This window comes from Pseudomonas sp. 7P_10.2_Bac1 (assembly GCF_025465935.1).
Taxonomy (GTDB): domain Bacteria; phylum Pseudomonadota; class Gammaproteobacteria; order Pseudomonadales; family Pseudomonadaceae; genus Aquipseudomonas.
On record NZ_JANLNV010000040.1, the window covers coordinates 57,672 to 114,708 of the forward strand.

53 protein-coding genes and 1 pseudogene (2 of these 54 only partly in view) are annotated in these 57,037 nt (G+C 59.1%); 20 read left to right on the forward strand and 34 right to left on the reverse strand.

Going from position 1 to position 57,037, the window contains the following annotated elements; genetic code table 11:
• On the forward strand, positions 1-692 hold the 3' portion of the coding sequence (locus NTD86_RS07510) for an acyl-CoA dehydrogenase family protein (RefSeq protein WP_262201541.1). Its footprint begins 493 nt before the window's first position; 692 of the gene's 1,185 nt are visible here — the last part of the coding sequence; its start codon lies beyond the left edge, outside the window; the stop codon is at positions 690-692.
• A gap of 232 nt (positions 693-924) precedes the next feature.
• Here NTD86_RS07510 and NTD86_RS07515 read toward each other — a convergent pair whose 3' ends face one another.
• Together NTD86_RS07515 and NTD86_RS07520 are read right to left on the reverse strand one after the other, a co-directional pair.
• Entirely contained in the window at positions 925-1,584 is a 660-nt protein-coding gene (locus tag NTD86_RS07515) for a M24 family metallopeptidase (protein WP_262201542.1), read from the reverse strand.
• Between the two features lie 91 nt (positions 1,585-1,675).
• Complete coding sequence (locus NTD86_RS07520) at positions 1,676-2,449, reverse strand: AraC family transcriptional regulator (RefSeq protein ID WP_262201543.1); 774 nt, start codon at positions 2,447-2,449, stop codon at positions 1,676-1,678.
• Between the two features lie 124 nt (positions 2,450-2,573).
• Here NTD86_RS07520 and NTD86_RS07525 point away from each other — a divergent pair, with 124 nt between their 5' ends.
• Positions 2,574-3,812, forward strand: coding sequence for an MFS transporter (locus tag NTD86_RS07525; RefSeq protein WP_315974728.1), 1,239 nt, complete (start codon positions 2,574-2,576; stop codon positions 3,810-3,812).
• Between the two features lie 259 nt (positions 3,813-4,071).
• On the opposite strand, the gene NTD86_RS07530 is transcribed toward NTD86_RS07525, so the two are convergent.
• A complete protein-coding gene (locus NTD86_RS07530) occupies positions 4,072-4,959 on the reverse strand; it encodes a LysR family transcriptional regulator (RefSeq protein WP_262201544.1) in 888 nt (295 codons plus the stop codon).
• A 135-nt stretch (positions 4,960-5,094) separates the two neighbouring features.
• On the opposite strand from NTD86_RS07530, the gene NTD86_RS07535 reads away from it, so the two are divergent.
• The 3 genes from NTD86_RS07535 to NTD86_RS07545 are packed head-to-tail and all read left to right on the forward strand — an operon-like array spanning position 5,095 to position 7,710.
• Positions 5,095-5,793, forward strand: a complete 699-nt coding sequence (locus NTD86_RS07535) for a CoA transferase subunit A (RefSeq protein WP_262201545.1) — start codon at positions 5,095-5,097, stop codon at positions 5,791-5,793.
• Positions 5,794-5,842: 49 nt separating this feature from the next.
• The gene (locus NTD86_RS07540; protein WP_262201546.1) at positions 5,843-6,502 is read left to right on the forward strand and encodes a CoA transferase subunit B; all 660 of its coding nucleotides are present in this window, start codon (positions 5,843-5,845) and stop codon (positions 6,500-6,502) included.
• Between the two features lie 26 nt (positions 6,503-6,528).
• Entirely contained in the window at positions 6,529-7,710 is a 1,182-nt protein-coding gene (locus NTD86_RS07545; RefSeq protein WP_262201547.1) for an acetyl-CoA C-acetyltransferase, read from the forward strand.
• 74 nt (positions 7,711-7,784) lie between these two features.
• On the opposite strand, the gene NTD86_RS07550 is transcribed toward NTD86_RS07545, so the two are convergent.
• The 7 genes from NTD86_RS07550 to NTD86_RS07580 form a co-directional block, all read right to left on the reverse strand.
• A complete protein-coding gene (locus tag NTD86_RS07550) occupies positions 7,785-8,534 on the reverse strand; it encodes a DNA-binding domain-containing protein (RefSeq protein WP_262201548.1) in 750 nt (249 codons plus the stop codon).
• On the reverse strand, positions 8,531-9,382 hold the full coding sequence (locus tag NTD86_RS07555) for a DUF692 domain-containing protein (RefSeq protein ID WP_262201549.1): 852 nt from the start codon (positions 9,380-9,382) through the stop codon (positions 8,531-8,533). The genes NTD86_RS07550 and NTD86_RS07555 overlap by 4 nt, the downstream gene beginning before the upstream one ends.
• Positions 9,383-9,505: 123 nt before the next feature.
• On the reverse strand, positions 9,506-9,778 hold the full coding sequence (locus tag NTD86_RS07560; protein WP_262201550.1) for a hypothetical protein: 273 nt from the start codon (positions 9,776-9,778) through the stop codon (positions 9,506-9,508).
• A gap of 34 nt (positions 9,779-9,812) precedes the next feature.
• Positions 9,813-10,580 (reverse strand): alpha/beta fold hydrolase, encoded by a 768-nt coding sequence (locus NTD86_RS07565; RefSeq protein ID WP_262201551.1) that lies wholly within the window; start codon positions 10,578-10,580, stop codon positions 9,813-9,815.
• A gap of 32 nt (positions 10,581-10,612) precedes the next feature.
• Positions 10,613-11,041: a DoxX family protein gene (locus NTD86_RS07570; protein WP_262201552.1), complete on the reverse strand. Its 429-nt coding sequence runs from the start codon at positions 11,039-11,041 to the stop codon at positions 10,613-10,615.
• Positions 11,038-11,310 (reverse strand): DUF2282 domain-containing protein, encoded by a 273-nt coding sequence (locus tag NTD86_RS07575; RefSeq protein ID WP_262201553.1) that lies wholly within the window; start codon positions 11,308-11,310, stop codon positions 11,038-11,040. The genes NTD86_RS07570 and NTD86_RS07575 overlap by 4 nt, the downstream gene beginning before the upstream one ends.
• A gap of 184 nt (positions 11,311-11,494) precedes the next feature.
• Entirely contained in the window at positions 11,495-11,899 is a 405-nt protein-coding gene (locus NTD86_RS07580; RefSeq protein ID WP_262201555.1) for a COG3650 family protein, read from the reverse strand.
• 195 nt (positions 11,900-12,094) lie between these two features.
• Here NTD86_RS07580 and NTD86_RS07585 point away from each other — a divergent pair, with 195 nt between their 5' ends.
• Positions 12,095-12,550 carry a hypothetical protein gene (locus tag NTD86_RS07585; RefSeq protein ID WP_262201556.1) on the forward strand — a complete coding sequence of 152 codons (456 nt, stop codon included), beginning with the start codon at positions 12,095-12,097 and terminating at the stop codon, positions 12,548-12,550.
• 6 nt (positions 12,551-12,556) lie between these two features.
• On the opposite strand, the gene NTD86_RS07590 is transcribed toward NTD86_RS07585, so the two are convergent.
• From NTD86_RS07590 to NTD86_RS07625, 8 genes are all read right to left on the reverse strand, one after another.
• Positions 12,557-12,976 (reverse strand): hypothetical protein, encoded by a 420-nt coding sequence (locus NTD86_RS07590; protein ID WP_262201557.1) that lies wholly within the window; start codon positions 12,974-12,976, stop codon positions 12,557-12,559.
• Positions 12,924-13,469, reverse strand: a complete 546-nt coding sequence (locus tag NTD86_RS07595) for a GNAT family N-acetyltransferase (RefSeq protein WP_262201558.1) — start codon at positions 13,467-13,469, stop codon at positions 12,924-12,926. The genes NTD86_RS07590 and NTD86_RS07595 overlap by 53 nt, the downstream gene beginning before the upstream one ends.
• A gap of 71 nt (positions 13,470-13,540) precedes the next feature.
• Positions 13,541-14,038: a DUF1543 domain-containing protein gene (locus tag NTD86_RS07600; protein WP_262201560.1), complete on the reverse strand. Its 498-nt coding sequence runs from the start codon at positions 14,036-14,038 to the stop codon at positions 13,541-13,543.
• Between the two features lie 107 nt (positions 14,039-14,145).
• Positions 14,146-14,745 carry a histidine phosphatase family protein gene (locus tag NTD86_RS07605; protein ID WP_262201561.1) on the reverse strand — a complete coding sequence of 200 codons (600 nt, stop codon included), beginning with the start codon at positions 14,743-14,745 and terminating at the stop codon, positions 14,146-14,148.
• Positions 14,746-14,826: 81 nt separating this feature from the next.
• Positions 14,827-15,894 (reverse strand): ABC transporter substrate-binding protein, encoded by a 1,068-nt coding sequence (locus NTD86_RS07610; protein ID WP_262201562.1) that lies wholly within the window; start codon positions 15,892-15,894, stop codon positions 14,827-14,829.
• A 68-nt stretch (positions 15,895-15,962) separates the two neighbouring features.
• Complete coding sequence (locus NTD86_RS07615) at positions 15,963-16,349, reverse strand: 2Fe-2S iron-sulfur cluster-binding protein (protein ID WP_262201563.1); 387 nt, start codon at positions 16,347-16,349, stop codon at positions 15,963-15,965.
• A gap of 25 nt (positions 16,350-16,374) precedes the next feature.
• Positions 16,375-18,099, reverse strand: a complete 1,725-nt coding sequence (locus NTD86_RS07620) for an FAD-dependent oxidoreductase (protein WP_262201564.1) — start codon at positions 18,097-18,099, stop codon at positions 16,375-16,377.
• Positions 18,092-19,084 carry an ABC transporter substrate-binding protein gene (locus NTD86_RS07625; RefSeq protein ID WP_262201565.1) on the reverse strand — a complete coding sequence of 331 codons (993 nt, stop codon included), beginning with the start codon at positions 19,082-19,084 and terminating at the stop codon, positions 18,092-18,094. The genes NTD86_RS07620 and NTD86_RS07625 overlap by 8 nt, the downstream gene beginning before the upstream one ends.
• Positions 19,085-19,414: 330 nt before the next feature.
• Here NTD86_RS07625 and NTD86_RS07630 point away from each other — a divergent pair, with 330 nt between their 5' ends.
• Positions 19,415-20,638 carry an MFS transporter gene (locus NTD86_RS07630; protein ID WP_262201566.1) on the forward strand — a complete coding sequence of 408 codons (1,224 nt, stop codon included), beginning with the start codon at positions 19,415-19,417 and terminating at the stop codon, positions 20,636-20,638.
• 39 nt (positions 20,639-20,677) lie between these two features.
• On the opposite strand, the gene NTD86_RS07635 is transcribed toward NTD86_RS07630, so the two are convergent.
• Genes NTD86_RS07635 through NTD86_RS07650 form a run of 4 tightly spaced genes read right to left on the reverse strand, consistent with a single transcriptional unit; the run spans position 20,678 to position 25,564 of the window.
• The gene (locus NTD86_RS07635) at positions 20,678-21,700 is read right to left on the reverse strand and encodes an aldo/keto reductase (protein ID WP_262201567.1); all 1,023 of its coding nucleotides are present in this window, start codon (positions 21,698-21,700) and stop codon (positions 20,678-20,680) included.
• A 46-nt stretch (positions 21,701-21,746) separates the two neighbouring features.
• Positions 21,747-23,552, reverse strand: a complete 1,806-nt coding sequence (locus NTD86_RS07640; protein ID WP_262201568.1) for an ABC transporter ATP-binding protein — start codon at positions 23,550-23,552, stop codon at positions 21,747-21,749.
• Positions 23,549-24,541, reverse strand: a complete 993-nt coding sequence (locus tag NTD86_RS07645; RefSeq protein WP_262201569.1) for an ABC transporter permease — start codon at positions 24,539-24,541, stop codon at positions 23,549-23,551. Before NTD86_RS07645 ends, NTD86_RS07640 begins: the two co-directional genes overlap by 4 nt.
• Positions 24,542-24,544: 3 nt before the next feature.
• Positions 24,545-25,564, reverse strand: coding sequence for an ABC transporter permease (locus NTD86_RS07650; RefSeq protein WP_262201570.1), 1,020 nt, complete (start codon positions 25,562-25,564; stop codon positions 24,545-24,547).
• Between the two features lie 313 nt (positions 25,565-25,877).
• Here NTD86_RS07650 and NTD86_RS07655 point away from each other — a divergent pair, with 313 nt between their 5' ends.
• From NTD86_RS07655 to NTD86_RS07670, 4 genes are all read left to right on the forward strand, one after another.
• Positions 25,878-27,467, forward strand: coding sequence for an ABC transporter substrate-binding protein (locus NTD86_RS07655; protein ID WP_262201571.1), 1,590 nt, complete (start codon positions 25,878-25,880; stop codon positions 27,465-27,467).
• 85 nt (positions 27,468-27,552) lie between these two features.
• Entirely contained in the window at positions 27,553-28,755 is a 1,203-nt protein-coding gene (locus tag NTD86_RS07660; protein WP_262201572.1) for an SfnB family sulfur acquisition oxidoreductase, read from the forward strand.
• Positions 28,756-28,931: 176 nt separating this feature from the next.
• Positions 28,932-31,475, forward strand: coding sequence for a TonB-dependent receptor plug domain-containing protein (locus tag NTD86_RS07665; protein ID WP_262201573.1), 2,544 nt, complete (start codon positions 28,932-28,934; stop codon positions 31,473-31,475).
• Positions 31,476-31,528: 53 nt separating this feature from the next.
• Positions 31,529-33,121 (forward strand): ABC transporter substrate-binding protein, encoded by a 1,593-nt coding sequence (locus NTD86_RS07670; protein ID WP_262201574.1) that lies wholly within the window; start codon positions 31,529-31,531, stop codon positions 33,119-33,121.
• 15 nt (positions 33,122-33,136) lie between these two features.
• Here the strand turns inward: NTD86_RS07670 and NTD86_RS07675 are convergent, their stop codons facing one another.
• The 5 genes from NTD86_RS07675 to NTD86_RS07695 all read right to left on the reverse strand — a co-directional run bounded on the left by NTD86_RS07675 (position 33,137) and on the right by NTD86_RS07695 (position 40,568).
• Positions 33,137-34,312 (reverse strand): cupin domain-containing protein, encoded by a 1,176-nt coding sequence (locus tag NTD86_RS07675; RefSeq protein WP_262201575.1) that lies wholly within the window; start codon positions 34,310-34,312, stop codon positions 33,137-33,139.
• Complete coding sequence (locus NTD86_RS07680) at positions 34,305-35,366, reverse strand: LLM class flavin-dependent oxidoreductase (RefSeq protein WP_262201576.1); 1,062 nt, start codon at positions 35,364-35,366, stop codon at positions 34,305-34,307. Before NTD86_RS07680 ends, NTD86_RS07675 begins: the two co-directional genes overlap by 8 nt.
• Positions 35,367-35,404: 38 nt before the next feature.
• Positions 35,405-36,571 carry an LLM class flavin-dependent oxidoreductase gene (locus NTD86_RS07685; protein ID WP_262201577.1) on the reverse strand — a complete coding sequence of 389 codons (1,167 nt, stop codon included), beginning with the start codon at positions 36,569-36,571 and terminating at the stop codon, positions 35,405-35,407.
• 69 nt (positions 36,572-36,640) lie between these two features.
• On the reverse strand, positions 36,641-39,175 hold the full coding sequence (locus NTD86_RS07690) for a TonB-dependent receptor plug domain-containing protein (RefSeq protein WP_262201578.1): 2,535 nt from the start codon (positions 39,173-39,175) through the stop codon (positions 36,641-36,643).
• Between the two features lie 151 nt (positions 39,176-39,326).
• On the reverse strand, positions 39,327-40,568 hold the full coding sequence (locus tag NTD86_RS07695; RefSeq protein ID WP_262201579.1) for an acyl-CoA dehydrogenase family protein: 1,242 nt from the start codon (positions 40,566-40,568) through the stop codon (positions 39,327-39,329).
• 277 nt (positions 40,569-40,845) lie between these two features.
• On the opposite strand from NTD86_RS07695, the gene NTD86_RS07700 reads away from it, so the two are divergent.
• From NTD86_RS07700 to NTD86_RS07715, 4 genes are read left to right on the forward strand one after another with little or no spacing between them, the layout of a single operon-like run.
• Positions 40,846-41,835 carry an ABC transporter permease gene (locus NTD86_RS07700; RefSeq protein ID WP_262201580.1) on the forward strand — a complete coding sequence of 330 codons (990 nt, stop codon included), beginning with the start codon at positions 40,846-40,848 and terminating at the stop codon, positions 41,833-41,835.
• Positions 41,832-42,683, forward strand: a complete 852-nt coding sequence (locus tag NTD86_RS07705) for an ABC transporter permease (protein WP_262201581.1) — start codon at positions 41,832-41,834, stop codon at positions 42,681-42,683. Before NTD86_RS07700 ends, NTD86_RS07705 begins: the two co-directional genes overlap by 4 nt.
• A gap of 16 nt (positions 42,684-42,699) precedes the next feature.
• Complete coding sequence (locus tag NTD86_RS07710) at positions 42,700-43,704, forward strand: aldo/keto reductase (protein ID WP_262201582.1); 1,005 nt, start codon at positions 42,700-42,702, stop codon at positions 43,702-43,704.
• Between the two features lie 59 nt (positions 43,705-43,763).
• Entirely contained in the window at positions 43,764-45,359 is a 1,596-nt protein-coding gene (locus NTD86_RS07715; protein ID WP_262201583.1) for an ABC transporter substrate-binding protein, read from the forward strand.
• Between the two features lie 105 nt (positions 45,360-45,464).
• On the opposite strand, the gene NTD86_RS07720 is transcribed toward NTD86_RS07715, so the two are convergent.
• The 6 genes and pseudogenes from NTD86_RS07720 to NTD86_RS07740 form a co-directional block, all read right to left on the reverse strand.
• Positions 45,465-45,632 carry a hypothetical protein gene (locus NTD86_RS07720; protein ID WP_262201584.1) on the reverse strand — a complete coding sequence of 56 codons (168 nt, stop codon included), beginning with the start codon at positions 45,630-45,632 and terminating at the stop codon, positions 45,465-45,467.
• A 472-nt stretch (positions 45,633-46,104) separates the two neighbouring features.
• Complete coding sequence (locus tag NTD86_RS07725; protein ID WP_262201585.1) at positions 46,105-47,568, reverse strand: aldehyde dehydrogenase family protein; 1,464 nt, start codon at positions 47,566-47,568, stop codon at positions 46,105-46,107.
• Between the two features lie 22 nt (positions 47,569-47,590).
• A pseudogene (locus NTD86_RS24260) lies at positions 47,591-47,746 on the reverse strand (aromatic acid/H+ symport family MFS transporter); the annotation flags it as partial.
• A gap of 155 nt (positions 47,747-47,901) precedes the next feature.
• Positions 47,902-48,405: a RidA family protein gene (locus NTD86_RS07730; protein ID WP_262201586.1), complete on the reverse strand. Its 504-nt coding sequence runs from the start codon at positions 48,403-48,405 to the stop codon at positions 47,902-47,904.
• A 40-nt stretch (positions 48,406-48,445) separates the two neighbouring features.
• Positions 48,446-48,841: a c-type cytochrome gene (locus tag NTD86_RS07735; RefSeq protein ID WP_262201587.1), complete on the reverse strand. Its 396-nt coding sequence runs from the start codon at positions 48,839-48,841 to the stop codon at positions 48,446-48,448.
• A gap of 13 nt (positions 48,842-48,854) precedes the next feature.
• Positions 48,855-50,384, reverse strand: coding sequence for a flavin monoamine oxidase family protein (locus NTD86_RS07740; RefSeq protein ID WP_315974729.1), 1,530 nt, complete (start codon positions 50,382-50,384; stop codon positions 48,855-48,857).
• Positions 50,385-50,814: 430 nt separating this feature from the next.
• On the opposite strand from NTD86_RS07740, the gene NTD86_RS07745 reads away from it, so the two are divergent.
• From NTD86_RS07745 to NTD86_RS07755, 3 genes are all read left to right on the forward strand, one after another.
• Positions 50,815-51,660 carry an AraC family transcriptional regulator gene (locus NTD86_RS07745; RefSeq protein WP_262201589.1) on the forward strand — a complete coding sequence of 282 codons (846 nt, stop codon included), beginning with the start codon at positions 50,815-50,817 and terminating at the stop codon, positions 51,658-51,660.
• A gap of 73 nt (positions 51,661-51,733) precedes the next feature.
• Positions 51,734-53,107 (forward strand): MFS transporter, encoded by a 1,374-nt coding sequence (locus tag NTD86_RS07750; protein WP_262201590.1) that lies wholly within the window; start codon positions 51,734-51,736, stop codon positions 53,105-53,107.
• A gap of 105 nt (positions 53,108-53,212) precedes the next feature.
• A complete protein-coding gene (locus NTD86_RS07755) occupies positions 53,213-53,848 on the forward strand; it encodes a LysE family translocator (protein WP_262201591.1) in 636 nt (211 codons plus the stop codon).
• A 29-nt stretch (positions 53,849-53,877) separates the two neighbouring features.
• On the opposite strand, the gene glcC is transcribed toward NTD86_RS07755, so the two are convergent.
• Positions 53,878-54,645: a transcriptional regulator GlcC gene (glcC, locus tag NTD86_RS07760; RefSeq protein WP_262201593.1), complete on the reverse strand. Its 768-nt coding sequence runs from the start codon at positions 54,643-54,645 to the stop codon at positions 53,878-53,880.
• A 234-nt stretch (positions 54,646-54,879) separates the two neighbouring features.
• On the opposite strand from glcC, the gene glcD reads away from it, so the two are divergent.
• Positions 54,880-56,379, forward strand: a complete 1,500-nt coding sequence (gene glcD, locus NTD86_RS07765) for a glycolate oxidase subunit GlcD (protein ID WP_262201595.1) — start codon at positions 54,880-54,882, stop codon at positions 56,377-56,379.
• Positions 56,379-57,037, forward strand: the 5' portion of a protein-coding gene (gene glcE, locus NTD86_RS07770) for a glycolate oxidase subunit GlcE (RefSeq protein WP_262201597.1). The gene runs 406 nt beyond the window's last position; 659 of the gene's 1,065 nt are visible here — the first part of the coding sequence; its start codon is at positions 56,379-56,381; its stop codon lies off the right edge, out of view. Before glcD ends, glcE begins: the two co-directional genes overlap by 1 nt.

Consider the following 57,037-nt stretch of genomic DNA (forward strand, 5'->3'; position numbering starts at 1 on the left):
CGCTGTATGTCATGCTGCCGGCCAACACACCCGGCATTACGTTGCTTGATGACTGGGACGGCATGGGCCAGCGCACCACGGCCAGCGGCAGCACCTTGCTGGAAAACGTGCAGGTTGCGCCTGAACAAGTCATCCCGCTGAGCCAGTGGTACCAGCGGCGTAATTACATCGGCGCCAGCGCACAACTGATTCATTGCTCGATCGATGTGGGCATTGGCTTGGCCGCACTGGACGATGCGGTGCAGTGGGCGCGCAATGGTTCGCGGCCAGTCCGTGAAAGTGGCGTTCAGCGGGCCAGCGACGACCCGTACATCTTGCACACCATCGGCGACCTCGCCGCCAGCATTCACGGAGCGCAAGCGCTGGTCGAAAAAGCTGCTGCGGCGGTCGACATTGCGGCGCGCAGCCAACTGTCGGGCCTGGTACAAGGCAATGAACTCGAAGCGCTGCTGGTGAAGGCCTCGATTGAAGTGGCCGAAGCGAAAATCGCCTCCACCCGTGCCGCGCTGCATGTGTGCGAACGTTTGTATGAAGTTGGCGGTGCAGCAACCACGCAAAGCCTGCACAACTTCGACCGCCACTGGCGCAATGCTCGCACCCACACCACCCATGACTCACTGGCTTACAAATACAAGGCGATTGGTGAATTCCTGCTCAACGGCCGTCATCCACCGATTGCGTTTACGTATTAAGCCGTAGTCGGCTGCTGTTGGAGGGAGCGCCCTCTTCGACGCCGCGCTGTTGCGCTGCAAACAGGACACTGATAGTCAGCAGCCCCCCCCAATCGGTCCCCTCTCCTTCAGGCAAGGGTCTGGGAGAGGGGTGCTCTTGGTTTTCTGTGCACATCTCTTGCTGCGGCAGCGACCTTTAAGATCAAAAGCCAGATCCCGAGCAAGTTCGGTCATACAAGGCCCTTAGCATTCATCAAGCCAGCAAGTCTTCATAAAAAGCGCCGTAGGCTTTGCTCGGATGGGCGATCTGGATTTCCAGAATCCACAGCCCTTCATTCGGGTAGTGATCGAAATCCCCCAGGTCGCCGCCACGGTGGATGGCATGCGGGAAGTCGCTGACCCGATGGCCCTTGATGTTCAGGTTCAGCACCCATCCCATCTCCTTGGCCTGTTCTTCGGCATAGCGGTACAGCTCCAGACCGACCATCTGCTCGTGTTTCCATTTGGCCTGGACCCGGTCAAACAGGGTTTTGGCGGCGTCTGCACAGGCTTTCATTTCCGGGTCATTGCCGGTCACGAACGTTTCTCCAGCATCGCCTTCGTGCCCTTCCCATACCGCGCCCATGTCGATAAAGAAAATATCGTTTTTACCCAACACCGGGTCGCCTTCGGAGCGCTCCTTGAAGGTCTTCAGGGTATTGGCGCCAAAACGCACCAGCAGCGGGTGCCAGATGCGCTGCATGTCCAGATCCGCCAGTACCTGCTTGCCCAACGCCACGGCTTCGGCTTCGCGCATGCCGGGCTTGATCAGTGTCGACAGCTGTTTAATGGCTTTCCAGGTGTTGGCCTGGGCGTAGCGCATGGACTCAATGGTGTAGCTCGGGCCTACGGCCTCTTTGGGTTGTGCACTCACGGTTATGTCCTGTCTGTACGGGGGGAATCGCCCTCACTATATAGCGATCATTTAAAACCCGTACATAGGCGCAAGTGATTCTCCAGGCGGGTTATTTGAAGAAATTGCTCGGGGTTTTGCCGAACTGTTTTTTGAACATGGTGGTGAACGCGCTCGGGCTGTCGTAGCCCAGCGAGCCGGCCACATCGATGATTTTTTCGCCGACGGCAATGCGCTCCAGCGCCAGCAGCAATCGCGATTGCTGACGCCATTGGCCAAAGGTCATGCCGGTTTCCTTGTGAAACAGTCGCTGGATGGTTTTTTCATCCAACGACAGCCGGGCGCTCCAGTCCGCCAGGGTCGAGCCGTCTCCAGGGTCACACTGCAAAACGCTGCAAATGGTCTGGATACGAGGGTCCAGCGGTTGCGGCAAGTGCAACGGCAACACCGGCAAAATCGCCAGTTCATCGAGGATCAGCTTCATGATCCGGTCTTCTCGCGTGTCGGCCTCGTAAGGCGCGCGGATGTCGATGGAGGCCTTGATCAGCTCGCTCAACAGCGCAGAAATACTCACTGCCCGGGTTTCGCTCGGCAATGGCGCAGACACGTCCGTACGCACATACACGCTGCGCATTTTCAACGGACCAACGCACCGCACCGAATGCACCTGGCCACTGGGCATCCAGATGCCGCGACTGGGCGGCACCGTCCACTGGCTCAACGCCGAGTGCACCACCATCACCCCCTCAATGGCATACAGCAGTTGATGCTTGGCGTGCGAGTGCGGCGCGATAACCCAGTCTGCCGGGTAGTCAGTGGCGCTGCTGTGCACGATCCAGTCGGTTAGATCGACCTCAAGCAGAAATTCTTTCAGCGGTTTGATCATGATTCCCTTTTTGAGACAGAGTCTTCCCGAATTGCGCGAGACAGGCAATTTCGCGAAATCTAGGATAGCCGCTGGTTTGCCTGCGTGCATCCAACGTCCTTACTCCCTGCCCGGATAATCTTCGATGTCTATAACAACTACGACCCCGGCGGCTACCACCAGCCCCAGCAGCAGTCCCAGTGCCCCAGCGAGCAGCCAGTCCAGCCCGCTGGTGATGCGGGTGATCGCAGCCTGCGCCCTTGCTCATCTGATCAACGACCTGATCCAGGCCGTACTGCCCTCGATCTACCCGATGCTCAAGGCCAACTACAACCTGAGTTTTACCCAAATTGGCCTGATCACCCTGACCTTCCAGCTCACCGCCTCGCTGCTGCAGCCGGGCGTTGGCTATTACACCGATCGCCACCCCAAGCCTTGGCTGCTGCCCGCGGGCATGGTGTGCACGCTGATCGGTATTTTGATGCTGGCGTTTGTTGGTTCGTTTGCATCGATCTTGATCGCGTCTGCGCTGATCGGCATCGGTTCCTCGACCTTCCACCCCGAGACCTCGCGGGTTGCCCGTCTGGCCTCCGGCGGGCGTTACGGCCTGGCGCAATCCACCTTCCAGGTCGGTGGTAACGCCGGTAGCGCATTCGGTCCGCTGCTGGCGGCGGCCATCGTCATTCCTTATGGTCAGGGCAACGTGGCCTGGTTCGGCCTATTTGCCGCCTTTGCCATCCTGATCCTGTTCGGCTTGAGCCGCTGGTACCGCCACCACCTCAACCTGTTCAAACTCAAGCAAGGCAGCGTCGCGACCCACGGTCTGTCGAAAAAACACGTTACGGGTGCATTGGTGGTACTGGCGTTGCTGGTGTTCTCCAAGTACTTCTACATGTCCAGTTTCACCAGCTACTTTACGTTTTTCCTGATCAAGAAGTTTGACCTGTCGGTGGCCAGCTCCCAGCTCTATCTGTTCCTGTTTTTGGGAGCGGTGGCAGCGGGCACCTTCTTTGGCGGCCCGATTGGCGACAAGATCGGGCGCAAGGCGGTGATCTGGTTTTCGATTCTCGGTGCGGCGCCGTTCAGCCTCGCGCTGCCTTATGTCGACCTGTTCTGGACCGGCATCCTGAGCATGATCATCGGCTTCATCCTCGCCTCTGCGTTCTCGGCCATCGTGGTGTATGCGCAAGAACTGGTGCCGGGCAATGTCGGCATGATCGCCGGGGTGTTCTTCGGCCTGATGTTCGGTTTTGGCGGCATCGGCGCGGCCTTGCTCGGGCACCTGGCGGACATTCACGGCATTGAGTACGTCTACTCGTTGTGCTCGTACCTGCCGCTGCTCGGCATCTTGACCATCTTGTTGCCATCGACGAAAAAGATTTGAGGCCTCTCTAAACCTCTGTGGGAGCGAACTCGTCTCACGATCTTTCAAGATCAAAAGATCGCGAGGCAAGCTCGCTCCTACTGTTTCTGCTGACAGTGCTCGGGGCGGCATTGCTCGGCATTTTGTTGCCATCGACGATAAAGATTTAAGGCCTCACTAAACCTCTGTAGGAGCGAGCTCGCCTCGCGATCTTTCAAGATCAAAAGATCGCGAGGCAAGCTCGCTCCTACTGTTTGATTGCGTCTATGCCCGGTGGGAGTCATGGAGATTTCCACTCATCCAGCAGGCTGTCGAACAGTGCCTGCGCGGCCGCTGACAGTTCATGCCCCGGCTTGGTCAACACACCCATCGCCCGTTCGACGATCGGCTCGTGCAAGGTGATGCAACGCGCGCCCAACTCTCGCATCTGCTCGGCACACAACGCCGGGACGGCGCTCACCCCCAACCCGCTGGCGACCATGCGCCCGACAGTAGCCAGTTGATGGCTTTCAAACTCCACCGGTAATTTCATCTGCCGCGCCTGCAGATGTTCTTCCAGCAGCACCCGCACCGCCGACGGCCGCTGCAAGGTGATAAAGGGCTGCTCCAGCAAGGTTTCCCAGTCGATGACCGAGACGCCCGCCAGGGCCGAATCCTGCGGCACGACCGCCACGAAGCGATCGATGTACAACGGTGTGAAGGTCAGTGAGGAACCCGGCGCCGGCTCAAAGGCCACGCCCAACTCAACCTGTCGATCTCGGACCATTTCCAGCACCTGCTCGTTGACCACGTCATTGACCGTGACGTTGAGTTGCGGGTAGCGCACCCGAAAATGCTTGAGAATCGGCGGCAACAGGTTGCAGGCAAACGAGGGGATCGCCGCGAGCGTCACACGACCACGCTGCAAGGTGAACAACTGACGCATTTCATCCTCGGCGTTGTCCCAGTCAGCCACCAGCTTTCGTGCCCTGGGCAACAGCGCCTGACCTTCGGGAGTGAGGGCCACGTTGCGCGTGGTGCGGCTGAACAAGCGTCCGCCCAGCCCTTCTTCCAATGCCTTGATGGTCAGGCTCAAGGCCGATTGCGATAAATGCAGGCGCTCACAGGCCACGGCAAAGCTCAGGCTTTGTGCCACGGCCAGAAAAGCGCGGATCTGTTTGACCGTCATGAGTGTACTCTCAGGCTTTATTATTTCGATTTATCTATCAATCAACCGAAAAAATCAATTTAACAAATCAATCCAGTGGAGTGACACTCGTACCATTCGACACACCATCACCCATCAATAATAAAAGAGGTGCATATGGCAGGTTTTGATAAGCGCGTGGCGTCCTATGAAGAGGCGCTGGCCGGACTCGAAGATGGCATGACCGTGATTTCGGGCGGTTTTGGTCTGTGCGGTATCCCCGAAAACTTGATCAACGAGATCAAACGCAAAGGCACCCGTGATCTGACCGTGGTATCCAACAACTGTGGCGTGGATGGTTTCGGCCTGGGCATCCTGCTTGAAGATCGCCAGATCAGCAAAGTGATTGCCTCCTACGTCGGTGAAAACGCACTGTTCGAGAAGCAGTTGCTCAGCGGCGAAATTGAAGTCGAGCTCACCCCCCAAGGCACCCTGGCCGAGAAAATGCGCGCAGGCGGTGCCGGTATCCCGGCCTTCTTCACCGCCACCGGCGTCGGCACCCCGGTCGCCGAGGGCAAGGAAACCCGAGAATTCAAGGGTCGCGAGTACCTGATGGAAGAATCCATCACCGGCGACTTCGCCATCGTCAAAGGCTGGAAGGCCGACCATTTCGGTAACGTGATCTACCGCCACACGGCGCAAAACTTCAACCCGCTGGCCGCTACCGCGGGCAAGATCACGGTGGTTGAAGTCGAAGAAATTGTCGAACCCGGCGAGCTGGACCCGGCGCAGATCCACACCCCTGGCATCTACGTTGACCGGATCATTTGCGGCACGTTTGAAAAACGTATCGAACAGCTCACTGAGCGTTCCTGATCCCCTGCCCCCAGCCTTAAGCTCTTGTCCCAGAGCACGGAGAACAATAATGGCTCTTTCCCGCGAACAAATGGCTCAGCGCGTCGCCCGCGAACTGCAAGACGGCTTTTACGTAAACCTGGGTATCGGCATTCCGACCCTGGTTGCCAACTACATCCCCGACGGCATGGAAGTCATGCTGCAATCGGAAAACGGCCTGCTCGGCATGGGCGCCTTCCCGCGCAAGGGTGAAGCCGATGCCGACATGATCAACGCCGGCAAGCAAACCGTCACCGCCCGCACCGGTGCATCGATTTTCTCGTCGGCCGAGTCGTTCGCGATGATTCGCGGTGGCCATATTGACCTCACGGTGCTGGGCGCGTTTGAAGTCGACGTACACGGCAACATCGCCTCGTGGATGATCCCAGGCAAACTGGTCAAGGGCATGGGCGGCGCGATGGACCTGGTGGCCGGTGCCGAAAACATCATCGTCACCATGACCCACGCCTCCAAGGATGGCGAGTCCAAACTGCTGTCGCGCTGCAGCCTGCCGCTGACCGGCGCGGGGTGCATCAAGCGCGTGCTCACAGACCTTGCCTACCTGGAAATCGAAGACGGCGCGTTCATCCTCAAAGAGCGTGCGCCCGGCGTCAGCGTTGAAGAAATCGTCAGCAAAACAGCCGGCAAATTGATCGTCCCGGACCACGTACCGGAAATGCAATTCGCCTGAGTCGCAACCCTTTAAGGAGAGATGCAATGCAAGAAGTCGTCATTGTCGCCGCCACTCGCACGGCCATTGGCAGTTTTCAGGGCGCGCTGGCCAACATTCCGGCAGCCGAACTCGGTGCCGCTGTCATTCGTCAACTGCTGGAGCAGACCGGCCTCAAGGGTGAGCAGATTGATGAAGTGATCCTCGGTCAAGTGCTCACCGCGGGCTGTGGTCAAAACCCGGCGCGTCAGGCCTCGATCCTCGCTGGCCTGCCCCATGCGGTGCCGGCTCTGACCCTCAACAAACTCTGCGGTTCGGGCCTCAAGGCGCTGCACCTGGCCACCCAGGCGATCCGCTGCGGCGATGCCGACGTCATCATTGCTGGTGGCATGGAAAGCATGAGCCTGGCGCCGTATGTCCTGCCGGGCGCGCGAACCGGCTTGCGCATGGGCAACGCAACAATGCTCGACAGCATGCTGAACGACGGCCTGATGGACGCCTTCAACGATTACCACATGGGCATCACCGCCGAGAATCTGGTCGATAAGTACCAGTTGACCCGCGAACAACAGGACGCCTTCGCCGCTGCTTCGCAACAAAAAGCCATCGCGGCCATCAAGTCCGGACGTTTTGCCGACGAAATCACCCCGATCCAGATTCCTCAGCGCAAAGGTGATCCGGTGTCATTTGACGTCGATGAACAGCCGCGCGACGGCATCACCGCCGAGTCGTTGAGCAAACTCAAACCCGCCTTCAAAAAAGACGGCAGTGTTACCGCGGGCAACTCCTCCACCATCAACGACGGCGCCGCCGCGGTGGTGCTGATGAGCGCTGATAAAGCCAAAGCCTTGGGCATTCCTGTTCTGGCCCGAATTGCCGGCTACGCCAACGCCGGTGTCGACCCGGCGATCATGGGCATCGGGCCGGTCTCGGCGACCCGTACCTGCTTGAAAAAAGCGGGCTGGAGCCTCGATCAACTGGATCTGATCGAAGCCAACGAAGCCTTCGCCGCGCAATCGCTGGCCGTGAGCAAAGAGCTGGAATGGGACATGGACAAGGTCAACGTCAATGGCGGCGCCATTGCCCTGGGCCACCCGATTGGCGCATCGGGTTGCCGTGTACTGGTGACCTTGCTGCACGAAATGATCAAGCGTGACGCCAAAAAAGGCCTCGCCACCTTGTGCATCGGCGGCGGTCAGGGCGTGGCCCTGGCCATCGAACGCACGTAAAACCTGGAGGCGCTTGCCGCGCGATCTTTTGAATACTCAAATAATCGCGCGGCAAGCTCGCTTCTACGCCGTTATCAGCCGCTGATCACCCCGACGATCAATTCGCTGCCAATCCAGCCCGCCAAGAACTCACCCGCCAGGCCCACGCCCTCTTCTTCCCCCAGGCGCGCGACTAAAAACTCGCACAGTCCAGCAAAGCTGCCGTCATTTTGCAGGTGCTGCAGCGCGTGCAATTCCAGTGCGTCGACCTGACGCAAACGCGAGGTGAACTGGCGACGCCACACCAGTAATCCGCCCGCTTCGTCCAGCATCGAGGCTTCAGGCAGCGGGGTTTGTTGCCACAGGGCAGACCAGATCGCTTCGGCGTTGGTGGTCAAGGCATGGCAACGCAGTGACGGCGTGAGTTGCAGGTACGCGGTGTCCCAATCCACTGACGCCAACGCCTCCATGCGCAGTGGCGTGGCATCAGCTGCTACGAAGGCTTCGCTCAGCGACCACTCGATCCACGCCAGTTCATGCACATCAGGGTTGTGCGCAAAGACTTCGTTCAGCGTCTGCTGAAAACCGCCGGGGTAAGCGTCCAGCGTCCAGGCGTGCGGCGGGTGGTTGTCGATATGGGTGATACACGCGGCCAGAAATGCTTCATCCCCCAGCCATTGGCGCAGATTCGGGAATGCCCCTTCCAGGCAGCCGACCAATTGGGCGCGGTAGTTGTTCTGGTAGACAGCAAGTCCCGCCACGTTATTGCCCAACAATTGGGCGGACGCTTCTGAGGCGTTGACCAGCCAGTTTTGGAATTCACGCTGCACATCGGCCAGGTTCATGCGCACACCTGTGCGCGCGTCTTGGCCGCGCTGGCGCCCAGTGCACGGGCGATGGCGAGTTCATCAAGCAATTCAGACAACGGCGGAATCTCGTCATCACGCTCAATCATGGTGGCTACCGGCCCCAGCAGTTCGATAGCCTTGGCGTACAAGTGCCAGACGCCGCTGCATACCGGGCTGTCATGGCTGTCAATCAACAGCGTAGGGCCTTGGCTATGGCCGGCGAGGTGAACCTGCCGCACCCGCTCTGCGGGAATCCCGTCCAGAAACGCCAGCGCGTCAAAACCATGGTTGCTGGCGCTGACGAACACATTATTGACGTCCAGCAGCAATTCACAGCCCGTGCGACGGGACATCTCGGCGATGAACTCCCACTCGGTCATGGAGGCGCCTTCAAATGCCAGATAGCTGGACGGATTTTCAAACAGCAGGGTGCGACCCAAGGCTTCCTGAGCCTGATGGATATTGGCGCAGACCAGGCTCAATGCCTCTTCGGTGTAAGGCAGCGGCAGCAAATCATGGGAGTTGAACCCGCCGGTGCGCGACCAGCTCAGGTGGTCAGATACAAACAACGGCTGGACTTCATCCACCAGCGACTTGAGGCGCTTGAGGTAGTCAGGGTCCAGCCCTGCGGCGGTACCGATGGACATGGACACGCCATGCAGCGCCACCGGGTGCCGCTCACGGATCTGGCGCAGGATGTGCCTGGGCTGGCCGCCTGCAACCATGAAATTCTCGGAGATCACTTCGACGAAATCCACGGCGACCGAGGTTTCAAGAAAGTCGCTGTAATGCTCCTTGCGCAACCCCAGGCCATAGCCCGAGAAACGAGGATTGGAAGTCGGCATGCGGTGTTCTCCAGTGCATCGGATAAGTCATTGAAAGCAGCCACTGCAAGAGCGAACGGGTCTGGCGATCTTTTGAACGTTTAACAGATCGCGAGGCAAGCTCGCTCCTGCACGGAGCCGGGTTTACTTGGCCTCGGTGGTGGTGCCGCCCAGTTTCATGCACTCGGACGGGGTTTTCACCACAACGCCTTGGCCTTTGCAGCTATTGAGACCCTTGCAATCGTTTTTCGAGGTGGCGCACTGGCTTTCGCCTTTGCAGTTGTTGACGCCGTAGCAACGGCCGGGTTTTTCCTGCTGGTCGGCAGCGCTGGCCGCCGTGGCGAAGGAAGCAGATGCCATGGCGATCAGGGCGGCAGCAGTGGCAAGGCTTACACGGGCTTTGAGGGAAGTGCTCATGGGTATCTCCTGGAACATAGTTTGGGGGGTTGGATTAGTTAATGACTGATGCAGCGTCTTCGATCACTTTGGCCACCGCCTCCGGCTGTGAAATGTACACGGAGTGGCTACCTTTGAGTTCAGTGACTTTGGAACCGGCGCGCTTGTACATCCAGCGCTGTAAATCGGGGCTCAAGGCCCGGTCTTCGGTGGACAACACGGCAAAGGTCGGCTTTTTATGCCAGGCAGCATCCCAAATCGTCCCACCGAACAAGGCAGTGGTCGCCGGAACTTGTGAGGCCGCCATAAAATCGGTGCGGTTGGTGGTCAGGTCTGCCGCGAAATCATCGTGGAACTTGCTGCGATCAACAAACAGATGACCGTCGCGTGACTGCTTGATGTCATTGCTTGGCGCCGGCATGGAACTCAGTAGCTGGGACATGTTTTCGCCCACTTCCGGTTGCAGGGCCGAGACATAAACCAGCGCCCGAACTTTGTCCCGGTCCCCGGCTATCGAGATCACACCGCCGCCCGAACTGTGCCCCACCAGCACCACCGGCCCTACCTGCTGTTCAAGCACTTCACGGGCCTGGGCGACATCGCCTGCCAGGCTTTCATGGCTTTGGTTGACCACGGTGACTTTGTAGCCCTGGTGTATCAGGATGTCGTGCACCACTCGCCAGCCGGAGCCGTCAACAAAAGAACCCGGCACGATCACCACATTTTTGCCGGTACCGGGCAATGCCTGCGGCTTGCTGGCGGCCGAAGCCAGCAGCGGCGTCGTCAGCGCCAAGGCGACGACCAGAGAAGACAGAACACGCATAAAAGACACTCCACATCATTATTGTTAAAGAATCAGGCGCGATTTCGACGTAACAGGTTATCCAGCGACCAGGCCCCGCCACCGTAGGCCAACAGCGGCAACAACAGCCCTGCCCATGTCAGGTGAGTCGGCCAGGCATCGGGGTAGACAAACACCTCGATGACCAGGGTCATGCCCAACAGCGCTGCGGCAGACAGCCGGGTCAGCAGGCCGAGCACCAACAACAGCGGGAACGCATGCTCGGCGTAAGCCGCCAGGTGCGCCGCCCATTCCGGGGGGATCACAGGCAAGGCGTATTCCGAGCGAAACAAGGTGTACGTCGACTGTTTGAGTTCCAGAAAACCCGTGACTTTGGTACGGCCCGAGAGGAAAAACACCGAAGCGATACCGACACGGGCCACCAGTAACAGCAGCGCCTCAGGCAACAATCGCTTGAGCACCGCCGGGGCCGAGGCAATCATGGTTTTTCCGTCAGGCTGCCGTAGCCTTTGGGGGTTTTGATCTGGGTGCAGGTGCCTTTGTCGACCAGGACCCAGGCATTGCCTTGGTAATCCGCGGTGGCTGTACCGGCACACGAGGTGCCTTTGCCTGCGGCACAATCATTGGCCCCGGCCTTTGCAACACCGAAGCATTTCTCTTGGGGCTTGGCATCATCGGCATGGGCAGCACCGGCAAAGGCACCGATGGACAGAGCGAGGGTGGCGGCGAGAGCGGCGTAATGGCGCTTCATTGTTAGAACTCCTGGCTTGGCTGAATGTATCGGTAGCGCAAGTTCAGGTGAGTGAGCACTTGCGCTATCGGGTAGACAGATTTAAAGCCAGGCGTGTATCTGGTGTGTGTCGCGTTCACCCCTTAACAAGACTGAGTTGTATCCGTGCGGGGTTTGTACACAGTGTGATACAGAGCGAATGAAATCAGTTGCCGGTAGCTGCACACCCCATGTTGCTCTCCCCGTCATAAGTCCAGGTGGAGGTGTGGCTGAAGGTTTCACCAGACATCGAGTCGGTGCAGGGTTTTGGCTCGATAACCAGGGTGAATACCTTGCCCTGGTCGGTGCCGGTGTATTTCGTGTTATTGCCCGACACCACCTGATCAACATGCAGCTGCTTGCCTTGCAGATGATCCGGGGTAATCCAGGCCAGGGTTTTCCCATTGACCTTGATCGTCCAGAACGGCTCATTGCCGCGAGCGACAAATTGCTGGCCCACACCCTGCGCTTCGGGTGCCGAGCTGCTTAACGAGGGTGCATGCTGACTGCACGCACTCAGGATCATGGGCAACAACAGCACCGCGAGAGGCGCAAACACTTCCTTTTTCATACCGTCATTCCTTAAAGAGACCGTTCGACAACATAGCAAATGAACCTGCACCCTGCCCGGTTCGCAGAGGCCACACGAGCTGGAACAGCTGCACATTTGCATTGCAGTTTATTGACCAAAAATAAAAAAACATCACGTTGCGACTGCCCAGAAAACCCTGTTACATACGTGCACCCACTGCCATGGACAGCCCGGATGTTTGCCTCGAACTCGTCATTCAATGCCCTGAGCCTGAGCCTTCTGTTAATGACCCCAGCGGCGCATGCCGCCCCGCCTGTATCGCAAGGAGCGGACTGGGCCAAGGTAGTTGAGGCACTCTTGTCTGTCAGTGCTTGTCAGGACCGGCTGGTCCAAGCCAATCGAGCCAAGTGCTACAGAAATAACAGCCACCAGGCCTGCCGATACCTCCCCGAGGGTGTCGAGAAAGAAAACTGCATTCTCGAGTACTCCTATAACCGGGTCCCGCAAAACGCCGGCCTGCCGTCACACCCGCCACGGGTAATGTCACCCTTCAAGACCGATGACCAATCACTCAATAACTCTACAGCCGCACAGGCTGGCGCTCTGCCAACGGACAGCGCGCCGGACGAACTCGATTCAGCAATAAAATTCTTGTTGCAGGACAAAGCACGCGCGCCGGTTGTGCAGTAGCTTAAATCACACGTCATCACACCCGGGCCTAAGCCCTACTTGCTCCAGATACTCCGACAAAGCCGTCATGTCGGCGCTTGAGACAATGGCGCCGATGTAGGCACCGTCATCGATAATGTCTCCCTGCACACCCACCGCATGAACATGCAAACCTGTACGGGGTGAAGGGGTGATGTTGCGCTCAACTTCATAACCGATGCACTGGACGCTGCCCGCGAAAGGTTTGGCCGGGAGATTTTCCAGTCCTGGGCGGTTGAAGAGATGGACGATCTGGTACGCCTGATGCGCAAATTCGCCGATACCCTGAAGAACGTCACCTAACAGGGCACTGCGTGAAGCAGTCCGATTTACCAGATTCCACCAGCGACTGATGTCACTTTCGCCCAGGCCTAGCATCCCGAACCGCACCGAACTGCAGCAAGTCATGAAACACGCCATCTTTGAGAAACGCCTGCTGGCTGCGGCCTTCCAATTTCAGCCCGGCGTTTTCCAGCACCTTGGCCGATGCGAGATTCTCGGCCAGGCAGGCGGTGTGGATACGTTGCAAGTTCAACGTCTCGAACCCGTGCTGCATCACGCGCTCTACAGCCTCAGTCATGTAGCCACGCCCCCTGAAGGGTGCACCCATCCAGTAACCGAGATGCCCGCTGTGGTGGCGCAGGATAGGCCGCAGGTTAATCACACCGATCAACTCACCCGCGAACAGATGCACACCGAAGACCAGATTTTCACCGCGTTCCATGGCCAGTGCCGAACGCTCGATAAACTCACCCGCCGCTGGCGGGGTATAAGGCGACGGCATGTTTGCGGTAAAGGCCACTATCAAGGGATCATCGCCCAATTGGGCCAAGCGCTCTGCCTGCTCCAGGCGCAAGGCGCGTAACTGCAAGCGAGGGGAATCCAGAACAGTAAAAGGCATCACAGCGCTCCATGCGGTCAAAAGTGATGACTGTACGCCCCCTCAATGACGATAGATTTATCGTCGCTCGATCAGCGCTGAATAACGATGTAATCATTGTGCTGAATCACACCACGGTGTTCGCCCTTGACCAAGTGCACGTACCGCCCGCCCACCTGATCAATCGGCAGGCAGTCATCAACATCCAGCAGCGCGTCGGTATGGGCTTTTTCCCAGTGCGCCAGCATGTGCTGTCGAGCCTTGTTCTTGGCCTCGTTTTTACCCAGCGCAACCACCAGCAGGTAATGATGCGCCTCACCAAACATATTGGGCTCGTAGCCACCCAGATTGATGAAATACAAACGTGGCGAATCGGGCAAAGGCGCCAGCGGGCTGAGCTCGACTTTCCAATCCTCCACACCGTCCACGCGCATCCATGAATCGATATGCAGGCCTGCCTGGCTACCAAACCAGCCTTCGCGCAGTTGCGGATAAGCGGCTTCAAGGCTGTCGGCGATAGCAAAAACCACATCGTGGACTTCGATTTTGGCTCTGGGATGCTTGCCTCCCAGCATGACCACAAACAGCATTTTGCAACTCCGGATATGCGAGACCAAAGCGCCATGGTAACGGATCTGCACACACTCCTTGTAGGAGCGAGCTTGCCTCGCGATTTTTTGATCCCTGAACAGAAAACCTATTTCACGGGCAACGACGCTTTCAATGCCTCTATGTCACGCACCGGAATCTGTACGTTATCCAGCGCCAATAACTGACCGTTGGCTAACTGCCAATCATAAAAATCTGAAAAATCACCTTTGGCCAATGCTCGAATGGTCTTGGCCACAAAACCGTGGGCCACTAACAGAATCGCCTGCGACGGGTACTTCGATTCCAGCGCCAGCAAACCGTCCCGAACTCGCGTCACCACCTCAGCGATCGACTCACCGCCAGTTGGACCCACCCCCCAGCGGCGCGTGATATTTTGCGCCCAAAGCCAGGGGTAACGCTTTTTAGCCTCGTCCTGGGTCAACCCTTCGAAAACTCCGACATCACGCTCACGAAAACAGTCCACGATCTCGACCGGCAAACCCAGGTGGTGGTTAAGAATGCTCGCGGTTTGTTGAGCTCTCAGACGCGGAGAAACAACAACGGTATCCAGATTCTTCGGCAGGTGGGCTGCAAGTGCTTGGGCTTGCTCGCGACCTCGTAGGGTCAGTTGCGGATCGAGCGCCCCCAGGTAACGATGTTCGGTATTGGCCCAGGTTTCCCCGTGACGGGCCACGTATAACTGCATGCATTCATTCTCGATTAATAATTAACGGGTAGACGCTTTCACTTGCCTTGCCCCCACGGACCAAGGCAAGTGCCCGTTCTGTCAGTCCAGCACGATCTCATCCTTGATGGCCCAAGCTTGTTGCAAAGGACCCGGGGCGATCCAGCTGTCAATATCAAAATCCTGTTTGATGAAGCCTTCTGCCAGCAGGAAGTCTTTCTGGCGGCGCAGGCCTTCGACGTAGAGCTCGGACAGTTTGGGCTCGAAGGCCAAATGCAGCTTCTCGCCGAATGCCAGTAATACGCTGTCTGCATCGGTGCCGGTTTCAGCGGCAATAGTGGTCACGACGTCTTGCGGGTGGTCCTTGGCCCATTCGTAGGTCTTGAGAAGCACCGCAAGGTAACGAACGACGATCTGCGGTGAATCAATCAGGGTCTGACGATCTACGGTAATGGGCCGTGGCGAGCCGGCACTCAGGCGCAGTAACGGATCCTCTTGCTCATTGATGTTGATGATCGGGCGCAAGCCCTGCGCAAGTGCCCGGGCACTGCCGGCGCCTTTGATGAAGATCGCGTCAACCGTGCCGTTGAGCAACGCCAGAGTCGGCAGTGCGTGATGGTCCTCACGGGTCTTGGAGACTTCCTTGAGGTCCCATTCAGGTCCAGCAATATCGACAAATTCAACACTGTCACGGGGTACGCCGCCCAGTTCCAGCGCCGTCAATAAGCCACGCAGGCCTTCAGCACGGCCAACGTCCACCAGGTCACTGGCGGCCTTGCGCACAATACCCAGCTTGCGCCCGCGCAGGTCGGCGACGGTCTGGATATCACTGTCGCCACGCACAAATACCTGCTGCTCTTCATCGACCCAGGTGATACCCACCACTACGGTGTCCTGGCCCAGAGCGCGGGCCCAGATCGACGGCACGTTGCCCCCTTCGCGGAAGCTGCCAGCCAGGCTGTGGCGGAAGTGCGACTCACGCACTGCACGGTCCTCGGAGGCGCGGATCGAATCCAGAGTGATGCCGTGGCGGGCGAATTCGTTCTGCAACCAGCGTTTGTGTTGAGCAATACCGGACGTGGTCGGCACCGGGCAACGGGTGTACCAGATGGCGCTTGGCTGCGTGCCGGCTTGGGTTTCAGGCAACGCTTTAAGCAGTGCTTCAGACATGGGTCAACTCCTCAGTAAGTTCGCTAGGCGAAAGTGCCTGGCGATGAGCAAGCAGGTCCGACAGGCAGTCAGGTAGTTGTTGGTATCAATGGATCTGCATCGACCTTTGCGGCCCGTGCAGCCTTACTGCGCACCAGGCTCAATTCGACCACAGTGTCATGCAGGGCCAGCTTGGGTTTGGCCGGTTCGATGCGAATGCCGTCGTGCAACGCCACGGTACAGGCCAATTTGACTTCACCGTTGATGCGCATCGCACACAGCTTGCACAGCCCGCGGCGGCACGACAGCGAGTAGCCGAGATTGGGTTCAAACTCGCGCTGGGCATACTGCAAGGCCGTGCTCACCGAGGCGCCCTCCCAGCGATCAATGCCCAGGCCGAGGCCCGCAGGAGGGGGCAATTGGATGTCCAGTTGGCGAAATTCGCCGTCACGGAACAATGTCAGATGCATCAGCATTCAGAGCTCCTCAGAGTGGCCAGGGTCATGGCCGGGCGACCCGTGTAAAGTCAACCGGTACGGTTGTGCGCACCAGCGTCCCGGCATCAAGGTGCACCAGTGAATGGCTCAGTAAGCCCTCATCCGCGCGCTGATTATCGTGACGCTGGTGGGCGCCAATGGAATGATTGCGCTCGCTCGCTCCCAGCAAGGCAGACTCAATGACGCTAAATGCTGCCTGGCACTCCAGCGCGTCGCTCCAATCGCGGTTCCACGTCAGATCACGGGTACGGCAGGCCAGTTGCGGCAACACATCCGTCTTGAGGCTTGCCAGTTGCGTCAGCCCTGCTGCCAGGGCCGTTGCCGTACGCACCGGACCGAGCGACCGCTCTGCTAATTGCGCGAGATGTTCCTTGAGTTCAAACGGGGCCACACCCTGGCGGCGCTCGAACGGCGCGACCGTCGCAGCAAAGGCTGATGCCTGGTTGTCTGAACGCCGATCCAGCGCCCGCCGCTGCTGCGCATCAACCGCTGCCGCCCGCCCGGCGATACGCCCTTGCACCAAGACTTGCGCCCCGGCGTTGCCAGACAAACGATTGGCACCATGCATGGCCCCGGTTACTTCACCGCAGGCAAACAAGCCTGGCACACCGGTAGCCGTGCCGGCATCGACGCGCACCCCGCCCAACGAAAAATGCGCGGCAGGGGCCACTTCGATGGCGTACCCCTGCTTGATCCGCTCAACCAATGGCGCCATGTCAAACCCCTCCCATTGCCACTCGGCGCTGATCGAGCGTGAAGTCGCCGGGAAGTGATCAATGATGTCGTTGGGCAGGTGTTTCCAGGACAAATACACCCCACCGTTGGGGCTACCCCGGCCTTCATAGACTTCCGTAGCGCAGGCAGCCGATACTTTATCGCGGGTGGCCAGCTCCATACGTTGCGGGTCACAGCGCGCCATGAAACGCTCCCCGAAACGGTTCATCAGCCAGGCATGCACGCCACTTTGCGGCCCCAGAATCCACGGGAACTGCAACCCACGCCAAATCGCCGGTGCAGCCAGACAGCAGGGCAGAAACTGCATCATTTCCATGTCAATCAAGGTAGCGCCCGCTTCCACCGCCATGCGCTGCCCTTCTCCGGACAACTCCTCGGGTGCAGTGCGCAAACTCCAATTAGAAGTAGCACCGCCCGTAGCCAGCACCGTGCTGTGCCCGTATAGGCTGTCGATACTGCCGGTACGCCGGTCCAGCCCCAATACCCCGACCACCGCCCCTTCACGGCGCAGCAGTTGGGTGGATTGAAAATCCTCGCGAAAACTCACTCCCGCTTGCTGGGCAATGCGGGTCAAGGCACGCTGCATGTCGACCCCGCTGATGTGCACGCCGCGCCCGCTGCTATGCCCCGGTGCGCGGCGGTTGACGCTGAACTTAATGCCCCAGTCGATCAGCCGCTGCAGCTCGGCGCCTATCCCGGCGACCATGCTCTGCACCAGAGACTGGTCGTTGAGCCAGGAACCAGCCGCTAGCGTGTCGTGCAGGAATCGCTCTTCGGTGTCGCTGGCATCCGCCTCCAGACCTATGGCCCGCAGGCTCTGGCCGGCAATCGAAACCCCGCCCCCCGAGGTGATGGTCGCCCCGCTGCGACCCACCAATCCCTTGTTCACCACCAGCACCGATGCCCCGGCCTGACGGGCGTGAAACGCGGCCACCAGCCCGGCCGCACCGCCGCCCAGTACGATGACGTCCCACGTCATCGACGAATCAGCCATAAACCCATGCCTCAAGGTCAAAATCGGCGTCGATAAAGCCTTCAGCAAGCAGAAACGCCTTGAACGAATGAATCGCCTCCAGGCCATGTGCGTCAATCGCGGTGCCGAATTTCAAATGCAGATCCGGGCCAAATGCACCTTGCACCGCTTCCTCGGAAATCCCAATTTCCTGCGCGACAAAACGCTGGGTCTGATCAGGGTTGCGCGCGGCCCATTGCGCGGCTTCGTCGACAGCTTCGAGCAGAGACTGCACCAGGTCTGGGCGTTCACGGGCAAGCAGACCATCGACCGTCAACAGCCGTGGCGTGCCGTTGTTGATCCGAATAGCGGGATCGGGATGGCTACCGGTCTCACTCAAAATCAGCGCATTGAACTGGTGGGCCAGGCTCAAGCCTTCTGCGCCCTTGACGAAAAAGGCGTCTATATCGCCCTTGATCAAATGGCTGAGCTCATTGGCATACGGCAGGCGTCGAACCAGGGCGGCCGGATAGCCTGGCGTGGTGCCGCCCACCTGTGGCGTGCGGGTGGCCACATCGACAAACTGCACCGCGTCCCTGGCAATTTCGGCCACTTGTAACGTCGAGAGCAACCCCTTCAACGCGGTAGCGCGCTGAAAGTCGATAACCCCCGCAGGCTGACGTGGCACGCCAAGGCGCTTGCCCACCAGTTCTGAAACGTCACGCACGCCCGACGACGGCAAGGTGATCACCGCCTGGAACTCATCGATCCAGTTAATTCCGATAAGACGTGTATCGCGCCCGCTGGCACGGGCATGAATCGGCGGGATATTGCCGCCTTGGCGAAAGGACCAAGGTTGCGTATGGTCAAAATGGCTGGCGCGGACCTTCTCGTCCGATGAGCTTTGCAGTGATTGCAGGCTCACCGACTTCTGCGCCAGGGCCGATTCCAGGAAGCCAAGTTTAACCGCAAGCCCTAAAGGCGTCGGTGTCGGGCAACGGGTATACCACAGGTTTAAATCAGTCATAAACGTCCGCTCATTGAATATAGCCAAGACATAAAAGATCGCAGCGCGTTGTCTTTCAAAACAACGATCTTAAATAGCAAAAAGATTATTAATGGCGGACGTGGTCGCACGACATTGATTAAAGCGCTGCAACTTTTTACTGGCAGCCATGGATTAACAAACGCCCCGTGCGAGGTCTGGCGAGTGTAATGGAAAGTTATTTAAGCCACATAGATCATTACGTTCTGAGTTTATGACTGCACTTTGATTGACAGCACTGAGGGCATTGCGCAGATTACTTCGCGTTTTGCGCCACCTCTGGCCCCCACTCTTTCTGGGTATATCCGACTTATGTCTGCACTTTCGCTGTGGCTCAATAACTTTACGCCCCTGTACTCTGCCCACACGCGAACTTATCTTGCAGGCCAATCGGTCTCGATGATCGGTATCTGGTTGCAGCAAACGGCAATGGCGTTGCTGGTCTATCAATTATCGGGCGGCCAGGCGTTTGCCCTGGGGGTCAGTGCGCTGTGTTCAAGCCTGCCGATCCTGCTGCTGAGCATGTTTACCGGTGCCCTGGCAGACCGTTATGACCGACGCAAACTGCTGATCGGCTGCCACCTGGTGGAGATTGCCCTGACCCTGGCCATTGCCTCAATGATCCACGCCGAACAGGTGCAACTGCTGCATATCTACGTCTTCGCCTTCCTGATGGGCTGCGTCAACTCGGTGTATTTCCCGACGCAGCAAGCGTTCCTGTTTGATCTGGCGGGCATGGATAACATCCGCAAGCTGATCAGCATCAATTCGATGATTCTCAATGTTTGCCGAACCCTGGGGCCGACACTGGCCGGTTATCTGGTCGCCCAGGTCGGCATGTCAGTCGCCTTCTGGGCCAATGGCATGTCGTACTGGGTGGTGATTTTCTCGCTGATCTCCCTACATGCCGTGCGCCAAAGCCGTCCCAAGGCAGGTGAAAGCGTGTCGCTGGGCGAGGCGGTGGCTCACATTCGACATACCCTGACCCTGCGCAATATCTACATTTGCTGTGCGGCCTTGACCATGTTCGGCCTGGGCAGCCTGGCGCTGCTGCCAGCGGTGGCCCATGGCGACCCGCAACTGACCGGGGTTTTGCTTGGCGCAGCCGCCTCCGGCTCGCTGGTGTACGCGGTTTTTCTGTCGCCGGTAATCAGCTACATCAAGCGCATGGGACTGACCTTATCGCTGACGCTGGTGTGGATGGGGAGCTGGCTGGTGGTCTCGGCGCTGACCGAATGGCTGTACCTGCAACTGTTGGCGCTGTTCATGTTCGGGCTCGCCACTTCACAAGCCATGGTGACCTGTACCAGCATGGTGCAGATCTTGTCACCGGTGGCGATGCGCGGGCGCCTGATGGGGCTGTTCAGCATTATCGGCTTTGGCTTGCAGCCGCTGGCGACGCTGATCGCGGGCTTTATGGCCGACCGGATGGGTGTAGCCGCCACCATTGCCTTGTGGGGTCTGGTGGCGGTTACGATTGCCAGTGGGCTTTTGGCTCAATCGCAATGGCGTGAATGGAATCTGGGACGGGATTGAGAATGCTGTGCCAGCTTTCGTACCTCGATGGGCTTACGTTTAAACCCGCGATTTGCGCCCGGCAAACGGATGGCTCGGATCGTTGTAGCCCGGTGTCGAGGAGTGACCGGTGATGACCAGATCGTCGATGAAAGCTTCGTCCTCAGCGGTGAAGGCGTAGTTCAGCGCCGGTACGTAATCGTTCCATTGCTCTTCGGTACGCGGCCCGGCAATGGCGGAGGTGATCAACTTATTGTTGAGCACCCAGGCCAAGGCAAATTGCCCTGGCGTGATACCTCGCGCTTGGGCGTGGTCTTTGACCCGCTGTGCCAGATTCAGCGATTCCGGGCGCCATTCGGTCTGGTGCAGACGCTTGTCGTTGCGACCGGCTCGAGTGCCCTCCGACGGTGGCTGGGTCGGGTCGTATTTGGCCGTCAATACGCCACGCGCCAATGGACTGTAGGAAACAACGCCAATGCCGTAGTACTCAGCCGCTGGCAAGTGTTCGTTTTCGATCTGGCGGTTTGCCAGGTTGTACAGTGGCTGGCTGGCCGCAGGACGCTCGATGCCCAGCAAGTCGGCGTGACGGCTGAATTCCGCGAGTTTCCACCCACGGTGGTTGGACAGCCCGTAAGAACGTATTTTGCCCGCACGGATAAGGTCCGACAGCGCCCGCAGGGTTTCTTCCACCGGGGTGGTGTGGTCTTCGCGGTGCAGGTAGAACAGGTCAATGTAGTCCGTATTGAGACGCTTGAGGCTGGCGTCCACCGACTGGATCACATTATGCCGCGAGGCGCCGCGATCATTCGGGCCCTGGGCGCCCGGGTTCGGGTTCACGAACTTGGTCGACAGCACCCACTGCGAGCGACGGTCGGCAATCAGGCGGCCCACGGCTTCTTCAGAGGCCCCGCCGTTGTAACCGTTGGCCGTGTCGATAAAGTTGATGCCCTGCTCATAGGCCCGGTCGACAATGCGCTTGGCCACGGCGTCGTCGGTCTGCCCGCCAAACATCATGGTGCCCAAGGTGATGGGGGACACTTTAATGCCGTTGCGGCCCAGGTTGCGGTACTCGATAGCGCTCATGTTCACTCCCCTAATGGTCTTTCATTGATTATTGAAAACAGCGTCACTAGATCGCAAAACGCGACAACAGCATGGCCACCGGCAGGTCTTGCCAGGCCGAATGGGTGTAAGGCACCGACTCGTCGTCGTTGACCCGATAACGCGGTACCGGCACCGAGCCAATGAGTTTTCTGGTGTAGTCGTGACGGGCGTTTTTCCAGATACCTTCGTGGGCGCCCTCTTCTACGATCTGGCCGTCATGCATCACCAGCACTCGGTCCGCCATGTACTTGACCACTGACAGATCGTGCGAAATAAACAGGTAGGACAAACCGAACTCTTCCTTGAGATCGGCTAACAGATTAAGAATCTGCGCCCGTACCGAAACGTCCAGTGAAGACACCGCTTCGTCGAGGATCACCAACGATGGGCGCAAGATCAGCGCACGGGCGATGCCGACACGCTGGCGCTGCCCTCCGGAGAATTCATGAGGGTATTTCCACACCGCGGACAGTGGTAAACCGACCCGGGCAATGATGTCCAGAATGCGCTGGCTGCGTTGCTGTGCTTGCTTGATGCCATGGTTCTTCAGCACCCCATCGAGAATGCGGTACACGCTGTGTTTTGGGTTGAGCGAACCGTACGGGTCCTGAAACACCATCTGCACCAATGGCCGGTAGGCACGCAGCTGCTTTTCCGAGAGTGGCGCGATATCGGTGCCATTGAGCAGGATTTGCCCGTTGCTTGCGCGGATCAGCCCCAGAATGGTTTTGCTGAGCGTCGATTTTCCGCAACCTGACTCACCCACCAGCCCCAGGGTCTCCCCCGGCTGGATCTTGAACGACACATCATTGACCGCTCTCACCAGGCCCTGGCGGGTTTTGTACTCGGTACAGAGATGGCGCACTTCAAGAATCGGCGATAGGTCCGCTTTCGCGGCCCTTTCGGGGAGCGACGAAGCTCGCGGGTAACTGTGCAGCTCGAACTGGATCGCGCCGCTTTCACTGCGCCGTACATTGATCTCCGGCAACGACGCACTGGCGTAATGCGAGTCGCTGTCCAGGCGTAGCGACGCGCCCAGCAATCCTTGGGTATACGGGTGCTGCGGGCGAGTGAAGATCGCTTCAGTGCTGCCGCTTTCGACAATCAACCCGTCATACATGACCGCCACGCGGTCGGCCCACTGCCCCACCACGCCTAGGTCGTGAGTAATCAGCAGCAGCCCCATGGCGTACTCTTCGCTCAACTCCTTGAGCAATTGCAGGATGTGCGCCTGCACGGTCACGTCCAGCGCTGTGGTGGGCTCATCGGCAATCAACAGGCGTGGCTTGCAGGCCACGGCAATGGCGATCATCACCCGCTGGCGCTGTCCGCCGGACAAGTTATGCGCGTAGTCATCCAGTCGCGCCTCGGCATTGGGGATACGGACCTTCCGCAACAGGGTCAGCGACTCGGCGCGGGCGTCCTTGCGCGACAGGCCGCGATGGCGGCGAAGCACCTCGCCGATCTGCTCACCGATGCTTAACACCGGGTTCAACGAGGTCATGGGATCTTGGAACACCATCGAAATATCATTGCCGCGTAAATTGCGCATCTGTGGATCACTGATGCCAGACAGGTCCAGCCCGTCAAAATCGACCCGCCCGGTGAGTTCGGCGCGACCACCCAACAGGCGCATGATCGCCATGGCCGTGGTCGACTTGCCACAGCCCGACTCCCCCACCAGTGCCAGGGTTTCGCCCCGGGCGACATGGAAGTTCACACCTTTTACGGCGTGATAGTTGCCGTACCTGACCTGAAGGTCCGAAACATTGAGCAAGGGGCTGTTCAGCGACATATCGCGATGATCATCGACGTTAACGACAGCATTCATGCGGTTCTCCCGCGCAGACGTGGGTTCAGGGCCCTGATCAAGGCGTCACCCACCAGATTGAGACTAAATACAGTGATCACCAGCGCCAGCCCGGGGATGGCCGTGAGGTAAAGCGCGCTGCGCAACATGTCGCGACCGCTGCCGATCATGCTGCCCCAACTGATGGTGTTCGGGTCGCCCACTCCCAGAAATGACAGTGATGACTCGGTGAGGATCGCCGAGGCCACGATTACCGATGCGGTAATGATGATGGGCGGCAAGGCATTGGGCAGGACTTCACGAGCGATGATCCACGGCGTGCTGTAGCCGACCGTGCGCGCAGCCAATACGAAATCGGCCCCCAGCAACGCACGAAACTCCGCCCGAACCAGTCGCGCCACGGTGTCCCAAGACGTCAGACCAATGACCACCGCGATAATCCCCACTGTCGACTGGGTGATAGACACCACGACCACCACCAGCAAGAACGAGGGCGTGGTCTGGAAGATTTCGATCAGCCAGGTCAGCACCCGATCGACCCGCCCCCCGAAAAAGCCTGCCAGTGCACCGACCAGGGTTCCGACCACGACACTGACCAGGGCCGCCGTGATTCCGACCAGCAGTGACACCCGGGCGCCATGCACGATTCCGGCCGCCAGGTCACGACCCAGTGCATCTGTCCCCAGAGGAAAGGACCAGTCTTCAAACGGTGCCAGCAGTGGCTGGCCGACCATGTCCAGCGGGTCACCGGGGTACCAGTAATTAGCGCTCATGGCCATCAACACGACCAACAGCAGCACACTCAGCCCCAATACGGCGCCGGGCGAATGCAGCAGCGAACGAACAACAGGCCAACTGCTACGGGGCGCGTGCAGGCGTTCCTTGGTCTCGACCTGCGATCGCCGACCCGGCGCCCAGCGCCCCAGCAGCACACTGCTCAGTTGCTGGCGCCAGCCCGTGAGTGCCGGGCGCGAAATGTCCAGTGTCGGGCTCGGGGAATCGATACTCATGGTTCAGCCTCCCTTCAAGCGGGCGGCAATGCGTGGGTCCAGCCGCATGTGCAGCCAGTCCACCAGCAGATTGGCAATGATGACGATGAACGAAGAAATCAGCAGGATGCCCAGCAGCACCTTGTATTCACGGGCCTGCACGGCCTCCAGGGTCAGGCGGCCGATACCCGGCCAGCCGAAGACGGTTTCGACCACTGCGGCACCGCCCAGCAAGCCGCCCAAGTGCGCGCCCGCCACCGTAGTTAATGGCAACAAGGCATTGCGCAACACATGCCGCGTTGTAATGCGCCAAGGCGACAAGCCCTTGGCCCGTGCGGTGCGCACGTAATCCTGGGTCAGTACGTCCAGGACCGATGCACGGGTCAATCGGGCGTAGATGGCCACAAAGAAACTGGCCAGTGTCAATGCCGGCAAAATCGCGTAATGCAGTTTGTCGACAAACTTGTCGACCCCGCTCAGTCCGGCGCCGATGGTGCCATCGCCACCCGCCGGCAGCCAGTCCAACTTGACCGCGAACAACACAATGGCCATCAGCCCGATCCAGAACCCCGGCGTCGAATACACCACAAACACAATCGAAGACAGCACCCGGTCCGGCCATTTGCCCGCCCACAGCGCCATCACGGCCCCCAGAGTCACCCCAGCGCCGACCGAGATCACCAGGGCGAGGCCCATCAACAACAAGGTGTTGGGCAAGCGCTGGTTAATCACCTCCAGCACCGGGATGCCATAACGCGGCGAGTCCCCCAGGCTCAGGTGGGCCAATTGACCGACGTAGTCTCCAAATTGCGCCAGTGAGGACTTGTCCAGACCGTATTGCTGGCGCAGCAACTGAGTGGTCTCAGCCGTGGCCGACCCGGCTTCGGCTACCAACGCGTCCACCGCATCACCGGGCACCATCTGCAACAGCATGAAGTTGAGAACGATCACCCCGGCGGCTGTCGGCACGGCGCGCAACAAGGGGCCTCTGACCACCATTCTGACGAATCGGATTAAACGCTGATAAAGAGGGCTGGTCAGCATTGAGTTCTCTGCAAAAACAATCAATTGAAAGGGAAACTGTTTTAACGGCGAACACTAATACAGCAAATCCCCGGCGCTAACACCGACAAAAAAGTTCTAAACTTATTATCTCTAAGGGTATTAAAACTCAACTTAACGTTATAACTAAGACGCTTGAATACTCTTAAAAATATCCGCTAGGCTCGCGTCACTGTTTTGAATCCAACAGAACAGCCCCTTCATTGAACACTTTCATAAAAACGCCTCTTTTAGTTCTAACCATAGAACTCAATAGTGCGCGCTCTCATTACGTGTTGTTGACCAAAGGTGCTGTATGTCGATTTCCAGAAGACTGTTTATCAAGGATTCCATCATTCTGACGGCTGGCGCCGGTCTGTTGAGCCAGGCATCCGGGGTATTCGCCGCTGTCGACGGCAAACAGACTCTGGTGGTCTCGCAATTTCCTGAACCCTCGATCCTCACCAACGCCATGACCACCGACGGCACGATCTACACCGTGACCAGCAAGGTCTTTGACGGGCTGCTGTCGTATAACGACCAGCGTCAGCCAGTGCCGCGCCTCGCCACCGATTGGCAGGTGAGCGATGACGGTCTGGTCTACACCTTTAACCTGCGCCCCGGCGTGACCTGGCATGACGGCCAGCCATTCACTTCGGCAGACGTGGCGTTCACTCTGGAAAATATCTGGCGCAAGTACAACTCTCGGGGCATCAGCACCTTTGCCCCGGTGAACAAGGTCCAAACCCCGACGCCATTGCAAGTGGTGCTTACGCTGTCGACCCCGGCACCCTACCTGCTGAGCGCGCTGTCATCGACCGACGCGCAAGTGCTGCCCAAACACTTGTACGAAGACGGCAACCCGCTAAGTAATCCTTACAACATCAAGCCCATCGGAACCGGCCCGTTCAAGTTCGAGCGTTGGGACCGCGGCGTATCGATCAATCTGGTGCGTAACGACGCGTATTGGGACCAGGGCAAGCCGCACCTGGACGCCCTGATCTTCCGCATCATCCCCGATTTGACGTCTGCCTCGGCGGCCCTCGAAACCCAGGCCGTACAACTGGCCTCGGTGGCCCTGAGCAACGTCAAGCGCCTGCGCGGCATCAACCAACTGCAAGTCAGCGAAATTAGCGCACCTTATTCACCCGGCCTGGTCGGGTTTGAGTTCAACCTGGAAAAACCCGTGTTTCAGGACGTGCGTGTACGCCAGGCATTCGCCCATGCCATTGACCGTGATTTCGTGATCAAGAACATCTACTTTGGCTTTGCCCAACCGGCCTACAGCGCAATCCCGTCGAGCATGAGCGACTTCTACAACGACAACGTGCCACGTTACCCTTTCGACCTAAAAAAAGCCGAAGCCCTGCTGGAAGAAGCCGGCCTTAAAAAAGACGCCAACGGGGTACGCCTGACCGTGTTCAACGACCCCAACCCGGCCAGCGAAACCCTGCAAATCGCCAACTACCTGCGCAGCAATCTTGCGAAGATCGGCGTCAAGCTGGTGATCCGCTCCCAGGACTTCCCCGAGTACGTCAACCGCGTGTACACCCGCCGTGACTTCGACACCACACTGATTACTGCCACGGCCGGACCCGATCCAGTGATGGGCACCCAACGCTTTTATTACTCCAGCAATTTCAAGCCCGGCATCGCTTTCTCCAACGGTGCACGCTACGCCAACCCGCGCGTGGATGAACTGCTCGATTTGGGCCAGGCCGAAGTCGACCCGGCCAAGCGCAAAGCCTGGTACGACGAATTCCAGCAGATCGTGCTCACCGATCTGCCAAAGATCCCCATTGTCTCGCCCACCGTGGTGGTGGTGACTCAAAAGCAGCTCAAGGATTTTTTCAACTCATCAGAAGCGCTGTACGGCAACTTCGCTGACGCCCGTTATCAGGCCTAGACGCGGCTCGAACGCGGTGGCGCCGGTTGTGCGCGCCTGCTCCTGCCGGGACAATAATCCACAAAAAAACCTAAAAGGATGTTCCATGACCGATGCACTGCTCGCCCCTTCACCGCCGGAACTGGCGGCACCCGCCAGCCCGGCGCATATCATCCGCAGCGATCTTGAGGCCATCGAGGTCGCCCAGCGACTTGCAGCCACCTTCAAGCTCAATGCCCAGCGCCGCGATACCGAACGCCTGTTGCCCTGGCAAGAACTGGAAGACTGCGCCTGCAGCGGCTTGCTGGCCATCCGAGTCCCCCGCGAATACGGCGGAGCGTATGTGTCATACCTGACCCTGACTCGCGTCGTCGCTGCTATCGGCGAAGCTGATGCCTCCATCGGCCAACTGTTGCTGAGCATTATCCTGGCCAGCAGTGTGATCGAAGCCGTGGGCCGCGACGAACAGAAACAACTGTTCTTCGGCAAGATCCTTCAGGGTTATCGCTGGGGCAACGGCCATGCCGAAGGCGGCAACCTGCCCGCAGGCACTACCCGCACCACGATTACCCGAGAGGGCGATCATTACCGGGTCAACGGGGCCAAGGCCTACTCCACTGGCGCACTGTTTTCCCAACTGATTTCCATTGGTTGCGTGGATGAAGACGGTCTGTCCAAAACTGCCGTGCTGGCCCGAAACGCTCCAGGCCTGACGATCATTGATGACTGGGACGGTTTTGGTCAGCGCACCACTGCCAGCGGCACGCTACTGCTGGACAACGTGCGGGTTGAACACAGCCACGTGCTCAACTCGGAACTGGGCAAAACCACCGCCAACACCTACGGCATACCCGATCTGTTTCACAGCGCGCTGGACCTTGGGATCGCCCGCGCGGCGTTCAGCGACACCCTCGCCTATGTCCGCGAACACGCCCGGCCGTACTTGCGCACGGGGGTCGAGTCGGTGACCCAGGACCCGTATGTACTGGCCATCATCGGCGACCTGCACACCCGCATCCATGCGGGCGAAGCCGTCCTGGAGCGCGCCGCGCAGACTTTTGACGAGGTGACAGCCGAACACGGCCCAGGGCCTTCTGACAAAGTGTCATCGGCATTGGCCGCGGCCAAGATCCTCACCACTGAAGCGGCGCTGCTGGCCAGCAATACCCTGTTCCAGCTTGGCGGCGCCAGTTCGACCCGCCTGGAGTACGGCTTTGATCGCCACTGGCGCAACGCCCGAACCCACACCGTCCACGACCCGGTGGCATGGAAATTCAACCTGATCGGCAAGTACCACCTGCTCGGCTGATCACTCCACCCATGACTGCCTACAGGAGGTAGCCGTCACCCAGCCATTGACGCCCGATTCAAAGAGCGGCATCAGCCGTCACACTACCAACCTACTTGCCAGGCTAAAACCAGCCAGCGTCGACTCACTACTGCACACACTCAATAAAATGCAGAGGCAATACCAGGCACACTTCTATGTCTTCACTTCACTCGCGTCGTCACACTCTCGGTGTCGTCATTTCCGTGGGCGCAGCAACGTTTGTCCCCATTGACACCGCCAAAGCTGAAACCGATTACGAAAAAGACAAGTTGCAAACGGTGGTTGTCACCGGCTCCCGCGTCGAAACCACGGCCCTCAAGGCACTTTCACCGGTTCAGTTGATCCAGGGCGAAACCCTGCGTGAAACCGGGGTCAGTGATCTGCGCCGAGCCCTGTCACTGGTCACTCCGGCCTATATCAACATCAACAGTAATGGCGGCGCCCTGGCTAAAAACATTGGCGGCTCGTCACTGCGTGGCCTGTCAGGCAACCAGGTACTAGTGCTGGTCAATGGCAAGCGCCGCCACGGCTCGTCAATGATCAACAACAGCGGCGGCGCCACTCTGGGTTCTTCGGCTGCCGACCTGGGCCTGATCCCGATGTCGGCAGTCGAGCGCGTCGAAGTCCTCACCGATGGTGCAGCAGCTCAATACGGCTCGGACGCGATTGCCGGGGTGATCAACGTGATCCTCAAGTCGGCATCGTCCGGCGGTTCGGCCGACGTGTCCTATGGCGAGTACAACCATGACGTGGCCAAGGTCGGTGGCATCGGCGATGCCGGGGCTACTTGGAGCGGCGGCCTCAACTCGGGCTTCGCCCTGGGCGATGACGGCGGCTTTCTGAACCTCAGCCTGTCGTACCTGAACACCGGCGACAGCCACACCGTCGGCCCCTGGAAAGCCCCAACCCAGCCCATCTGGCAAATCTACGCAGCGCCCAATGATCCGCGTGAAGCTACGGCCAACCGCAACGTGCCGGAAAACTACGAAGTCGTGCCGATCCAGGAAAGCACCACCGTGGCCTACAACTTCGGCCTACCGCTGAACGACAACCTTGAGCTGTATTCCTTTGGCACGTATAGCCCTCGGCGCTCAGAGGCCAAGGGCTCATTCCGCTCGGAAACCAACGCCACGGCCAACGTTATCACCACCCCCGGTGGTTACAGTTCACGTCTGCAAACCAAAGAGGAAGACATGCAGGCCAACCTAGGACTCAAGGCCGAAAACATCCTGGGCTGGAGTTGGGACGCAGGCCTGAGTTACGGTCAGAACCGCGCCGACATCAATATCCTCAACACTACTAACCCATCGTTCGGTGCCTTGTTGCCGCTGCAAAACCTGCATGCCGGCGACCTGAAATTTGCCGAGAGCATCGCCTCGCTCTCAGCCCGGCGCGCCTTCGATACCGGCCTTTTTGCCAGCCCGCTGAACGTCACCGTCGGCACCGAGTATCGCTACAACACCTTGTCACTGGGCAAGGGCGAATACTACTCGTACGCCGGTGGTGGCTATCGCTACCCCGACGATTACCCGGCGGTGAACCTGCGCGGCAAACTCGCCGGGGCCGGTTCGGCATTCCTCACCGGGTTCAGCCCGCAGTTCGAGTTTGACGAATCGCGGCACAACACCGCGTACTACGTCGACTTCTCGCAGCAGATCACCGAGAAATGGGACAGCGGCCTGGCGGTACGTTACGAAAACTACTCGGACTTCGGCGAGGCCGTGGCGGGCAAGTTCTCCAACCGCTACCAGTTCAACGACGTGATCGCCGCGCGCGGTACCCTGAGCAACGGGTTTCGGGCGCCGTCACTGGCCGAGCAAAACTACCAAAGCGCTACGGTGCAACCGGTCAACGACCCAATCACCAACACCTCGTACATTTCCTATTACTACGACACCCTGCGCCCCGATGCGCCAGCAGCCAAGGCGCTGGGAGCCAAGGAGCTCAAACCGGAGAAATCCACCAATATCAGCTTCGGCCTGGTCTTTACCCCGACCGATCGCCTTTCGGCTTCGATAGACATTTACCAGATCGATATTCGCGACCGGATCTTCCTCACAGGCGCCTTCAACGGCTTCAACAACCCCGCCGTGGCGAGGGCACTGACCGATGCGGGCCTCACCAGCCAGCAACAAGTGCGCTACTTCACCAACTTCGGCAAGACCCAGACCCGGGGTGTCGAGTTCAAGCTCGACTATGACGCCGACTACGAACGCTTCGGCAAGGCACACTGGGGCCTGAGCTATGCGCACAACAAGACGCAAGTCAAAAGTGTGAAGGACCCTGAGGTGCTGAAAAATGCCGGCCTGAGCCTGCTGGACCGTGAACGCATCACCCTGCTCGAAGAAGCCCTGCCGCAAAACATTGCCCGCGCGTCGCTGGACTGGCAGTTGGGCAAGTTCATGGTGCAACTGACCGAGCACTACTACTCGAAAACCCGCACCGTTAACAACGTGCTCAACCGCGCTCAGGACTCCACCACCACCGACTCGTTCATCACCGACGCAGCCGTCAGTTACCTGGTGACCGACAACTTCAAGGCCACTCTGGGCGCCAACAACGTGTTCAACAAGCGCCCGCCGAACCAGCCCGACAGCCTGGCCTCAACCATTAACCATGAAGATCCCTACGCCAACCGCAATACGCCCTATGGCATCGGCGGCGGCTTCTATTACGCCCGCCTGAGTTACGACTGGTAATCCTCCTGCGTACGGCTCCCCGCTCGGGGAGCCACACCTCAAAGGTCTTACTCATGTTCAATCGACGCACCTTTCTCGGCTATTCGCTGGCCTCAACGGCGGCCATCGGCCTGCTGGGGCAGCGCTTGGGTCATGCCAATACTCCCGGCGGCACGCTGATCATCGCGCAAAACCCCGAACCCACCGTGCTGACCACCGGCCTCACCACTGCGCCCGCCACCCAGTTGATTTCCCCGAAAATCTTCGACGGGCTGCTCTACCTCAGCCCCACCAATGGCCCGCAGCCCCAGTTGGCCGAAAGCTGGGCATTCAGCCCGGACGGACTGCAAGTCACGTTCAAACTGCGCCCCGGCGTGCGCTGGCATGACGGCACACCCTTTACCTCAAAAGACGTGGCGTTTTCTGTGATGCAGGTGTGGAAAAAATACAGCTCGCGCGGGCGAGCGGCGTTTCCCAATGTCCAGAGCGTCGACACACCGGACCCACTGACCGCCGTGTGGAACCTCTCGCAGCCCACGCCCTACCTGCTCAGCGCACTGAATGCCAGAGACTCTCAAGTGTTGCCGCAGCACCTGTATGCAGGTACCGATATTCTCAACAACCCGGCCAACGTGGCGCCCGTAGGTACAGGGCCCTTTCGGGTCAAGGAATGGGTGCGTGGCAACTACCTGACCCTTGAACGCAACCCCACCTATTGGCAGGACGGCAAGCCGCTACTGGACCAGGTGATCTACCGTTTCATTGCCGACCCGTCGTCCGTCTCGGCCGCGCTGGAAACCGGCTCGGTGCAAGTGGCCTATGCCGACACCCTGTCCAACAGTGAAATCAAGCGCCTAAAGCAGAATCCGGCGCTGAGCATTCACGATCGCCTGAACACCTATGGCGGCACTGGGATCATGGCTTTGGAGTTCAACTTGCAACGCCCGCAATTTCAGGATGTGCGCGTACGCCAGGCATTTGCGCACGCCATCGACAAGGCATTCATCCTCAAGCACATCCTGCTGGAGCAAGGCACCACGGCCGATTCACCAATCCCGAAAAACTTCCCGCAGTTCTACAGCGCCGACGTTGCGCAATACCCCTTCGACCTCAAACGCGCAGCGGCCTTGCTGGATGAAGCCGGTTTCAAGCCGGACAAGGACGGCATTCGCCTGCGCATCAAAAACGACCCCAACCCATCCGCTGCCTATTTGCAGACCGCGAACTTCTTGCGCAGCAGCTTTGCCAAAATCGGCATAAAAATGGACATCCGCAATCAGGATTACGCGCAATTTATCGACCGCATTTACGGCCGTTACGACTTCGACACCAACCTTTCCCCGGCTTCGACCGCGCCGGACCCGGCCATCGGGTTGCAAAGGTTTTACTGGTCCAAGAACATCCAGTCAGGGGTGGCCTACTCCAACGCTACCCATTACTCGAGCCCGCAGGTCGATGCGCTGCTGGAACAGGCACAAATTGACAACGATCCCAAACGCCGCTGGGAGCTATACCACCAGGTGCAAAAACAGGTGCTGGAAGACCTGCCCCGCATCCCGATCGTGTCCAGCGAAGACGCATTGCTGGCCCGCTCTAATGTGCACAACCTCACGGACTCCACGGGCGGCGGGTTTATCGGCAATTTGAGCCATGTCTATCTTCTGTAACAGGCGAGCAACGGTTTAACGCGGCACCAGTTGGCGCAAGGCATTGGCCTTGACTAACAGCTCCAGCAACTGGCGCAGATCGCCCGGCGCGATGTGCGGCAGTTGTCGGGCGAGGGTGTGCAGGCCAAAAGCGCTTTTTCGCTGCTGCAACCAGTCGATCACTGGCAGCAGCACCGCCGGGATTTCGCTGTCGAAGGTGGTACGTGAGCGCCAGTCTTGATCCAGCGCACTGACGTGCAGATGTGCACGTTGCGGGGTTACCCCGCCAATGCTCAAACGCGAGCCCGGCACCCGTAACAGATCGCTGTTGTCGATTGGCGGTGCGCTGTTCCAACTCAAGATCGGCTGTTCTGCGCCCTGACTCAAGCGAGTCGCCAGCGTACTCAATAAAGGTTGCAACGCAGGCTCATGGGCACCCGCCGGACCATATAGGGGCAAGCGCCAACGCGGATCAGCAAGTAGCCAGGGCTGCAGCCAGCCCAGCAAGGCATCGGCCAGCACGGGCGGGCGAATGACAATACTCAGTGACAGTGAAGGGGCCTGCGCTTCAGTCCGGTGCCACGTGCCACGGGGCAGGAACAGCACCGAGCCAGGGTGCAGGTCGAAAGCCTGGAAAGTGGCTTTATCCGGGTCGGGAAACCCTTCGCGCGCCTGCTCGTAGAGGTTTTCGACCGCCACCATGTCCGGGCCAAACTGCGCGCCGTAGGGCAACGGGATATCGTGCATCGGCGCCACATGAAAGGTTTTACGACCATGCAACTGGATCGAGATGACTTCTTCGGCATCGTAATGGCACGACACGCCGTCATCCCCCGCCGAGGCAAAGGCACTCAACCGGGCACTGCCTGCCGGCACGCCCAACTCACGCTCCAATTCACGCAAGAACTGCGCAGCTCCGGCCAGAACCGGGGCAACGTCCTGCATGAACACCGTCAGCCCTAATTGCAGCAGGCTGGAAGCATTGGCCCGACTGTCGAAGGTCTGCGGCGAACGCAGGCCGCGACCAAATGACAAAGGGCCGCGATAAACGTCTGCCAGGCGACCCGGTTGTTGCAACAAGGGCTGGTGAAACAGTTCGGGCAGCCGGGCCAAGGCGCCGTGCTGGAGCCGAATCGCCGAGGGCCAGGCTGCGCCCTCCTCGATCAGGCGTGGCTCACCCAGCAACTGTTGCAGCAGAGTCGGATCAGGCATTTCGGGCCACGGCAGCACGGACCAGAGGGATCACATCCCGGCCAAAGGTCAGAGTGTCCGGCACCGGATCAAAACCGCGGATCAGGAACTTATCAATGCCCAGTTTGTGGTACTCCAGCAGCGCGCCAGCCACTTGTTGCGGGGTGCCAACCAATGCGGTGGAGTTGCCATGCGCGCCAGTCACGGCGGCGAATTCGGTCCATAAGCGCTGGTCCAGCACCGCGCCTTGAGCGGCGGCCTCACGCAAGCGCTGCGAGCCGACGTTCTGGTTCAAGGCCGGAGCAGCCGGGTACTTGGCCTTGGCCGCCGCCAGCAATTCACGGCTACGCGCCCAAGCGGCCTCTTCGGTGTCGGCCACCAAAGGGCGGAACGCCAGGAGGAATTTGATTTGCTCTTCTCGCCCGTACTTCGCGGCGGCCTTGCGTACATTGGCGATGGTTTCGGCGGTTTGCGCCAGGGACTCGCCCCATAGCGCATAGACTTCTGCATGCTGGCCCGCGACCTCGAAAGCGGCGGTCGAGGAGCCGCCAAAGAAGATCGGCACACCGCCGGTTTGCCACGGTTTGACCGTGGAGAACGCTCCTTTGAAACGGTAGTAATCGCCCAGATGATCGAACGGCTTGTCGCTGTGCCAGACCTTTTTCACCACGCTCAGGTATTCGGCAGTGCGGGCGTAACGTTCGTCATGGGCCAGGAAGTCGCCGTCGCGCTGCTGGTCTTCATCGGTACCGCCGCTGATCACGTGCACTGCCAGACGACCGTCACTGAACTGGTCGAGGGTTGCCAGCTGTCGGGCGGCCACGGTTGGCGCCACGAAGCCTGGCCGGTGCGCTAGCATCACGCCCAGGCGCTCGGTGTTGTTGAGCACGTAGGCGGCGATCTGGCTGTTGTCCGGCCAGGTGGCGAAACTGCCGATCAGCAGACGATCAAAGCCGTTGGCTTCGGCGGTGTGGGCCATGTTCTTGATGTAGGGCTTGTCGATGATCGGGCCGCTGGCGTCAATGAGTTCAGCGCCAGTACGACTGCTGGTATGGCCGATAAATTCGAGACTCATGGTGTGTTCCTTATCAGGGGACTTGTTGTGGGTGTGTCCTAAAGTCTCAATCCTGCCGCTTTAAGCAGCGGCAAGATGCGTTCGCCAAAGTGGGCAAGGTCGACGGCGAAGTCATGGAAGTTGAGTTGCACGCCGTCAATACCGGCCGCTTTGAGGGCAACGAGTTGTTCTGTCACTTGCTCCGGGGTGCCAATAATTTCGATATTGCCGCCCAGCCCCAAACCGGTGTTACGCGTACCCTGCGCCCGGCCGCGCCAGGCATGGGCGTCGCTGGCGTAGGCGCTGGGACTGCCGAATGATCCAGGCACCTTGTTGCCGACGATGGCTTGCAGGTAGTCGCGGGTTTGCTGTTCGGTGTCGCGGCTGACAATGATGGGGTTGATGATGGTAAGGACCTCGCGGCCAAACTGACGCGCACGGGCCTTGATCTTCTCGACATGGGCCGGGATGTCTTCAAGGGTTTCACGGATGCCCGCGCCCGATGAGTTGGTGATAAACACCAAGTCGGAGTGGCTAGCCGCAAAGTCGATGCCCGCTTGCGAACCTGTGGCCGTCACCAGGACCGGGCGACCGTAAGCCGGTTTCGGGGTGACGAAACCGTCCTTGATTTTCCAGCCGTGACGGCCTTCGTAGGTAAAGTTTTCGTTGCTGCTCCACAGAGTGTTGAGCACGTCAAACAATTCACCTGCCAATTGGTAGCGCTCATCGTGTTCGATTTGCGGGCGGCCAAACATTTCATGCTCGATCGGTCGGTGGCCGGTAACAATATTGATGCCCCAACGGCCCTTGGCGATATGGTCAAGAGTGGCACCGTATTTGGCGATGTGCAGCGGGTGCAACGGGCCGTACAGCACATGAATGGTCGAGACCAGCAAAATGCTGTGAGTAATCGCGGCCATGGCGCCAAGGGCGATAAAGGAGTCCAGCGAGGCTTCGCCGTCATAGCCGCCTTTGGGCAACCACTGGGTGCGGCTGAAGGCCAGCTCGAAGCCCAGCGCTTCGGCTTGCTGGACGATTTTCGCGTTGTAATCGAACGTCCAGGTGTTTGACGTCGGGTGATTGCTGACGCGGATGTCCTGCATGTTAAGGAACACCCCCAGCAGCAACGGCTGCTTGAGCGCCTTGCTCAGCGGGCTGTCGGGAAAATCATGCGGTGCCGGGAAGGCATCGCGCTCAAAGGTTTGATTGACGTGGGATTGAGCCATTTCGATATCCTTCTCCAGGCGAAGTCAAGGCAGGCGCGCAGCGACGGGAAAGCCGGCGCGCCCAGGCGATTACCAGAAATAGTCGAGGCGTGCGTAGTAGTACGCGCCGTCCACGCCGTAGGGTGAGTACCAGCTGTAGGCCGGGTCATCGACAGGCATGAAGTAGTAGAGTTTGGCTTGCTCGCTGAGCTGTTCAGGGCGCTTGTTGAAAATGTTCAAGCCCCCCACCGACACCTTGAACTGGTCATTGATGTTGTAAGCCACGTCCAGGTCCGTGATGTAGGCCGGCTTGACCTTCTCGTCGCGGTTGGCGTTGTAGTAGCTCTTGCCGGTGACGGCCGAGAAACGCGACTCCTTGATCGCCACTTCAAAGTCGTCAATAAACCAGGTGTGGGACAGCGAGGTCTTGTTTTTCGGGAAGGCACTGGTCAGGTTGCCCTGTTTATCGCGCCCCAGCACTTCAACCCCGGTACCGGCCAGCGAACCCGGCTCCTTGATGTCACGGATTTCCTGCAGGCTTTGGGTACTGGTGAGGGTCCATTTGCCACGCCCGTACGGGCCGTATTGCGTGCGATAGTCCGCCACCAGATCAATGCCGCGGGTGCGTGTATCGGCCAGGTTGCCGTAGTAGGCGACGCTCTGGTTGGTGCTCAGCCCGGCCTTGGTCAGCAGTGCGGCGATGTTCGGATCATTGACGCCGCTCAAGGCGCTGGTCTGCAGGATGCGGTCCTTGATGTCGATTTGGTAGAAGTCGACGGTCACGTCCAGGTTCTGCAACGGTGTGGCCACAAAACCAAAGCTGTAGTTGAGCGATTTTTCGGGTTTGAGCTCCTTGGAACCCAGCGCGACGGCGGCAGGCGAACCCGGCGGCGCATAGGTGGTGACAGTTTGGCTGAGTACACCCGTCACCGGGTTGGCGCTCCAGGCCGATGTGCTGGACGAGAAGTGCTGTTGTTGCAGCGATGGCGCTCGGAAACCGTTGTTGACCGCTGCCCGCACGGCAAAAGTCGGAGTCAGTTGATAGCGGGTCGACAGCTTGCCGCTGGCGGTGTCGCCCACGTCGCTGTAGTGCTCGAACCGCCCCGCTACGCTCAGCTCCCAGTCCGGGGTCAGCTTTTGGGTCAGATCGATATAACCTGCGGTGTTGCTGCGATCCCAACTGCCTGCCGCCTCAGGGCTAAACCCGCCCCAGCCGGCCGAGCCCGAATTGGGACGCTTGCCCGCGTTGGGCGAACCCACTGGGTAGACGTAGCCGCCGTCAGCATAAGAGGCGTACTCACCCTTGCGGATCTGATACGTATCGATCCGGTACTCCAAGCCGCTGGCCACGTGCAGCGGGCTTTCAAACCAGCCGGTGTCGAATGAGCGCGTGATGTCGAGGTTGTTGGCCCACTGGCTGAATATCGCCTCGCCGTTGTCGATGTCGGTCGGGCTACTGGGGCCGAAGGAAGCGTTCAGCGAATCGTCGTTGTGGTAGTGCACATCGTTGCGGCCATAGCTGGTGGACAGGTCCCAGTCCCAGCCCAGTACGTCCTTGCCCTTGAGGCCAAACACGCTTTGGTAGTCGTCCTCAACCGAGCGGAACTTGGGCAGGAATCCATCCGGGTAGATTTCCGGAATGTTCTGTGCCGAGTTGGCAGTCCGATAAGTGCCAAAGCCGGTGGAGTCCCGGTGGCTGAAGGTGGTGAATGAGTAAAAATCCAGCGCGTCGGTGAGCGGTAGCTCGGCGTTATAGGCAAAGCTGTAGGTCTGGGCGCGAGGCTGGCCCATGATCTGCCGGTTGCGACTTTCACCGAACTCGCGCGGGTCGTCGCCTGAGTAGATTTTGGTGCGGTCCGGGACGGCACCGGCGACGTTACTCGTTTCCTGGATTTTTACATCGCCACTGACGTTGAAAAAACCGTCGTTGGGCAGTTCAAAGCCTTGGTTGAACAGGGTTTCGCCGGTGGCGCCAAAGTTACCCTTGTGCCCGACGCGCTCGCCGTACTGGCCGTAAATCGCACTGGCCTGGCCGCCACTTTTGTTGCTCTTGAGGATGATGTTTATCACCCCGGCGATGGCGTCCGAACCGTATTGCGCCGCCGCACCGTCGCGCAGCACTTCGATGTGGTCGACGGCACTGACCGGGATCAGGTCCAGGTCCACCGGCGACTGACCGTTAGAGGTCGAGGACGACTGGTGGAAGATCTGTGCGGTGTTGTGTCGCCGTTTGCCGTTGACCAGCACCAGTACCGCGTTACCGCCCAGACCGCGCAAGGTTGCCGATTTGACCGCGATCCCGGTAGCCCCGGTGAAACCCGCGTCATTGGTGTAGGACGGTACCTGGGCCGCCAGCGCATCGCGCAGGTTCTGCTTGCCGGAGCGGGCCAGATCGTCGGCACTGATTACATCAATCGGCGCCAGACTTTGAGCAACGGTGCGCGACTCGGCCCGAGAACCGGTCACCACAACCGTTTCAAGGGAGTTATCACTTTTATTCGCGGAATGCTCGGTGTTGCGTATCGAGTCGTCAGCCAATGCCGCGGCACTGCCAAATAACGACATGACACCAATAGACACCATCAAACCAAGGGGGGAGCGTGGGGTATTTAAACGAACAGTCATGGACTACCTGCAAAAAATCAATTTATTGCTGGCGTGGTGGACGTTCCTGGCCATCTAACAAGGATTATGAGATGCGGTACCTGGTGGGGGCGTGCGCGCTATTAAATACGGTTATCCGGCGGATAACACTAATGGCTTACAGTGGGAATAGTTAAAACACGAGTCCTTCGCGAAGATGAGTGGTAGTTTCATTGATATAAAAATCACCCACTACCCGAGTTTTATGCAACAACGGATTATGGTTTAAAACTGTCCGGATATTTCGCCAATGCCGGTCAAAGTTATATGTTCTCGAGGTAGCAGAACCACCACCGACCTCAAACATTACTTCTGCAGAACGCAGCGCCAGCCTGGCCACGACCACTTGCATCTGAGCATTACTGATCGAGGCTTCGATCAATTGTTGGTCCAGCGTCGGTGCGTTATTTATCAACGCCTGGGAACTGATATCCAGAATACGCGCAGTGTTGGCAATCAAGGCATCCACGGCGTACACGTTGGAGGCGATTTCACCGACCACCTGCTGCACAAACTGATCGTCACGGGCTACATCCACCGGGCTATGCATGGCGGCGCGCGCCTGTTTACGCACATAAGTCAACGCGTCTTCGCGAATGTTGCGCACCACCCCGGCGGCGCAAGCAGCCAGGTGCAACTGGCGCAAGGTCGAGCAATGCCGCCCCACCTCGGCGTTGTGACTGCGAGTTTTGAGTTCGCTGGCAAACACCTGGACGTTGTCCAGCAACACCCCGCCGCTTGCTGTCAGGCGCTGGCCCATGCCATCCCAGTCATCCAGGACGTTAATCCCGGGACGGTCAGCAGGCAACAGCACGGAAATCATTTGCCCTTCATCATTGGTTGCCGAAAACGACAGGAAATCTGAATAGGCCGAGCCAGTGGCGTACCACTTCTTGCCGTTCAAGCGGTATTCATCACCTGCGCGGGTCAAGCGCGTCAGGATGGTGCCCAGCGGCGCGCCGACTTCCGTGTGAGCACCGGCAAACAGCTTGCCGTCGAGGATTTTGTTGACGTAATCCTGCTTTTCGGCGGTGTCCTGACTATGGATCACGGCCTCGGTGAAGTTGAAATGTGAGCGCAAGGCATGGGCCACGTTAGGATCGGCACTGGCCAGGGCGGCAATTACTTCAATGTAGTCGCTGACACTCCCACCCGGCCCACCGAGGGACTGCGGAATGCGCAGGGCACCCAGCCCGGCTTCACGGATCAGAGCGAACGCGGCAAACGGCAACTCACGCTGCAGATCACGTTGCGAGGCGCCTTTGGCAATCTCTTCGACCAGTGCTGGAACACGCGCCAACACCGTGTGCAGGTCTTGCGCAGACGATGTCCGAGGGCGAACTGAGCGGACATCAATAGTTTGATTAAGTGTCACACTTGCCTCAACTAACGAGCGTATTAAAGTGTCCTGCTCATTTAGAGCAGAGCTTATAACTTTTTGTGCTTTACGGAACTTTACGCTTACCAACATATCGGTTGGAGGCCGACAGTAATCATCCCTCAACCGTCCGTCAATCATTGAGACTTGGCGACCGTATATCTTTTTTATCTATGCTTAGACATGCCCAACAGCATAACAATAGAACCTTTTCATTTATTGACAAAGGTTATAAGCACCCCGTTAATAGCGTCGCACTAAACGGGATAAAACAATGAACACCCTTTTGAATTTAGCCTCTACGCTCTGGCGCACGTTATTGCATACCGTGCCGACCCTGCTCGGTATTTTGTTAATTAACTTCTTCTTGCTGCATCTGGCGCCGGGGGATGCCGCCGATGTCATGGCCGGTGAATCGGGTTCGGCCACGCCAGAAAGTCTGGCGGCATTGCGCAGTCAGTTTGGCCTGGACCAATCACTGGCCGTGCAGCTGTGGCATTACCTGGGCAACTTGGCGCACTTCAATCTGGGCTATTCACCGCGCTACGGTTCTTCGGTCGAAACCCTCATCTACCAACGTCTGGGCACGACCCTGACCCTGATGCTGCTAGCCCTGTCTTGCTCTCTGGTACTGGGTATCGCTCTCGGTATGCTGATGGCGCACTGGAAAGGTCGCTGGCCTGATCGCGTGCTATCGGTGTGCTCGCAATTCTTCTATTCCGTGCCGGGATTCTGGATCGGCCTGATGCTGATCGTGGTGTTCTCGGTCAAGCTCGGCTGGTTGCCGACCGGCGGGGCCGGCACCATCGGGGCCGAACTGCAGGGCTGGGCGGCGATACTCGATACCCTGCGCTATATGGCCTTGCCCGCCAGCTCCCTGGCGCTGATCTATATCGCTATTTATGCCCGCCTGACCCGAGCTTCCATGCTCGAAGCCGGGGCACAAGACTATGTGCGCACCGCCACGGCCAAGGGGCTTTCGCCATGGGTCATTACCTTCAAACACGTGTTGCGCAATGCCCTGCTGCCGATTACTACCATGGCCGGCCTGCATCTGGGCGGCATGCTCGGAGGGGCGGTGGTGATCGAAACCGTGTTCAGCCTGCCCGGCCTCGGGCGCCTGGCCTATGACGCGGTCATGGCACGCGACTACAACGTCCTGCTGGGGATTTTGCTGGTGTCGTCATTGCTGGTGATCGTCACCAATGTGTTGGTGGACGTGCTGCAGAGCGCGCTGGACCCACGCATCGGGAGCCGCCGATGAGCACCCCGCGTCGCGTCGCATTGTGGCGTTTTTTGGCCAACCCGATCGCCGTCGGCGGGCTGGTATTTCTGGTGGCCGTCGCCCTGCTCGCCTTGTTCGCGCCCCTGCTTTACCCCGGTGATCCATTGGCGATGGAAGCCGAACCGCTGTTGTGGCCGGGTCAGGACTGGCACTACCCACTGGGCACGGACGCACTGGGCCGTGACGTGATGGCGGGCGTGGTGCACGGCGGTCGCGTCTCGCTGCAAGTGGGCTTGTTCGCCAGCCTGTTTGGGGTACTGCTGGGGCTGAGTATCGGCGCGCTGGCCGGGTATTTCGGCGGACGGATCGATTACGGGCTGCAACGCTTGATCGAGATCTTCCAGACCATGCCCAGCTTTGTCTTGTTGGTGGCGCTGGTCGCTATTGTCCAGCCCTCGGTACCGACGCTGATTTTCGCCATTGGCATCACCTCGTGGCCCACCGTGGCCCGGTTAATGCGCGCCGAAGTACGTTCGATCCGTGAGCGCGAATACATCCTCGCGGCCCGCAGCGTCGGCTACACGCACCTGCGCATCATCATCTGCGAAGTGCTGCCCAACATTCTGCCGACACTGATTGTGACGGCCTCGATCATGGTGGCTTCGGCAGTGCTGATGGAGTCTGCCCTGTCTTTCATGGGCCTGGGCGATCCGAACCTAGTGAGCTGGGGCAGCATGATCGGTAGCGGCCGCGAGCAGATTCGCACCGCCTGGTACCTCACAGCCATCCCTGGCCTGGCAATTTTCTTCACCGTTCTGGCATTCAACCTGATGGGCGACGGTCTGAACGACGCCTTCAACCCTACCCAGGCCCAAGGCCGCACATAACCCGGGAACTCACCCCATGGACTATCGCTATCTGGGCCGCAGCGCCCTTAAGGTTTCACCCCTGACACTGGGCAGCATGATGTTCGGCGGCCCCACCGACGAGGCGACTTCGCAGCGCATCATCGCCAAAGCGTTTGATCAGGGCGTCAACTTTATCGACACGGCTGACGTCTACCATGACGGGCAGTCCGAAAGCGTTGTGGGCCGCGCCATTCGTGACCAGCGTCATCATTGGGTGCTGGCGACCAAGTTCGGCTACTCGCGCGCCGGGCGCCCTAACGTGGGTGGACAGTCGCGCAAGTGGATCATCCAGTCAGTGGAAGACAGCCTTCGCCGCCTGGGCACCGACTACATCGACATTCTGTACTTCCACCACGCCACCTTTGATGCGCCACTGGGTGAAGGTGTGCGCGCCATCGCCGACCTGATCAGGCAAGGCAAGTTGCGGCACTTTGGGGTATCTAACTTCCGTGGCTGGCGCATTGCCGAGGTGGCCCAACTGGCAGATGAGCTGGGCATCGACCGCCCGGTGGCCAGCCAGCCGCTGTACAACATCGTCAACCGTACCGCTGAAGCCGAGCAGATCCCGGCGGCCAATCATTTCGGCCTCGGGGTGGTGACCTACAGCCCGTTGGCCCGTGGCGTACTGACCGGCAAATACCAGCCGAACGTACAACCGCACGCCGACTCGCGGGTCGGGCGCAGTGATAAACGCGTGCTGGAAACCGAATGGCGGCCCGAGTCGCTAGTGGTTGCGCAACGCATTCAGGAACACCTGAGCGGGCGCAACATCACCCCGGCTGACTTCGCCCTGGCCTGGGTGCTGAACAATCGCCAGGTCACTTCAGCCATCGCCGGGCCGCGTACCGAAGCGCAGTGGGATGACTACCAGCGTGCCTTGCAGGTGAAAATCACGGCGCAGGATGAAGCCTTTATTGACCAGTTGGTCAGCCCTGGCCACACCTCCACTTTGGGCTTTACCGATCCGGGTCACCCGATCGAAGGCCGTACCCCTCGTTAAACCTTCTCGCCTTGTGGGCGACCACGCCCACAAGGTTCAGTCTTGCTACGGACCTCCCCATGAACCTGACCCGACGCCAGTTACTGGCTTACACCAGCGCCACGGCTGCCCTGCTGCAACTGGCGCCGCGCTTTTCATTCGCCGATGACACGCCCGTGCGTGGCGGCACGCTGAAGATGCACATCGCCATCGAACCGCCGATTCTGGTCAACCTGACCCATACCGCAGGCGCGGCGGTGTACATCACCGGCAAAGTGACTGAAGGGTTACTGACCTATGACCTGGACCTCAACCCCCAACCACAACTGGCCACGGCGTGGACCGTCAGCGACGATGGCCTGACGTACACCTTCAGTTTGCGCGAAGGGGTGAAATGGCATGACGGCGAGGCGTTCAGCGCCGATGACGTGGTGTACTCGCTGCACACCCTCAAGAACTCCAACCCGCGCGGCCGCGCCACCTTTGCCAACGTCGCGGACATCACCGCGATCAACCCGCATCTGGTACAACTCACCCTCAACAAACCGGCCCCTTACTTGCTGAGCGCGCTGGCGGCCTGTGAGTCACCGATCGTCGCCAAGCACGTGTATGGCGATGCCAACCCGCAAACCCACCCCAACGCCAGTGCACCGATAGGCACCGGCCCTTTCGTGTTCAAAGAGTGGGTCCGTGGCAGCCATGTGATTCTTGAGCGCAACCCCCACTATTGGGATGCGCCCAAGCCCTACCTTGACCGCATCATCGTGCGCTTTATTGCGGACTCGGCAGCCACCGTGGCGGCACTGGAGGCCGGAGAGATCGATATCTCTACCGGCGGAGTGCCGCTCAGCGACATCGAACGGATCAAGAGCAACCCGCGTCTGAGTATCGAAGACCGTGGCGAGCCGTACATCAACGGGATAACCCGAGTCGAATTCAACCTCGACAACCCGTACTTGAAACAGCACGCCGTGCGCGCGGCCATCGCCCATGCGGTCAACCTCGAATTCATTCGCAAGGCGATCTTCCTGGGCTATGGTCAACCGCTGTACGGACCGATCAGCCCGCAGATGAAAAACTTCTATGCACAAGACCTGCCCCGCTATGAGTTCGACGTGGACAAGGCCAACCAGTTACTCGACGATGCTGGCCTGGGCCGTGACCCCCGTGGCGTGCGCTTCAAACTGACCCTCGATCCGCTGCCCGGCCCGGAAACCTATCGTCGCACTGCCGACTACATCAAGCAGGCACTGGCCAAGATCGGCATCCAGGTCACCTTGCGTTCCCAGGACTTCGCCACCTACGTCAAACGCGTATACACCGACCGCGACTTCGACTTCACCCTCAATGGCATGAGCAACCTGTTTGACCCCACCGTGGGCGTACAACGCCTGTATTGGTCAAAAAACTTCCAGCCTGGCGTGCCCTTCTCCAATGGCTCGCACTACAACAGCCCACAGGTCGACCAACTGCTTGAAGCGGCAGCAGTGGAAACCGACGTACAAAAACGTTTTGCCTTGTTCGCCGAGTTCCAGAAAGCTGTGATCCAGGACCTGCCCGACCTCGGGATATCGACCTTGGTCAACCCGATCGTCTATGACAAACGGGTCCAGCAATTCTTCGTCGGGGCAGAAGGGTTAGGCAGCAACGCAGCAGAGATTTTTATGGCGTCATGAGTATTTGGCACAAGGCTGCGGGTCATCAAAACCGCCTTTTTTCGCGCTCATTTAACTACGCACACCGTATGACCAGTTGCAGCGGCTGCAGCGAGTAAAGCATCTTTATTTTTTACCCGCTGTCCTGAACAAAGGCAGAGCCAGAAATAGCAGCCCGCCACCCAGCAATGTGGTGCCAAAGCTGGCGTGGCCGGCAACTATCATCCCCAGCCCTGCAACGATCCCGGCGAGCCCCACCATACGAATGTTCTTGTCCGGCGACTTCAGTTCCATGCTGTCTGTACTCCCTTGGCGTTGACGATACAGACTAGCAAAACATATCGCGCAGTCGCCAGACCACTGCGCAATGCATGTTTCAGGGCTGATCGACGATCGGTATAGCGATTGGTTCACAGATTAAATACATCAAGTATTTGGATAGGGAACTTGAGTTCCACAGTGAGTCAAAGCAGGTACATACCACTTCAGGATCGCCAAGATGAATGCCACTTCCTCACACGGCTGGGTCTGGGCTTATCGTAAAGTCCGCAGCCTGCAATGCTCGCGGCTGTCGTCGGCCTACCGGGCCACTTTATATGTTTTACGGGGTGATACGGGGACGTTTCACAGTGACTTCAGCTGGCAGAAAAATCGTATTCGGCGATGAGGTCTTGAATACCCCCATTCAGACTGTAGGAGCGAACTTGCCTGGCGATCTCTTAACCTTAAAAGATCGCCAGGCGAGCTCCTACAAGGACCCTAGCATTTAAAACGGATAATGCCGCGGGGTGTGCTGCACGCTGATCCAGTGATCCCGGGTAAATTCGTCAATCGCCCAGTCACCATTGAAGCGCCCAAGCCCTGAGTTCTTTTCGCCACCAAACGGTGCGTTGGCCTCGTCGTTGACCGGCATGTCATTGACGTGGGTCATGCCTGCCCTAACCTGCCGCGCAAAGTTGACGGCACGCTCGACATTGGCGCTGAAGACGGCGCTGGAAAGCCCAAACTCTGTAGCATTGGCCAGTTCCAGGGCATGGGCTTCGTCGCGGGCGCGAATCAGCCCCACCAGCGGGCCGAAAATTTCGTTGCGCGCCAAGTCCATGTCGACAGTGACGTCGCCATATACGTGGGGCGCCAGCAGGCTGCCATTGCTGCCGCCCTCGTACAGTGGCTGAGCACCTTGAGAACGGGCCAGTTGGATTTTTTCTTGCAGGCCCTGCAACTGCTTGGCATTGATGACCGGGCCGATCACGGTGTCTTGCAGGTTTGGGTCACCGATCTTGAGCCCTTTGACCCGCTCCACAAAACGCTCGGCAAAAGCCGAGTAAACGCTGTCGTCAATGATGATGCGGTTGATCGCCATGCAGATTTGGCCCTGGTGCAGGAATTTACCAAACACTGCAGCATTGACCGCCTGTTCCAGGTCAGCGTCCGCCAGTACGACAAACGGGCTGTTGCCGCCCAGTTCCAGTGCCACATGCTTGAGATGGTCGCCGCCGCTGGCGATTGCACCAATGCCGCGACCCACCGGAGTCGAACCTGTAAAGGTAATGAGCGACGGCACTGGGTGTTCGACAAACGCATCACCAATTTCGCTGCCCGCGCCCACCACCACACTCAGCACCCCGGCAGGCAATCCGGCTTCTTCAAAGATCCGCGCCAGCAGCAAACCACCACACACCGGCGTGTCGCTGGCAGGCTTGATGACCACCGCATTACCCAGCGCCAGCGCTGGGGCAATGGAACGCTGAGTCAGGTGCAGGGGGAAGTTCCACGGGCTGATTACACCGACCACGCCCAGCGCACTGCGATACACACGGCTCTCTTTACCCGGCACATTGGACTCGACAATACGCCCATGCACCCGCGCTGGAAACGACGCCGACTCCAGCGCAATGGACCGTGCCGCCCCCCACTCAATCTGCGCCTTGAGCCGGGTACTACCGGACTCGCGAATAAGCCAGTCGATGATTTCTTCACGACGCCGATCAAACACTGCCACCACCTCGTGCAGCACTGCCGCCCGCGCCGAAGGCCCCAGCGCCGCCCACTGCGGCTGGACTTGCGCGGCCTTGCGGTAGGCAGCATCCAGGTCCGCTCGATTGGCCTGCGGGATCTGCACCAACAGTGAGTCGTCGAACGGGTTGCTCACCCGCAGCTCTTTGCCGCCAGCGCCCTCGCGCCACTGTCCGGCAATCGGTTGCAGATGAAAATCGCTGTAATGGGTCATGCCATGCTCCTTTAAAACAGGTTCAAAGACTGCGTTTGCCAGCCACATCGGGCTGGGTGACAAAAGGCTGGGGGCGTACCGAAATGCACACGATCGCCAAAGCGCCTATGACTGCGAGCAACGCGAACGCGAAAAAGTTCTGCTGGAAGGCCAATTCCAACGCCGAAAGACTACCACCGTGTATCACCACGGCAGCATGAAAAACGTTATAGAAAACAGGTGTGTGGAGCGAAGGCTCAGCCTGCTAGACACGACGGTCAGCGGCCAGATGCGGAAGGCGGATACCCATGGCCGCCAGGTGCAGCGGCCATGGGGTTAACTCAAAGGATCAACTTATGGGCGCACGGCCGTGACTTCAATTTCTACCAGGTAGTTGGGGTTGGCCAGACCGGCCACCTGGAACGCTGAGCGCGTCGGCAACTTGGGCTGGGCCGCCGTGCCAAAGAACTGGGTGTAGCCTTTCATGAACCCGGCGAAATCCATCTTGCCGGTTTCAGGGGTACCCACCAGATAGACCTGCATCTTCACCACGTCACCCATGGTCAGGTTGAGGCTTTTCAAGGTCGCTTCGATGTTCTTCAACACGTTAACGGTCTGCACTTCTGTATCGCCATAGGCGGCCAATGTCTTGGGATCGGCCTTGCTGTCGGCAATGGGCGGCACCACGCCACTGAGGTTGACCACGGTAGCGCCTGGCGGAATTTCCACAGCCAGGGAAATCGGGAAGTCGGAGTTAGGCAGCTTGTGGCGGATCACTTCGGCGGCATTGGCCTGGGTGGCCAACAAACCACCCAGCAAAGAAGTCAGGAGGAAGGTGGAGATGATGTTCTTCGACATGGTTTATTCCTTCAAGGATGTGAAAAAAATACGTAGACCACTAGCGCTGGGTGAGGACCCTAACCTCTTCGACCGTGACTGTATCGGCGTATTGATTTCCAAAATGTGTCCGCACGTAGTTGACCACTGCAGCTATCTGCTGATCATCCATGTACTTTTTGAACCCCGGCATTCCGCCTTGGCCAGACGCGACCATATACACCGGATACACCTTGGCACCGAGCTTCGGATTGGACGCCAGCGCCGGGTAGGCCCCGGCACCGTGGGCGCCCTGCCCTTCGGCCATGTGGCAGCCCTGACAGACTTGATTGAACAGGGCTTCGCCGGTCTGTTCTTCAAACTGGTCTGAAGTGGAGAGGATGAGTGGGTCTGAAGCAAACGCCGCAGCGCTGCTCATCAGCCCCAACAACACAGCGGTGGTCATAGTTGTGCGCATGGCTAACTCCCTGTCACACGGTTTTGCTGCTGGCGATGATGTGGGTATGCAGGCGTTTGATCGCATCCCGCGACGACAGGATCGCGCCCTCCATCCAGGCCGGGATATACGAGGCATGCTCACCCGCGAGGACGATACGGCCGTCTATCTGGCACAGATTTTTGTAGTGTTGCTGGCGCGTCTCGGGCGTCCACAAGCCATAGCAGCCGTTGGTCCAGGGCACCCGGTGCCAGCCCACCGCAATGCCGTTTTCAAACTCTGCGGGGTATTGCGGGTGGACCTGCGCACCATATTCGACGGCCTTTTTCACCCGCATTTGCGGGCTCATGGCCGTGAATTCATAGGCATTCGGCCCCCAGATATAGGCACCCAGCAGTACGCCCTTGCCTTGCTTGCCATAGTCGGTGCTCGGGTAGCTGATCTTGCTGACGGGCGTGTCGGTATAGGTAATGCCACCGTAGATGTGTTCATCCTGCTCCCAAAATCGCCGCTTGAACTGCAAACCGATCTTCACCGACGAGTCATAGGGCACGGCGCGAATTGCCGCCATCATCGGCGCACTGACATCAATCGGCAGTTGCCCCAGAATCGACAACGGCAAGGTGCACACGCACCAATCGGCCTGCTCCTGCTGCGCCGCGCCGCTGCCATCGCTGTTTTGATACGTCACGGTAACGCCGCTGCCATCTTGCTGGATGCGCGTGACCTTGGCGTTGTAGTGAATCAGGTCATTGACCTGCTTCTGGAAGGCCTGGGCAATCATGTCCATGCCGCCAACCGGCTGGAAAATGCTGCTTTGAAATTCGTACTCCTGACCGCTGGCAATGCTTTGCCAGAGGTTGGAATCGAGCAGCGCCTTGCAGTCGATGGGTTGCGAAGGCACGGCCTCGGGCATCAAACCACCGCCGTCATCCACGGCAAAGCCTCGACGCAGGCTGGTTTCCAATGATTTTTTATAGGTATTGCTGGCATCCAGTGCGCCCCATTTGCGCATCACTTCCAGCAGCCGCTCGCGGTCCTCTTGGGTCAACGCCTGATCCAGGCCCTTCTGGTTGACAGCCTTGCTCAGCAACTCGGCAACATGCCCCTGAAAGTCGGCCTGCACCTCACGGTAGCGTTGCGGCTTGCCGCCAAAGGCCTTGGTGGAATGCACCATCGCGTTGTAGTTGACCTGAATGAAGGGCTCCAGTGCGACGCCGAAGGTGTGGCAATAATCGAGCACCGCATGGTGGTGATAAGGAATGCGCCACGGCCCGGGGTTCAGGTACAGGCCCTTGTCGAACTCACACTGCTGGGTCGCTCCGCCCAGTTCGGTAAAACGGTCGCCGCCGCGCAACGTCCAGCAACGCCCGCCCGGCTTGGCATTGAATTCCAGTACCTTGACCTGATACCCGGCCTTGCGCAGTTCGTAGGCCGCAGTCATGCCAGCCAGCCCTGCCCCCAGGATCAATACGCGAGTGCCCTTGGGTGCACCGCTCAATGCAAAATGGCGCTCGTACGTTGACTCAGCGGCAAAACTCAAGGCGCTCATTGCCTGATACATCGCCGCGGCACCCGCGGTCATTCCGATCCAGTTCAGTACCTTACGGCGGCTCACAACCATCGCTTGCTTTTGCATGCTCAGTCCTTTGAATCGAAGGGAAACACACAGCCACGACCGACGAACAACCCTGTGCAAAGCGTTGCCCGATCACAGAAATGCCTGTGCCCGGTAATAGCCTTGAGCAAGCGCTGTGCCATCAAGGGAAAAATACGAAAGATGAATAAAAAATCATAAATAGACGCAGGCGAATGCCACAGCATGGATCGTCCGGGGCTGCTTTTGGTGCAGGGGTAATGCGCCATAACTGAGCGCGCCCGCGCAAGGTGTTCCCCATGGGCGCAGCACCGGCTCCATGTGATTTTCGATCAGGCATAACGGCACGGGCCGGGTACCCCCAACTTGACGGCGCACTTGCGCTAGAATCGCCGCCATGAAAACGCCTTCAGATGAGTGGATTCGCTTTGTTACAGCCCCCGACCTGGGGGTTGAAGGCCTGTATGCGCATTTCAATAAGCATCAATACGAACGTCATGCACATGACTATTTCGTACTCGGTACGATCGATGCCGGAGCACCCAAGGTTGCGCTGAGCAATCGCTCGTTTGTGGCGCCCGCAGGCACTGCCATGATCATCAATCCGGGCGAATCCCACGACGGCAGCCCTTGCGATGACAGCGGCTATGTCTACAGCATGGTGTATGTCGAACCCTGGGCCATCACCTCAATCGCCCAGGAACTCGGCTTTACCACGCAGGCCTGCCCGACATTCACTCACTCAGTGATCGAAGCACCGGACATTGTCTCGGGCCTAAAAGCCCTTCACCGCACCCTGTTCAGTGATACGGACCCACTGGCCCGGGAAACCCGGCTGATCGACGCTATGGTCCCCTTGCTGGAGCGATTTTCCGGTAGCTCGGTACGGGAACTGCACACGACGTTTGAACCCAGGATCGAGCGCGTTCGCGAACAAATCCATGCTGAGTTTTCAGCGCCGCTGACCACTACCCGTCTGGCTCAAACCGCCTCTCTGAGCCGCGTGCGTCTCAATCAACTGTTTTGCGCAGCTTACGGGCTGCCCCTGCATGCCTATCTGAACCGCGTGCGCATGGACGCCGCCAGGGTGCTGTTGCGCCATGGCGTGCCGGCGGCAGAGGTGGCGCTCGCGGTAGGGCTCGCGGATCAAAGCCATTTGATCCGACGCTTCAAGGGCACCTTCGGGATCACCCCGGCGCAATTTTCAGCAGCGCATTTATCAGATATCCAATACCGCCGCTAACGACGACTTCAGACTGCTTGTCTGCCGCCATTGCGGAAGAAAAGTCTGTCTTGAAATCGTCTTGGAGTAAGGTATGTCTGGATCAGTTGACGCGCTGGGGGCTGAGCCATCTGATGCTCGGGTCTCGCCGTGGGTCATGGTGGTGATAGGTGCCGGCAGTGTATTGGCATCGCTGGATCTGTTTGTGGTTAATCTGGCGTTCTCGGCCATCCGCGACAGCTTCCCTGGCGCCACCAATCAAACGATGTCATGGGTGCTCACTACCTACTCGATTGCGTTTGCGGCCTTTCTGGTTCCGGGTGGCCGGCTGGCCGACATCTATGGGCGCAAGCGCGTGTTCAGGGCCGGGCTGTTTATTTTCACTCTGGCAAGCGCCGCCTGTGTGATCGCACCTGATGTGCTCTCTCTGATCGTGGCCCGTGGTTTCAAGGGCCTGGGCGCCGCGCTGATGATCCCCACCAGCCTGGGCTTGCTGCTAGCCGCCTATCCCAAGGCCCGGCATAAACAAATGGTCGGCATATGGGCGGCCACCGGCTCGGTGGCCGCCGCTTTGGGCCCAACACTAGGCGGCGCGCTGGTCGATATTGACTGGCGTCTGATCTTCCTGATCAACCTACCCGTGGCCATACCGACACTCTGGCTGTGCAAGCACCTGGTTGAAAGCCCGAAAACCGGCGACGTCTTTCCTGATATAGCAGGCTCGATACTGTTAATTGCGGGTATCGCCTTTTTGGTCGCAGGCATCTCGTACCTACCTGAATGGGGCATCCTGAGCAGTACCTTCTTGTTGACGACTGGCGCCGCAGTTGTGTGCCTCGCGGGGTTTGTTAAACGCTGCTTCTGTGCAGCTTCACCCGCGCTGGACCTTCGCGTGTTCAGAGTGCACACCTTTACCGTAGCAACGCTCGGCATGGCCTGCTTCTACATGGGCTTCGCCATCATGCTGCTGGGTGGCACGCTGTTCCTGACCCAAGTCTGGCGCTGGGATCCGATGCTGGCAGGTGCGGCCTTTGGCGTCGGCCCCGGTACCGCAGTAGTCGCCTCACTCACGGTCGGAAAATCGTCAATTGTGCCCAAACACCTGACAATTGCCGCCGGTTTACTCTTCGTGGTTGCCGGGTTCTGGTGGTATGCCTTGCTCACTGCCAAACCGGATTATGTATTGGCCTATCTGCCGGGTCTGATCCTCACCGGCGCGGCTGCCGGCGTCGGGCAAACCGGATTTCTGGCCGGAGGTGCCGGGGCTCTTCCCGCGCATCAATACGCGACCGGAACCGGCATTATCAACACGGCGCGCCAGATAGGAGCCGCCATCGGCGTGGCAGTTTTTGTGGGTGTGTCAGGAGCCGCTATTGAAGCCGATCAATTTAAAGTGGCCTGGTTGTTGATGGCGCTGTTCGGGCTGATCGCTTCACTGTCAGCGAGTCTGATACGCAGCCGGACGTAAACTCGCCCCTGGCCAAGGCATGACGTTAAAAGATGTGCAGGACACAGCACCCGCTCTATGAGAATCTTGCAGCCCCTGTGGTATGTGTCTTGCGGAGAGTTCCCGTTGGTTTCATTAAATGATTGGCTGAGCTTCACTTTTATCGCCATGCTCGTGACGCTCACCCCTGGACCAGCGGTGATCATGGCCTTGTCCAACTCAATCAGCCATGGCCCGTGGCGGGCGATGATCGGCTCTCTTGGCAACGCGCTCGGGCTGCTGGTGATTGCATCGGCCACCAGTGCCGGGCTTGGCGCATTGTTGATCGCATCGGCCACGGCGTTTCTGGTGCTTAAGATCGCGGGGGCCAGTTACCTCATTTACCTGGGCATTAAACAGTGGCGCAGCCGTAATCGCGCCTTTGACAACGTTCAGGCCACTTCAGAAAACCTGTCTGGCTGGAAGCTGTTCACCAAAGGGTTTTCGGTCGCGATCACCAACCCTAAAGCCATCCTGTTTTTTGCTGCTTTTCTTCCGCAGTTCATTCAGGGCGGCAATTCCAGCATGACCTACCTGACCGTGCTGATCTTCACGTTTGCGGGCTGCGCCATTGCTGCGCATCTTTTTTATGCCCTGCTTGCCCAGACGCTCAAAGGCTACCTCTCGTCTCCAGCGCGGGCCAAAGCGCTTAACCGGTTGTTTGGCGCCTCGTTCATGGGCTTGGGCGTCAGCCTTTTAACCCTGCGCGGCAAAGTGGCCTGATCGCTGATCAAAGGAGCTGGGCGCAAGGTTCAGCTCCACCCCTCAAGCCGCATCGTCGCCCGCACCAGACGCTGCTCCTCGTTTTCGATTTCCTTCAAGCTGTCGCTGATGCTCTGGATATGCGCAATGGCCGCCTTGCGTGCCTGGTCGGGCAGACGTCCAGTCACAGCGTTGTAAAGCCGCGCGTGCTGGCGGTCTATCTGGCGTTTTTGCGGCTCGCGATGGTAGAGGTTGTTGACCGACGCAAATACGCTGTTGAGCAGCAAATCAGTCAATGAACGCAAGGTCTGCACCAGCACCGGATTGTGTGAAGCCTCGCAAATGGCCAAATGAAAGGCATGATCGAGCTGCGCATGTTCGCAGGCGTCCAGCGACCGGCTGTGGGCATCGAGCAAGGCGTGATAGCTGCGGGTAATCAACACAAAATCGGCCTCGGTGCCGCGCAAGGCCGCCAGCCGCGCCGATTCACCCTCCAGCAGGCTGCGCACTTCGAACAGGTCGTACAGCGTGCGCGGCTGCGAGCCGAACAAATGCAGCAGCGGCGAGGTACTTGCCTCTCCTGAAAGGTCCGCGACAAAAGACCCGCGGCCCTGCTCGGTCTTGATGATCCCACGGGCGCGCAGCAATTTAAGGCCTTCGCGCAGGGCGGTACGGGATACGCCCAGTTTCTCGGTCAGACGCCGCTCAGAGGGCAGCAATTGCCCGGTCTTGAGCACACCGTCGACGATCAGGCGCTCGATGCGCTCACTCACCACGTCAGCCACTTGCGGATGACGCGCCCGCTCCACTCTGTCCATGCTCGCTCCAACTGGTATGACCAGTTCGGCCTGTCGAATCCATCCGATTCGCTAACAAACCCAACCATTTGTTTTTAAAGTTATTTTTAATTAAATAAAACCGTCATCGCGGCAAAAACTGGTTCGACCAGTCAAACAACGTATGGACAGTAAAACGCCTGCGGCCAATGATGCAAGCCAGTACTATCCGGCAACGGACCTCTAATAAAAATAAACGGGTGTCGTCCACCGACTATGAACATTCTCTATGACGAACGCGTCGACGGGGTTTTGCCCGATGTCGACAAAAGCGCACTGCTGCTGGCCCTGCAAACGCAGGTGCCCGACCTGAAAGTCCTGCATGAACCCGAAGAGCTGAAGCCCTACGAGTGCGACGGGCTGTCGGCCTACCGCACCACGCCCATGCTGGTGGTCTTGCCGCATCACCTCGAACAGGTGCAGACCGTGTTGCGCCTGTGCCACGAGCACAAGGTGCCGGTGGTCGCACGGGGAGCAGGTACTGGCTTGTCTGGTGGGGCGTTGCCGCTGGAAAAAGGCCTGTTGCTGGTGATGGCGCGCTTCAACAACATTCTGCACATTGATGCCGCCGCCCGTACCGCCCGGGTGCAACCGGGGGTGCGCAATCTGGCAATTTCCCAGGCCGCCGCGCCCTATGGTTTGTATTACGCACCAGACCCGTCTTCGCAAATCGCCTGCTCGATTGGCGGCAACGTCGCCGAAAACGCCGGTGGCGTGCATTGCCTGAAGTACGGCCTGACCGTCCACAACGTACTGCAAGTAGAGATCCTGACTGTCGACGGCGAACACCTGACCCTCGGCTCTCAAGCCCTGGATTCGCCGGGGCCTGACCTGTTGGCGCTGTTCACCGGCTCAGAGGGCATGCTCGGGGTGATCACTGAAGTCACCGTCAAGCTGCTCCCCAAGCCACAAACCGCCAAAGTGCTGTTGGCCGCCTTCGACTCGGTTGAAAAAGCCGGGCGTGCAGTCGGCGACATCATTGCAGCCGGGATCATTCCGGGCGGTCTGGAAATGATGGACAACCTGGCGATACGCGCCGCCGAAGACTTTATCCACGCCGGATACCCGGTCGAAGCCGAAGCCATTTTGCTGTGCGAACTCGATGGCGTGGAAGCCGACGTCCACGATGACTGCGAGCGCGTACGCCAAGTGCTGGAGCTGGCCGGCGCAACCGAAGTGCGCCAGGCCCAGGATGAAGCCGAGCGCGTGCGCTTCTGGGCCGGGCGCAAGAATGCCTTCCCGGCGGTAGGCCGTCTCTCGCCAGACTACTACTGCATGGACGGCACCATCCCGCGTCGCGAGCTGCCCGGCGTACTGCAAGCCATTGCAGCGCTGTCAGCCGAATACGACCTGCGCGTGGCCAACGTTTTTCACGCCGGTGACGGCAACATGCACCCGCTGATCCTGTTCGATGCCAACCAGCCAGGCGAGCTGGACCGCGCCGAAGCGCTGGGCGGCAAGATCCTCGAACTGTGCGTGAAAGTCGGCGGCAGCATCACCGGCGAACATGGTGTGGGCCGCGAGAAGATCAATCAGATGTGCGCACAGTTCAACAGCGATGAGTTGACCCTGTTTCATGCGGTCAAGGCCGCGTTTGACCCCAGCGGGCTGCTCAACCCCGGCAAGAACATCCCGACCCTGCACCGCTGCGCCGAATTTGGCGCAATGCACGTGCACATGGGGCAGATGCCCTTCCCTGAACTGGAGCGTTTCTGATGCGCAGTGAACACGATCTGGATAACAGCGCAGCGCTGCTGGAACAGGTTAACCAGGCCTTGCACGGCGCGACGCCGCTGCGCATTCAAGGCGCAGACAGCAAGAAGTTTCTGGGCCGCCCGGTGACGGGAAACGTGCTCGACACGCGCAGCCATCGCGGCATCGTCAGCTACGACCCGACCGAGCTGGTGATCACCGCCCGCTGCGGCACGCCACTGGCCGAACTGGCCGCCGCACTGGACGCAGCGCAACAGATGTTGCCGTGCGAGCCGCCGTCTTTCGGTGCAGATGCAACCGTCGGCGGCATGGTCGCCAGCGGGCTGTCCGGGCCGCGCCGTCCGTGGGCCGGGTCGGTTCGTGATTATGTACTGGGCACCCGCGTAATCACCGGCCACGGCAAGCACTTGCGCTTTGGGGGTGAGGTGATGAAAAACGTCGCCGGCTATGACATTTCACGCTTGATGGCGGCCAGTTACGGCACGTTGGGGGTGATCACCGAAGTGTCGCTCAAAGTCCTGCCCAAGCCGCGTCAAGCCTTAAGCATCAGCCTGGAGCTCAGTACTGACCGTGCGTTGCTGCGTCTGGCTGAATGGGGCCAGCAGCCCCTGCCAATCAGCGCTGCATGTCACGACGGGCAACGCCTGCACCTGCGCCTTGA

Coding starts and splice junctions, on each gene's coding strand:
- NTD86_RS07520 (WP_262201543.1), bottom strand. CDS start 2,449: ATGATCAAACCGCTGAAAGAATTTCTGCTTGAGGTCGATCTAACCGAC.
- NTD86_RS07710 (WP_262201582.1), top strand. CDS start 42,700: ATGGACTATCGCTATCTGGGCCGCAGCGCCCTTAAGGTTTCACCCCTG.
- NTD86_RS07700 (WP_262201580.1), top strand. CDS start 40,846: ATGAACACCCTTTTGAATTTAGCCTCTACGCTCTGGCGCACGTTATTG.
- NTD86_RS07655 (WP_262201571.1), top strand. CDS start 25,878: ATGTCGATTTCCAGAAGACTGTTTATCAAGGATTCCATCATTCTGACG.
- NTD86_RS07690 (WP_262201578.1), bottom strand. CDS start 39,175: ATGACTGTTCGTTTAAATACCCCACGCTCCCCCCTTGGTTTGATGGTG.
- NTD86_RS07640 (WP_262201568.1), bottom strand. CDS start 23,552: ATGAATGCTGTCGTTAACGTCGATGATCATCGCGATATGTCGCTGAAC.
- NTD86_RS07750 (WP_262201590.1), top strand. CDS start 51,734: ATGTCTGGATCAGTTGACGCGCTGGGGGCTGAGCCATCTGATGCTCGG.
- NTD86_RS07670 (WP_262201574.1), top strand. CDS start 31,529: ATGTTCAATCGACGCACCTTTCTCGGCTATTCGCTGGCCTCAACGGCG.
- NTD86_RS07545 (WP_262201547.1), top strand. CDS start 6,529: ATGCAAGAAGTCGTCATTGTCGCCGCCACTCGCACGGCCATTGGCAGT.
- NTD86_RS07735 (WP_262201587.1), bottom strand. CDS start 48,841: ATGCGCACAACTATGACCACCGCTGTGTTGTTGGGGCTGATGAGCAGC.
- NTD86_RS07525 (WP_315974728.1), top strand. CDS start 2,574: ATGTCTATAACAACTACGACCCCGGCGGCTACCACCAGCCCCAGCAGC.
- NTD86_RS07615 (WP_262201563.1), bottom strand. CDS start 16,349: ATGCTGATGCATCTGACATTGTTCCGTGACGGCGAATTTCGCCAACTG.
- NTD86_RS07575 (WP_262201553.1), bottom strand. CDS start 11,310: ATGAAGCGCCATTACGCCGCTCTCGCCGCCACCCTCGCTCTGTCCATC.
- NTD86_RS07745 (WP_262201589.1), top strand. CDS start 50,815: ATGAAAACGCCTTCAGATGAGTGGATTCGCTTTGTTACAGCCCCCGAC.
- NTD86_RS07530 (WP_262201544.1), bottom strand. CDS start 4,959: ATGACGGTCAAACAGATCCGCGCTTTTCTGGCCGTGGCACAAAGCCTG.
- NTD86_RS07600 (WP_262201560.1), bottom strand. CDS start 14,038: ATGCTGTTTGTGGTCATGCTGGGAGGCAAGCATCCCAGAGCCAAAATC.
- NTD86_RS07720 (WP_262201584.1), bottom strand. CDS start 45,632: ATGGAACTGAAGTCGCCGGACAAGAACATTCGTATGGTGGGGCTCGCC.
- NTD86_RS07650 (WP_262201570.1), bottom strand. CDS start 25,564: ATGCTGACCAGCCCTCTTTATCAGCGTTTAATCCGATTCGTCAGAATG.
- NTD86_RS07565 (WP_262201551.1), bottom strand. CDS start 10,580: ATGCGTGTTCTGTCTTCTCTGGTCGTCGCCTTGGCGCTGACGACGCCG.
- NTD86_RS07610 (WP_262201562.1), bottom strand. CDS start 15,894: ATGTCTGAAGCACTGCTTAAAGCGTTGCCTGAAACCCAAGCCGGCACG.
- glcD (WP_262201595.1), top strand. CDS start 54,880: ATGAACATTCTCTATGACGAACGCGTCGACGGGGTTTTGCCCGATGTC.
- glcC (WP_262201593.1), bottom strand. CDS start 54,645: ATGGACAGAGTGGAGCGGGCGCGTCATCCGCAAGTGGCTGACGTGGTG.
- NTD86_RS07605 (WP_262201561.1), bottom strand. CDS start 14,745: ATGCAGTTATACGTGGCCCGTCACGGGGAAACCTGGGCCAATACCGAA.
- NTD86_RS07730 (WP_262201586.1), bottom strand. CDS start 48,405: ATGTCGAAGAACATCATCTCCACCTTCCTCCTGACTTCTTTGCTGGGT.
- NTD86_RS07590 (WP_262201557.1), bottom strand. CDS start 12,976: ATGACTTGCTGCAGTTCGGTGCGGTTCGGGATGCTAGGCCTGGGCGAA.
- NTD86_RS07595 (WP_262201558.1), bottom strand. CDS start 13,469: ATGCCTTTTACTGTTCTGGATTCCCCTCGCTTGCAGTTACGCGCCTTG.
- NTD86_RS07630 (WP_262201566.1), top strand. CDS start 19,415: ATGTCTGCACTTTCGCTGTGGCTCAATAACTTTACGCCCCTGTACTCT.
- NTD86_RS07705 (WP_262201581.1), top strand. CDS start 41,832: ATGAGCACCCCGCGTCGCGTCGCATTGTGGCGTTTTTTGGCCAACCCG.
- NTD86_RS07555 (WP_262201549.1), bottom strand. CDS start 9,382: ATGCCGACTTCCAATCCTCGTTTCTCGGGCTATGGCCTGGGGTTGCGC.
- NTD86_RS07620 (WP_262201564.1), bottom strand. CDS start 18,099: ATGGCTGATTCGTCGATGACGTGGGACGTCATCGTACTGGGCGGCGGT.
- NTD86_RS07625 (WP_262201565.1), bottom strand. CDS start 19,084: ATGACTGATTTAAACCTGTGGTATACCCGTTGCCCGACACCGACGCCT.
- NTD86_RS07685 (WP_262201577.1), bottom strand. CDS start 36,571: ATGGCTCAATCCCACGTCAATCAAACCTTTGAGCGCGATGCCTTCCCG.
- NTD86_RS07535 (WP_262201545.1), top strand. CDS start 5,095: ATGGCAGGTTTTGATAAGCGCGTGGCGTCCTATGAAGAGGCGCTGGCC.
- NTD86_RS07570 (WP_262201552.1), bottom strand. CDS start 11,041: ATGATTGCCTCGGCCCCGGCGGTGCTCAAGCGATTGTTGCCTGAGGCG.
- NTD86_RS07645 (WP_262201569.1), bottom strand. CDS start 24,541: ATGAGTATCGATTCCCCGAGCCCGACACTGGACATTTCGCGCCCGGCA.
- NTD86_RS07580 (WP_262201555.1), bottom strand. CDS start 11,899: ATGAAAAAGGAAGTGTTTGCGCCTCTCGCGGTGCTGTTGTTGCCCATG.
- NTD86_RS07665 (WP_262201573.1), top strand. CDS start 28,932: ATGTCTTCACTTCACTCGCGTCGTCACACTCTCGGTGTCGTCATTTCC.
- NTD86_RS07680 (WP_262201576.1), bottom strand. CDS start 35,366: ATGAGTCTCGAATTTATCGGCCATACCAGCAGTCGTACTGGCGCTGAA.
- NTD86_RS07740 (WP_315974729.1), bottom strand. CDS start 50,384: ATGTATCAGGCAATGAGCGCCTTGAGTTTTGCCGCTGAGTCAACGTAC.
- NTD86_RS07715 (WP_262201583.1), top strand. CDS start 43,764: ATGAACCTGACCCGACGCCAGTTACTGGCTTACACCAGCGCCACGGCT.
- NTD86_RS07540 (WP_262201546.1), top strand. CDS start 5,843: ATGGCTCTTTCCCGCGAACAAATGGCTCAGCGCGTCGCCCGCGAACTG.
- NTD86_RS07585 (WP_262201556.1), top strand. CDS start 12,095: ATGTTTGCCTCGAACTCGTCATTCAATGCCCTGAGCCTGAGCCTTCTG.
- NTD86_RS07560 (WP_262201550.1), bottom strand. CDS start 9,778: ATGAGCACTTCCCTCAAAGCCCGTGTAAGCCTTGCCACTGCTGCCGCC.
- NTD86_RS07660 (WP_262201572.1), top strand. CDS start 27,553: ATGACCGATGCACTGCTCGCCCCTTCACCGCCGGAACTGGCGGCACCC.
- NTD86_RS07675 (WP_262201575.1), bottom strand. CDS start 34,312: ATGCCTGATCCGACTCTGCTGCAACAGTTGCTGGGTGAGCCACGCCTG.
- NTD86_RS07550 (WP_262201548.1), bottom strand. CDS start 8,534: ATGAACCTGGCCGATGTGCAGCGTGAATTCCAAAACTGGCTGGTCAAC.
- NTD86_RS07725 (WP_262201585.1), bottom strand. CDS start 47,568: ATGACCCATTACAGCGATTTTCATCTGCAACCGATTGCCGGACAGTGG.
- NTD86_RS07635 (WP_262201567.1), bottom strand. CDS start 21,700: ATGAGCGCTATCGAGTACCGCAACCTGGGCCGCAACGGCATTAAAGTG.